The sequence below is a fragment of the Micromonospora sp. CNZ285 genome (assembly GCF_004637285.1).
Window position 1 is genome coordinate 1,413,983 of the sequence record NZ_SPQD01000001.1, and the last position, 54,794, is coordinate 1,468,776.

Below are 54,794 nucleotides of genomic sequence, written 5' to 3' on the forward strand. Positions count from 1 at the left end.
GCAGCTGGTCGACGGCGCGCTGCACGGTCTGCTTCGCGACGCCGAACATCTCGGCGATGGCCGGGATGGACGGCAGCCGCTCGCCCGGGCCCCAGTCGCCGCGGCGCACCTGGGCCTTGAGCTGCGCGGCGATCTGCCGGTGCGGGAACTCGGCCGCGCCCGGGTTGATCTGCATGCAGGCCTCCTCAGAACAGCTAGGTTCCTAGGATGCCCTAGAGGGTGTGACGGCGCCACCCCGGACACGAAGAAGCCGGGCCCCGGCAGGGGAGCCCGGCTTCGACGGAAAGGTGCTACCAGGAACCCGCGGTCGGTCCGGCGGAACCACCGCGGCGACGCAGGTACTTCTCGAACTCCTGGGCGATCTCGTCCCCGGTCAACGGGGTGATGCCGGCGTCGCCGACCCGTTCCTCCAGCTCACGCACGTACTCCCCGAGTTCGGCGTCCTGCTCGGCGGCGCTGCGCACCCGCTGCTCCCACTCGGCGGCCTCCTCGGCCAGGTCGGCCATCGGCACCGGCAGGTCGAGCACCTCCTCGACCCGGTGCAGCAGGGCGAGCGTGGCCTTCGGGCAGGGCGGGTTGTTGGCGTAGTGCGGCACGTGCACCCAGAACGACACCGCGTCGACCTCGGCGCGGGTGCACGCGTCGTGCAGCACGCCGACGATGCCGGTCGGCCCGTCGTACCGGGTGGGGGTGAGCTGGTAGCGCTTGGCCGCGTCGGCGTCCGACGCGCTGCCGCTGATCGGCAGCGGCCGGGTGTACGGCACGTCGGCCAGCAACGCGCCGAGCAGCACCACCCGCTCGACCTCCAGGCTGTGGCAGATCTCCAGCACCTGCTCGCAGAACGTCCGCCAGCGCATGCTCGGCTCGATGCCGCGGATCAGCACCACGTCGCGCTCGGTGCCCTCCGGACTCGCCACCATGAACCGCGTGGTGGGCCACTCGACGCGCCGGGTCTCCCCGTCGGCCATGGTGATCGTCGGCCGGCTCACCTGGAAGTCGTAGAAGTCCTCCGGGTCCAGCTCGGTCACCTGCCGGGCCTGCCAGACCTGCTCCAGGTGTTCCACGGCGGCGGTGGAGGCGTCGGCGGCGTCGTTCCAGCCCTCGAAGGCCGCGATGGCGACCGGCGAGCGCAGTACCGGCAGCCCGTCGAACTCGGTCACGCCGTCACCTCACCCTGCTCGTCGGGCACGGCGCCGCCCCGTCGCACTTCGCACCCCTGTTGTCCTTCACGTCCGTCAGCCTACGTGCCCCCGCGAGGGCCGGCCCGTCGGCCGCGCCGGTCGCCGGGCCGGACCACCCGGGCGAACCGGCGGAAAGGGGTACGACGGCCCGGTGGGCAGAATGTGGGATGGCCCGGTTCGGGTGACTCTGCCGCACTCGGGCGCACTACCCTGGAGCATGTGTCTATCTCGTTGCGTGACCTGCTGGCGGATCGGATCCTGATCGCGGACGGCGCGATGGGGACGATGCTCCAGGCTGCCGACCTCACCCTCGACGACTTCGACGGCCTCGAAGGCTGCAACGAAATCCTCAACGTGACCCGGCCGGACGTGGTCCGCGGCGTGCACGACGCCTACCTGGCCGCCGGCGCGGACTGCGTGGAGACCAACACCTTCGGCGCCAACCTGCCCAACCTCGCCGAGTACGGCATCCCCGGCCGCATCCGGGAGCTGTCCGAGGCGGGCGCGCGGATCGCGCGGGAGGCAGCCGACGCGTACGCGACGCCGGAGCACCCCCGGTTCGTGCTCGGCTCGATGGGCCCGGGCACCAAGCTGCCCACACTCGGGCACGCGAGCTACGCGTCCCTGCGTGACGCGTACCAGGAGAACGCCGCCGGCCTGATCGCCGGCGGAGCGGACGCGCTGATCATCGAGACCTGCCAGGACCTCCTCCAGGTCAAGGCGGCGGTGGTCGGGTCGAAGCGGGCCCGCGCCGAGGCCGGCCGGGACGTCCCGATCATCTGCCAGGTGGCGGTGGAGACCACCGGCACCATGCTGCTTGGGAGCGAGATCGGCGCCGCGCTGACCGCGATCGAGCCGCTCGGCGTCGACCTGATCGGGCTGAACTGCTCCACCGGGCCGGCGGAGATGGGCGAGCACCTGCGCTACCTGGCGCAGCACTCGCGTATCCCGATCTCGGTGATGCCGAACGCGGGCCTGCCGGTGCTGACCGCCGACGGGGCGTACTTCCCGCTCAGCCCGGACGAGCTGGCCGACGCGCTGGAGCAGTTCGTCACCGACTACGGCGTGGCCCTGATCGGCGGCTGCTGCGGCACCACCCCGGAGCACATCCGGGTGCTGGTGGAGCGGCTGGGCGGGCGCGCGCCGGTGGCGCGGGAGCCGAAGCCGGAGGCCGGAGTCTCCTCGATCTACCACCACGTGCCGTTCGCCCAGGACGCCAGCATCCTGATGGTGGGGGAGCGGACCAACGCCAACGGCTCGAAGGCGTTCCGCGAGTCCATGCTCGCCGGGGACTGGCAGGCCTGCGTGGAGGTCGCCCGCAGCCAGGCCCGCGACGGCTCGCACCTGCTGGACCTCTGCGTCGACTACGTCGGCCGCGACGGCACGCAGGACATGCGGGAGCTGGCCGGCCGGTTCGCCACCGCCTCGACGCTGCCGATCGTGCTGGACTCCACCGAACCGGCCGTGATCGAGGCCGGGCTGGAGATGCTCGGCGGCCGGTGCGTGGTCAACTCGGTGAACTTCGAGGACGGCGACGGCCCCGAGTCCCGCTACGCGCGGGTCATGCCGGTGGTCAAGGAGCACGGCGCCGCCGTGGTGGCGCTGCTCATCGACGAGGAGGGCCAGGCCCGCACCCGCGAGTGGAAGGTACGCGTGGCCAGCCGGCTCATCGACGACCTGACCGGCCGGTGGGGGATGCGCCGGGAGGACATCCTCATCGACGCGCTGACGTTCCCGATCGCCACCGGGCAGGAGGAGACCCGCCGCGACGGCATCGAGACGATCGAGGCGATCCGGGAGATCGCCGCGCGTTACCCGGGGGTCAACTTCACCGCCGGCATCTCCAACGTCTCGTTCGGTCTCAACCCGGCGGCCCGGCAGGTGCTCAACTCGGTGTTCCTGCACGAGTGCGCCCAGGCCGGGCTGACCTCGGCGATCGTGCACGCCAGCAAGATCCTGCCGATGGCCCGGATCCCGGACGAGCAGCGCGAGGTGGCGCTCGACCTGGTGTACGACCGCCGCCGCGAGGGCTACGACCCGGTGCAGCGGTTCATCGAGGCCTTCGAGGGCGTGGACGCGGCGTCGGCGCGCGCCACCCGGGCCGAGGAACTGGCCGCGCTGCCGCTCGACGAGCGGCTCAAGCGACGGATCATCGACGGCGAGCGCAACGGCCTGGAGGCCGACCTGGACACCGCGATGGCGCAGGGGCGTACGCCGCTGTCCATCATCAACGACCTGCTGCTGGACGGCATGAAGGTGGTCGGCGAGCTGTTCGGCTCCGGCCAGATGCAGTTGCCGTTCGTGCTCCAGTCCGCCGAGGTGATGAAGACCGCGGTGGCGTACCTGGAGCCGCACATGGAGAAGACCGACGACGACGGCAAGGGCCGGATCGTGCTCGCCACGGTCAAGGGCGACGTGCACGACATCGGCAAGAACCTGGTCGACATCATCCTGTCCAACAACGGCTACGACGTGGTGAACATCGGCATCAAGCAGCCGATCAACGCGATCCTCGACGCCGCCGAGGAACACCGGGCCGACGCGATCGGCATGTCCGGCCTGCTGGTCAAGAGCACAGTGATCATGAAGGAGAACCTGGCCGAGATGGCCTCCCGGGGCGTGGCCGAGCGCTGGCCGGTGCTGCTCGGCGGCGCGGCGCTGACCCGCGCGTACGTCGAGGACGACCTGCGGTCGATCTACCCGGGCCAGGTGCACTACGCCCGCGACGCGTTCGAAGGGCTGTCCCTGATGGACCGCGTGATGGCGGCCAAGCGCGGCGGCGCGCCGGTGATCGACCCGGAGCGCGAGGCGGCACTGGCGGCCCGCCGTGAGCGCCGCGAGCGGCAGCGGGCGCAGGTCCGCGAGGCGCTGCCCGAACTGGACGACGCGTCGGTCCGCTCCGACGTGGCGGTGGACGTGACGGTGCCGAAGCCGCCGTTCTTCGGCACCCGCGTCGTCAAGGGCGTGCCGCTGGCCGACTACGCGGCACTGCTCGACGAGCGGGCCACGTTCCTGGGCCAGTGGGGACTGCGCGGCGCACGCGGCGGCAAGGGCCCGTCGTACGAGGAACTGGTCGAGACAGAGGGCCGGCCCCGCCTGCGGTACTGGCTGGACCGCCTGATCTCCGACCAGGTGCTGGAGGCGGCCGTGGTGTACGGCTACTTCCCGGCGTACTCCGAAGGCAACGACCTGGTGGTGCTGGACGAGAACGGGCACAGCGAGCGGGCCCGGTTCTCGTTCCCCCGGCAGCGGCAGGAGCGGCGGCTGTGCCTGGCCGACTACTTCCGGCCCCAGGGTGACCAGCTCGACGTGGTGGCGTTGCAGCTGGTCACCGTGGGGCAGCCGATCAGCGAGTACACGGCGAAGATGTTCGCCGGCAACGAGTACCGCGACTACCTGGAGGTCCACGGCCTGTCCGTGCAGCTCACCGAGGCCCTGGCCGAGTACTGGCACCGACGGATCCGGGCCGAGCTGGTGCTGCCCGGCGGCGGCACGGTCGCCGACGACGACCCGGCCGACCTGGCCGGCCTGCTCCGCACCGACTACCGGGGCTGCCGGTACGCGTTCGGCTACCCGGCCTGCCCGGACCTGGAGGATCGGGCGAAGATCGTGGAGTTGCTGGGCGCCGAGCGGATCGGGGTGCAGTTGTCCGAGGAGTTCCAGTTGGTGCCGGAGCAGGCCACCGACGCGATCGTGGTGCACCACCCGGAGGCGAACTACTTCAACGCCAAGTGACGCCGTCACCCTCCCTGAGCTGGGCAAACAGGGCTGCGGCACCCTGCTAGGCCGTCGCCAGGCCGTCGGGGTCGGTCGGGCCGTGCCCGAAGGCGGCGTCGATCGCTCGGCGGGTGCGGTCCTCGCTGGTCGGGAGCAGGTGGGTGTAGACGCGCAGCGTGAAGCCGGGGTCGGCGTGGCCGAGGTACAGGGACAGCGCCTTGATGTTCTCGCCCGCGTCGAGCAGGACCGAGGCGTACGTGTGGCGCAGGACGTACATGCCGTTCTGCCGGGTGTCCTCGACGCCGGCGGCCAGCTGCCGGCGCCTGCCGGCCAGCTGCCGGCGGTGTCGAGCCTCAGGACCTGCGTGACAGATCAGTCTCGGGACGTGGGTGACACGTCCGGCTAGACGATCTTCAGGTCAGGGTAACCGCTTGGGGTCGAGCGGCTGGTTCGTAGCGCCCTAGGATCGGCGGGTGCTGGCTGATCAGGCAGGTCTTCCGCGGTTTCCGTACCACCCAGACCCGGTGGCGACGGGTTCGGTCGTGGCCGTCGAGGTGGTGTGTGCGTGTTGCGGCCAGCAGCGGCCCTTCACGTATGTCGGGCCTGTGTATGCCGTCGAGGAGTTGGGCAGGAGGCTGTGTGCGTGGTGCATCGCGGACGGCCGGGCGGCGGCGATGTTCGACGCGCAGTTCACCGATGCGCATTGGCGGGTGCCTGAAGATGTCCCGTCGGATGTGACCGAGGTGGTTCTCCGCCGAACGCCGGGCTTCGCCGGCTGGCAGCAGGAGCGGTGGTTGCATCACTGCGGTGACGCGGCGGAGTTCCATGGCGAGGTCGGTGCGCGTGAGTTGGCGGACTTTCCTGATGCCGTGGAGCAACTGCGGTTGGAGATGGCCGGGTCTGGCTGGTCGGCGGAGGAAAAGGAGTGGTACTTGCAGGCGATCAGCAAGGACGGCCCGGTCACCGCGTTTCTGTTCCGCTGCCGGCACTGCGGTACTCACCTTGCGTACTCCGACTCGACCTGACCGCCGGTTCTTGGCCGCGAGGGCTCGGGCTTGCGAACCTTGAACCGGGCGATCGGCTTGACGGTGGTGCGGGGCACTTCGGTGAGGAGATGGTCGCCGTCGTGGACCCGGAAGGTGTTGTCGGCGGCTTCGACGATGAGGGTGCGGCCGGCGTGGGCGATGCCGACGTGGATGCGTTGACCGGCGATGACCAGGGCTCCTCGACAGCTGACGCGGCGCTCGACCCGCACCGTTTCGGGTGCCGGGGCGGGTGGTGGTCCGGCGGGGCGGGCGTCGCGGATGCGGGCGATCTCGGCGGGTGTCAGCGGGTTGGGCAGGCTGCGCAGCAGGACGCCGTCGGCGGTGATCTGCATGAGGCCGCGGTCGAGGCGGACGGTGACGCGCCTGCCGGCGAAGTGGTAGCCGATGGGGTGTTGCCGGCCGGCTAGGCCGATCAGGCCGGTGGCGTTGACGAGCCGTTCGCGCTCTGCCGCATGCGCTACGACCAGCGCACCCGCGCCTACGTCCACCGCCGCATCACCGAAGGCCTCAGCAAGCAGGAGATCCTGCGCTGCCTGAAGCGCTACATCGTCCGCGACGTCTACACCGCCCTACGCGCCGACTTCGCCGCCCTAACCCCTTGACCTCCATAGGAGCATCGGGATGGCAGAAGAGCTCATGTCGGGCGCTTGTGTAGCTTCCGCAACCTGACCCCAAAGCTCTCCCGGGCCTCCAAAAACAACGAATCGACTGGCTTCCAGATTTCGATGATGTCTTTCGTTGTATTCTTGGCGTGCGTCAGCTCGACCATAACATCTACAACCTTGGACGCCTTAATTCTCGCGTCATCCTCAGGTAAGAGGGCAAGGTGTCGCCTAACCTCAAATGTTTGACGCCCCACCCGCTGAACAAATGGCGCACGGTCAGGCCAGGGCGCTTGGCCATGCGCTACGTCTGAATTTAGCGCCAAGTCGGAGGCTGCGTCATAGGCTTCCTCTAGCGCAGACATCACATCCCGTAACACGCCTGCTTCAAATTCATCGGCACGGTCCCGCAAGGCAACTTTGCGGTTTCGGCGAGCCTGAAACCCGGCACCAACCTCGGAGAGCAGCCACCCAATTCCGACGGGTATTAGGGTTTGAGCCATCGTCATCCAGTTCACGCCACCACGCTACCTCCTGACGTCAAACTGATGATCTAGAGCCAGGCGGGGTGACGCGCCGTTTTCCTGGCCTGGCCAGGCGAGAAAAGCCTGATCACCAGCACGGACGTAGGGGCCTGCCTCGAAATCAAGGCACCTTCCAAACTGGCCGTGCGAGCTGCAACTGTTGGCCGTCACGTGACCCGGTGGTAGGACAACCAGAACTCTCGCTCTTGAACGTTCCGTCGACCGTCCCGCCAGCGAACAAGTAGACGTCCGGGGCGCTTATCTCCCAGAGACGGCGTGAGCTTGAGGTGCAACGTCTGTCCCGGATGGAGAGCAGGGGCCGGGAGCTTCGGCCAGAGGACACCCACCCGGTCTGTGTAGTCGTCGCCGTCATCGTTGAAGACCCGAGCTTCGAGATCCCTCATGGTCCCGGGGCCGTGGTTGGCCACTACCACACGTTCGTCCTGGTCCCAGCCATGCCGAGTCTTGTATGCGAGAAGCTCAAGCCTCGCGTCTGGCTGTGCGATTCGGTTCCGCCACCAGGGTCGGAGGACCGAGTACCACAGATTGATGACCCCTAGAGCGAATGCCGCGACGGCGACCGTCGCGCTCACAGATTGAGAACTCATGCGACGAGGGTAGGCGAGGCCGCAAAATCCGGAATATGGGCGGAATGATCAGCCGCGCTATCTGCAAGTGGTAAAGCATCCGTCCTGCTAGAAGACCTGGCCGAGCGGCTAGGGCTACTCCGCTCCTACACCGTGTGCGGCAGCAGCGCCGACAGCAACGGGCCGGGACAAGGGCAGCCTCCGGCGGCTGATCACGGACAGCCGCCCGAGGTCGGAGACGTGGACGGACCCTGCCGAACGGAGTGTCAAGCCCCGGGTTTGATGGAGAGTTGGTTAGCTGGTTTTCAGGGGTGCGGTGACCGGGTGGGTCATCGCGTGTAGCGCCTCGTGCTCGGCGGGTGGGACGTGGCCGAGTTCGCCGTGCAGCCTGCGGTTGTTGTACCAGTCGATGTACTCGACGGTGGCCATCTCCAGGTCGTCGAGCCCGCGCCACGGGCCCTTGTTCCGGACGAGTTCGGCCTTGTACAGGGAGTTGAACGCCTCGGCCATCGCGTTGTCGAAGGAGTCGCCCTTGGAGCCGACGGAGGCGACGGCGCCGGCCTCGGCGAGCCGCTGGGTGTAGCGGATCGCTCGATATTGGGCGCCACGGTCGGAGTGGTGGACCAGTCCGCCCAGGTCAGCGCCTTGATTTTCGCGGCGCCAGATCGCCATCTTCAGCGCGTCGAGAGCCAGCTCGGTGTAGAGACTCGTGGACACCTGCCAGCCGACGATCATGCGGGAGTACACGTCGAGGACGAACGCGGCGTACACCCAGCCCACACTGGTGCGCACGTAGGTCAGGTCCGCGACCCACAGCTGGTTCGGATGTTTCGCGGTGAAGTCCCGTTTGACCAGGTCAGCGGGCCGGTTGGTCTCGGCCGCTGGCCGGGTCGTGCGTGGCGACTTGTCGCGCAGCAGCCCGCGCAGCCCGCAGGCGCGCATCAGCCGCTCGACGGTGCACCGGGCCACTGGCAAACCGCGTCGGTGCAGCTCGTGCCAGATCTTGCGTGCCCCGTAGACGCCGTAGTTCTCCGCGTGGATCCGCTCGATCACCGCGGTCAGCTCCTCATCGCGCCGCGACCGGGCCGAGGCCGGGCGGGTCTTGGCGGCGTAGTAGGTCGACGGTGCGATCTGTGCCGGCGTGTCTTCGAGCGCCTGCAGGACCGGCTGGACACCGTGTTCGACCCGCTGGGAGTCGACGAACTCGACCTTCATCGCGACGGACGGTCCAACTCCGCCGCGAAGAAAGACGCCGCGGACTTCAGGATCTGGTTCGCCCGCCGCAGCTCACGCACCTCCCGTTCCAACGCGGCGAGGCGTTCCGCGTCGCTGCTGGTGGTGCCCAGCCGGTCGCCGGCGTCGGTCTCGGCCTTCTTCACCCACGTGCGCAACGCCTCCGGGTGAACCCCGAGCTGACCGGCGATCCGACGGATCGCTCCGACCGCGGACGCCGGATCCCGACGGGCCTCGACCGCCAACCGGGTCGCACGCTCACGCAACTCATCGTTGTACTTCTTCGGTGCCGGCATCGCTGGTGTTCCTCCCAGGTTTCGATGTCTCCATCAAACCCGGTGCGGGACAGAGCGCCCAGAACTTACAAGCGAGGGGCCGCATGCTGTGCGAGCTAGCCTCGCATCTCGGCACGTGGACGGGAAGCAGGCCGCCGACATCGAGGCTGGGTCACCGGCTGAGCCGCCACAGGGATTGATGCATGCGGGCGTCGCTCGGAGGCAGGTCCTTGACAAGGAGGTAGAGATTCTGGAAGTAGGCTTGCCATCTTTCCCGGTCATAGTGTGCGGTCCGGGTCGCGCGCTCGGCCTCGACGAGCGGCAGCATCGCCTCCCAGACTGGAACGATCGACCCGCCGAGGTAGCCCGAAACGGCATGGACGTCAACTATCCCGTGGGCAACGAGTGCCCCAAGGTTGTCGTAGAAGCATCCGAGATCTCGGACCATCTCGCGTGCCTCGTCAGGCAGGCCGTCGAGCCCTTTTGTTAGGTCAAAGCTGTTTAACTCCCGATACACGAAGCGACGGGCTCGGCTTAGGCGGGCGCCCCTGTGCTCGGAGAAAAGATCTACCAACGTCGGCACCGCATTCGCATGCCGCGCGAGGGTCAGGGCTCTCCATCCGATTAGTCCAGACAGTGCCATGTCCCGCACCGGGTTTGATGGAGACATCGAAACCTGGGAGGAACACCAGCGATGCCGGCACCGAAGAAGTACAACGATGAGTTGCGTGAGCGTGCGACCCGGTTGGCGGTCGAGGCCCGTCGGGATCCGGCGTCCGCGGTCGGAGCGATCCGTCGGATCGCCGGTCAGCTCGGGGTTCACCCGGAGGCGTTGCGCACGTGGGTGAAGAAGGCCGAGACCGACGCCGGCGACCGGCTGGGCACCACCAGCAGCGACGCGGAACGCCTCGCCGCGTTGGAACGGGAGGTGCGTGAGCTGCGGCGGGCGAACCAGATCCTGAAGTCCGCGGCGTCTTTCTTCGCGGCGGAGTTGGACCGTCCGTCGCGATGAAGGTCGAGTTCGTCGACTCCCAGCGGGTCGAACACGGTGTCCAGCCGGTCCTGCAGGCGCTCGAAGACACGCCGGCACAGATCGCACCGTCGACCTACTACGCCGCCAAGACCCGCCCGGCCTCGGCCCGGTCGCGGCGCGATGAGGAGCTGACCGCGGTGATCGAGCGGATCCACGCGGAGAACTACGGCGTCTACGGGGCACGCAAGATCTGGCACGAGCTGCACCGACGCGGTTTGCCAGTGGCCCGGTGCACCGTCGAGCGGCTGATGCGCGCCTGCGGGCTGCGCGGGCTGCTGCGCGACAAGTCGCCACGCACGACCCGGCCAGCGGCCGAGACCAACCGGCCCGCTGACCTGGTCAAACGGGACTTCACCGCGAAACATCCGAACCAGCTGTGGGTCGCGGACCTGACCTACGTGCGCACCAGTGTGGGCTGGGTGTACGCCGCGTTCGTCCTCGACGTGTACTCCCGCATGATCGTCGGCTGGCAGGTGTCCACGAGTCTCTACACCGAGCTGGCTCTCGACGCGCTGAAGATGGCGATCTGGCGCCGCGAAAATCAAGGCGCTGACCTGGGCGGACTGGTCCACCACTCCGACCGTGGCGCCCAATATCGAGCGATCCGCTACACCCAGCGGCTCGCCGAGGCCGGCGCCGTCGCCTCCGTCGGCTCCAAGGGCGACTCCTTCGACAACGCGATGGCCGAGGCGTTCAACTCCCTGTACAAGGCCGAACTCGTCCGGAACAAGGGCCCGTGGCGCGGGCTCGACGACCTGGAGATGGCCACCGTCGAGTACATCGACTGGTACAACAACCGCAGGCTGCACGGCGAACTCGGCCACGTCCCACCCGCCGAGCACGAGGCGCTACACGCGATGACCCACCCGGTCACCGCACCCCTGAAAACCAGCTAACCAACTCTCCATCAAACCCGGGGCTTGACACCACCGCGATGATCGAGATTGCTAGCGCTGCCTGCTCCATTGCAGTCCTTCTTTCGCAAGCTATAGAGGCTGCAGGCCAAGAAGTCAGTGTGGCGCTGGCGCTACGCCTGGCTCCTCCGCCAAACAGACGGCAGTTGTGTCGGAAGGCCGACGGCGCGGTGCAGCGGCGGGAGCACCTGTTCTCCTGGACTCCGGCAGTTGGTCATTGCCCGTACTGCACCCTCAGCGAAGAGTCGCGGTCTCGGGGGCCTCAACTCTCGGGCGATCCATGCCCCCGGACTGCTGCCCGGTCTCCTGAATCTTCGAGGGTCGAACCCTCCTCGTATCAGGTCGAGGTTCAGGCCGTCGCCAGGCCGTGGAACGTCGACCAGAGGTGCCCAATAGTGAGCTCTTTTCATCCTGCGTAGCGGTTGGCTTCGACGTGGTGCAGAACGAGGATGGCCTGCACGATCGTGGTCGCTCGTCGTGGGCAGCAGCGCAGCTTGTTCAGGATCTTCCATGTCTTGAGGGTGGCGATCGCGCGTTCGCCGCGGGCGCGGATTTTCGCGTGGGCGCGGTTCACGGCCTTCTGCCGGCGTGACAGCTTCGGCCGGAAGCGGTGCCGCTTGAACGGTGTGTTCACGCTGCCGCGGGCTCCTTGGTAGCCCTTATCGGCGAAGGTCATCACGTCTGCCCTGGTCAGCGCCTCGATGATGCCGTGGGTCCGGGCTGCGGTCAGGTCATGGACCGAGCCGGGCAGCGCCGGCGAAGCCCAGACGAGGCGGCCAGCGGCATCGGCGATGACCTGCACGTTCACGCCGTGGTGCTTGTGTTTTCCGGAGTAGTACGGCTTCTGGTCGGCGACCCGGTCGATCGGAATCAGGGTGCCGTCCAGGATCGCGTACGCCAGTCGGCGGATCCGTCGCATGGCGGTGGCCAGGTCGTCGGCGGCCGTCGCAAGCAGGGACATGGCTTCCTGCACGTAGCGCCAGGCGGTGGCGACGCCGATCTCGAAGCCGGCCGCGAGTCGGGTGTAGGTGTCGCCGTTACGCAGATGGGCCAGAGCGAGCAGCGCCTGCCGGCCGGGTTCGAGGCGCCGCCACCGGGATCGGCGCTGCTGGCGGTGGCCGCGGATGCGTTCGGCCAGGTGGTTCAGGGTGCGGCTGGACAACGGGATCGTGGCGGGGTAGGACAGCATGGCGAGGCTCCCGGTCGGGGCTTCGAGTCTTGGTCGACAGCTGTCCTACCTGGAGCCTCGCACCCATCGATCACCGGGCCTGCCACACCGGCCCTGAGGTGCAAGACCAGCTTGGAAAAGGCTCAGTGATGGTCGATGCTCAGCGTTCGCGCAGCTCAGGCGAGGATGGGCGACCTTTGTCTGGTTCGCCTGCCACCCGGTGCCAGTTCAACGCCAAGTGATGCCGCACGAGCGCCAAGCCATCATGCTGACTGGGACCGTTCTTTCTGCGGCAGCGGCGGGAGCCCAGGCTCGATGACGTCGAGGTCGTCGTCATGAATCACGGCCTCAGGCTCGTTTGCTCTCAGTTGCTCGCGGAGCGCGCGGTAGAACTCCTGTAGAGCGTCATTGAGCCTGCTTATCGGCGGCGCGGACGGGTACTGCTCGGCTCGCGGGTCTCGGTCTTCTTCTCCGTGGACGCGGACCGCGTACGCGTGATGGATGACGGCTCGAGCGGCTCGTTGCACCCGTGGACTTCCGAGAAGCCTGAGTTGCTCGCACGTGAGGCGCATGCTGTGGTGTGCCTCGTCGAGCGCCCTTCTGCGTTCCTCCTGATTCTCGCTGCGGGAGAAGCGCTCGGCGTGGTGCCGGAGGGTCCGAGTGGAGGCGGCGAACGACTCACCATGTTTGAGTAGCGCGGCGTCCCAACGCGCACGGATGTCGGCTGCCATCAGTTGTTTGTTCGTCTTTGTGACGGCGTAAGCCCCCAGCGCTGCCGCAATGAGACCGCCGACAAACGAGAGCACTGCCGCGAGCCACTCCATCCGCTGATGCTAGCTACGGAGCGGCTTGAGACCGCAGCCCCACCGGCTGTCGACAGTGGTCGGCCTCCAGCATTGGCTGTCGATGCTGGTTGTGGCGGCCATGGCCACATCACAGAGCAGTCCCGGCAGCGGAAGTACGTGCAAACGGATGCCCCCAGGGCCTGCGCTGTCGCTAAGACCTCGCGGCTTCCGCTCTCTGTCCACCCCGGGGACATTCCTCAGGCGGGGCGTACGCACGGATGGTGCCGTTGTGGCGTGCGACCTCTCCGTCAGCAGTGAGGGGTACCAGGCGTTTGCAGATGGCGCACGAGCCCCGCTGCTGATGCGAGCGCTGAGTCACCTTGCCTCCTCGGGTAGGTCGTTGTGCGTCTTTCGTTCTCGCTGTCGACTCGTGAGGTGTGGGCCGACTGCGGACCCGAGCGCGGCGCTGACGCACGCGGGGACGGTGGCGAGGATCAGGACGACGGCGTCACCGGCGAAGCTGTGGTGGGGCGAGTTCAGCCATGTGCCGGCGTAGAAGCCGGCCAGCAGTGCAAGGGCCGGCATGAACCACCTGCCGCCGTCCTGACGGCCGGACAACAAGCCGACCAACAGCCCGGTGCTGCCGAGCCCGACCACCATCACGAGGAGAGCGGTGGGGGCGCGTTGTAGCGATCCGCCGGCGCCAGCCGAAAACCAACCCGAAGCCGATCCGAGCGCGATCGCCGACGCGGGTAACCATGAACGGCTGCCGAATCGCATAGCCGGACCGTAGCAACACGTGTGGCATTGCCCGTCGTGCCGCGAGGCCGGGGCGAGCAGCCTCAACCAGCCCCCAGCGCAGCGTCGCACCCGCGAGCCGAGGCACCGTCCGAACCGGATCCGCGGCCGGATGGATGTACCGTCCACGGCCATGAGCTATGACCTGATCTTCGTTCCCAGAGGCGGCGACCAGTCCTGGGAGGACGCTCTGGACGCGGCGGAAGAGTCCGACAGCGCAGAGCGTCCGAGGAGCGAGGTGTGGGCCCGACTGGTGGCGGCGTCCCGGCAGGTACTCGGTGAGGTCTCCGTCTTCGAGGGCGCCCACAACTACGAACTGACCCACGAGCCGACCGGCATCCAGGTCAGCTACTACGCGGAAGAGGCCGGGATCACTGTGCCCTTCTGGTACCGGGGCGATGATGCCCGGTCCGTCGTCGCGGCGATGTACCAACTCGGCGAAGCGGTCCAGGCGGTCACGGGCCTGGCCGGGTACGACCCTCAACTGGAGCTGCCGTTGTCCGATGCTCTCGCGCAGCCCGAGCTTGCCGGCGGTGTCTTCGACGAGGTCGCGGCGTCCTTCGCAAGACGCGGGATCTCCAGCCCCAGCAACGGCTGATCGGCGTCGTCCGCACCGAGGGGGTCACTACACGGAACGCCGGCCGTCGGTGACACTTGGGGCGTGCGGCGGTCTCTGGGCGACGGTTGGTCGGTCGAGCTGTCCGGCTCCTGGACGCGGGAGACCACCGATGACGGTGTTACCAGGTGGCACGTGTCCGGCCGGGCGATGCGGGCCGGGTCCAGGACCGTCGTGGCGGTGTGCCGACGGCGCCGACATCATCGCCTCGCTCGATGCCGAGCTGCCACCGAACCCGACAGCCAAAGTGGGGGAGGGCGGCAGAGACGGGGTTGGGCATCGCGCAGCCTGGCTCTACCGCCGTGACGACGGTATCGAGTTCACCCTCCACGGCTTCACCTTCGTCGACGGCGCGTACCTGGAAACGGTCTTCGCCGGTGCGTACACGGCCGACCTCGAATGGGCCTTCGACGCCTGGCGTTCGGTGACCCGATCTGACGACGCGTGATCGGACGGCCCGTCCGTCGCGGCACCCGTCTGTTGTTCGTACGGCCCCGACGAGCGCGGGGCGCCCGCCGGGATGGCGGACGCCCCGAAGCGTCGACGTGCCGGTCAGCCGATCAGCGTGACCGAGTAGTCGTACGTCGTCCCGGTCACCGAGTACGTGGCGGTCTGCCCGTTCTCGCAGTACGACACGAAGCTGCTCGGAGTGCGTTGTGCTCCGGCCACCGCGTCGACCACCGGCCGGACATCGGACCCGACCGGCAGCGCGGTGGTGGTGAGATCGATCGTCCGCGACTGGTTGATCGGGTAGGTGTCGGTGTTCGCCGTCTCCAGACCGTTGCTCGCCGCGACACTGAAGGACATCACGAAGGCGGCGTTGTTCACCACGGCGATGCGCTGAACGCAGGGTTCGGCCTGCGCGCTGGCCGCGGAGGCCCCAGCCAGTGCCGACGCACCGGCGGCGAGCGTCCCGACGAGTGCGGCTCCGACGAGCCTGGCGCGGAAGGTCATGGTGTCACCTCTCGGTCGTACGTGGCGCCGGGCGCCGACTGGCGGCGCCCGGCGTGTGGTCCGTATCGAAGTGCCCGATCCCGATCGAACCCTGTGGATCGCATTCTTCTGTGTCGGGCCTGCGGCTCCCGGTCGGTCCGACGGCTCGACCGGTGCCAGACTGAGGGATCGATTTCGATGGCGTGCGAGCGTCCCGGCGCGAGGAGTCCGAAGTGGTGAACTCCGCCCTCTCCGCTGTCGTCCACGCGGTCGGATCCGGCCCGCCACCGGTGGCGGACTCGGCTCTCGACTCCGGTGCGACGTACTACACCTTCGTCGTCCTGTCCGGTATGTACCTCGCCCCTCTTGTCATGTCCGGGCTCGGGTTTCTCTGCGCCGCGGGCATCGGGCTCAGCCGCCGGATCGGTACGGCCGCCGCGATCGTGATCGTCCTGTTCTACGCGTTGTCGCTGCTCGGCAGCGCCTTCACCTGGCCCGACCTGGAGCACCAGGGAGAACCGAGTGAGACGCTGTGGCTGATCGTGATCGGTTGCGGCGGCTTCCTGGCCTTACCCTGGCTCGTCGCGTTCGGCGGCACCAAGGTGGCCCTCCGCCGTCGCGGAGCCACGGCCGAGTAAGCCGCCAGGCGCACCCGCCGCGGCGAGGGTCCCGTCAGTCGGTCCTCGCGCGCAGGCTCCGCGTCAGGGCGGGGATCATCACCGCCGCCGCGACCAGGTGCAACCCGACCAGCGCGATCGTCGTGGCGGCGTCGCCACCGGCGATAAACGGCGGAACCATCGACAGCGCGGTCAGCGACACCGCCGTCCACACGAACCGCCGCGTCGGGTGGGCGCTGAACCGCAGCAGGACGGCGGCGATGACGACGCCCACGAGCGAGAAGAATCCGGTCACCACGGCGAACCCGCCCAACGGGATCGTCTCGCCGCCGCCGTCCGGGATCTCGAAGTCCACACCGGCGGCCCGGGCGAGCGCCGCCGCGAGCGTGGTGACCGCCATCGCGGCGATCGTGGCGACCAGACCGGTGACGGCGAGCCGCCGGAAGCCGTGCGGACGGCCCGAGACGATGCCGGTGTCGGTGCTGCTGATCATGTCGTTCCTCCGAGTTTCGAGGTGAGGGGTGAGGATCCGTACGGTCGCGGTGCGACGGCCGGGGTTGCGCAGCGCGCGTACGCCGGTGCCGCGCAGCCAGAAACCGGCGTCGCGGCCGAGGACCGGCCCGGGGGTGCCGTCGCGCAGCTCCAGCTGCACCCGGCCGCGCGTCACCACGCCGTACGCGTGACGCCACTGGGCCGCGACCACCGGAACGCGCGCGCCGCCGGGCAGCGCGAGCGTCCGCGCGGGCACTACGGCGTACGGTCGGCGGGCAGGTGCTCGGGCAGCCCGAGCCGTGGGAACTGGTCGGCGTGGAATGTGACGATCTCGGTGATCGCCCCGCCGGTGATGCGCAGGGCGTCGACGGTGAGCGGCAGGTACGCGCCGTCGCTCGCCTGCCACAGGTAGAACGCGACGGCGGGCTGCCGGTTCACCGCGGTGGGCACTGCTCGCAGGCTGCCCAGGCTCTCGAAGCCGTCCGCCACCCAGTCGGCGACCACCGCGTCGCGGCCGATCTGCAGCCCCGGGGTGGGCGGCATCGAGCAGCGCACGTCGTCGCGCAGCATGGCGGCGAGCGCGTCGACGTCCTTGGCGATGCTGGCGGCGGTGAAGCGGCTTACCAGCTCGCGGGTCCGGGTGTCCGTCTCGTCGCCGGTCCAGTCCTGCCGCTGGGCGGGCAGGTGTTCCCGCATGCCCGCGCGGGCGCGCTGCAACGCGCTGTTCACCGAGTTGACCGAGTCACCGAGCAGCTCCGCGACGTCCTTCGCGGGCCAGCCGAGCACGTCGCGCAGGATCAGCACGGCGCGCGGGCGTGGTGCCAGGTGCTGCACCGCGACCAGGTACGCCAGCTCGATCGTCTCCCGCGCGACAGCGACCGTCTCCGGCTCGTCCGCGCCGGCGGCGGGCAGCTCGTCGAGCAGCCGGTCCGGGTACGGCTGGAGCCACCGCACCTCACCGCCGGTCGCCGGCTCGGGCCGGCACTTCGCGAGCAGGTCCAGGCAGGCGTTGGTGGCGATCCGGTACAGCCAGGCCCGGAACGTCGACCGTCCCGCGAACGTGTCCCGCCGCCGCCAGGCCCGCAGGAACGTCTCCTGGACGGTGTCCTCGGCGTCCTCGAACGACCCGAGCATCCGGTAGCAGTGCACGTGCAGCTCCCGCCGGTGCCGCTGCGCCAGCCCGGTGAACGCCGGTTCGTCGAACCCCGCCAGATCCTGTACGCCTGGTTCCGCCGGTTGCGTCTCCGTACCCATCACGTCATCCTCCCGCTTCGTCGTGTGCCGTCGTCTGTGTGACGGGTACGGGCGGGAAAACTCATCACCTGCGCTCGGCGCCGCCGTCAGCTCGTGCGCGGGGCGTACATGATGACCGCGACGCCGACCAGGCAGATGGCCGCGCCGACGAGGTCGTAGCGGTCGGGCCGGAACTTGTCGACCACCATGCCCCAGGCGAGCGACCCGGCGACGAAGACGCCGCCGTAGGCGGCGAGGATGCGGCCGAAGTTCGCGTCCGGCTGGAACGTGGCCACGAACCCGTAGGCGCCGAGCGCGATCACCCCGGCGGCGATCCAGAGCAGCCCGCGGTTCTCCCGCCAGCCCTGCCACACCAGCCAGGCGCCGCCGATCTCGGCGAGCGCGGCGAGCAGGAACAGCAGGATGGACCGGACGACAGTCATGCGTCAGACCGTAGCCGGGCCGTGATCCGGATCGGCGAAGGGCAGCGGGCAGCGAGAGCTGCCGGCGCAGGTGATCAGGTCGTCGCAGCCGGCCGAGATCGCTTCGCGCAGCGTGTCGCGCACCGCAGTGAGGTCCGCGAGCCGCCGTTCCACCTCGGTGAGCTTGTCGTGGGCCCGGGTCCGCAGGCCGGCGTCGTGCCGCCCGGCCGCCAGCAGGCCGGCGACCTCGGCGAGGGTGAAGCCGAGACGTTGCGCGGCCTTCACCACCCGCAGCAGGGTGACCGTCTCGGCCGGGTAGAGGCGATGCCCGCCCGGCGACCGCCGGGGCGCGGGCAGCAGCCCGCGCCGTTCGTAGTAGCGCAGCGTCTGCACGTTGACCCCGGCCGCGTCGGCGAGCCGGCCGCTGCGCAGCTCCGGCTCGCCCATCACCGGCCCCGCGCGGCCGTGGCCCGCAGGGCCAGGGCATCGAGTACGGCGACACGGGTCGCCGGAACGCGGATGTCGAGCGTCAGCGTGTCGCCGTCCGGGCGGGCGAGATCGAAGGCGAAGAAGGAGCAGCAGGCCGACTCGCGGGCGATCAGGTCCCGGGCGAGCGCTTCGGCGCCGCCGTCGAGATGCAGCCGCAGATGCCCGGCGGCCGGCCGGTCGGCGCCGCGCAGCGCGTCGTGGAACAGCCCGTCGACCTCGGCCAGCCGCAGCGGCCGGTCGGTGGTCGGCAGCGTGCAGGTGTCGGGCACCCAGGAATCGTCGGTCACCTCTCGACGGTAAGCCCGTACCGGGGTACCGGATGCAACCGCCGGTACATCCCTTCCTGAATACAGCGAGTGCTGTACAGTCACGGTATGCGGACGCTGCACCACTCCCAGGCGCTGTCCCGTTTCGGTCACGCGCTGTCCGACCCGCTACGCGCCCGGCTGCTGCTGGCTCTGCGCGACGGGCCCGGCTACCCGGCCGAGCTGGCCGACGCGCTCGGCACCAGCCGGCAGAACCTGTCCAACCACCTGGCCTGCCTGCGCGGCTGCGGCCTGGTCGTGGCCGTGCCGGAGGGGCGCCGCACCCGGTACGAGCTGGCTGACGCCCGCCTCGCCCACGCGCTCGGCGACCTGGTCGGCGTCGTGCTCGCGGTCGACCCGGCCGCCTGCCCGGACGCCGCGGACGGATGCTGCTGATGAGCCTGCCGCTGATCCCGGTCACGCCCGCCGGCCCGGCGCCGGACCGCCGCGCGCTGCTCACCCGCCGGGTGCGCCTGCTGGTCGCCGCGACCATCACCTACAACGTGATCGAGGCGGTGGTGGCGATCAGCGCCGGCACCGTCGCGTCCTCGACCGCCCTGATCGGTTTCGGTCTGGACTCGGTCATCGAGGTGGCCTCCGCGGCAGCCGTGGCGTGGCAGTTCGCCGGTCCGGACCCGCAGGCCCGGGAACGGGTCACGCTGCGCGTCATCGCGTTGTCGTTCTTCGCGCTCGCCGCGTACGTCGCCGTCGAGGCGGTCCGGGCGCTACTCGGTGGCGCCGAGGCCGCGCACTCACCGGTCGGGCTGGTGCTCGCCGGGCTCTCGGTGATCGTGATGCCGGTGCTGTCGGCAGCGCAGCGCCGCGCCGGGCGTGAACTGGGCTCCCGGTCGGCGGTGGCCGACTCGAAGCAGACGTTGCTGTGCACGTACCTCTCGGTGGTCCTGCTCGTCGGGCTGGCCCTCAACGGCCTGTTCGGATGGTCCTGGGCCGACCCGGTCGCCGCCCTGGTGATCGCCGTCGTCGCGGTCCGCGAGGGCCGCGACGCCTGGCGCGGCGACACCTGCTGCGCCACCTGCGGCCCGGGCGGCCCGCAGGCGTGATCACCGGCCGCGACCTGCGGCGACGTCGGGAATACGGCTGTGCTCGACGGCCCGGCGGGCTACCGTCACCGGAGTATGGGCCGGCGTGGGTCAGGCGCGCCGCGTCCACGCCCGCGCCGTCGGAGTTGACGTGGCGGAAACGCCCGCGGACGAGCATGGGTACGACGAAAGGGGCGGACATGACCGACGAGGTGACGTCGCAGGTCCCGCCGGAACCGGCTCCCGTGCTAACCACCACGCCCGCCGGCACGGGCCCGGTCGGACCGCCGAGCAGCCTGGACCTGTGGGCGCGCGCCCAGGTGCTGCACCGCTGCTTCGGCGACGACGACGGCGAGCCGCACATCATGCGCGGCCTGGACTGAGCGCGCCGGTCAGCGCACCGTCACGCCGGCCCCCGCCAGCACCTCCCACCACGACGCGAGGCCGGGGACCGGCTCGGCGCGGACCGTGTACTCCGCCAGCCGCCGCCGCTGCTCCGCGCTCGGCGCCGGAGAGACGGTGGCGCCCACGCCGACCAGGGCGTACCGGTGGCCGCCGACGGTGAGCAGCATCGTGCCGACGATCGTTCCCCGGGCCTCGACCTGCCCGGCGGGCGCGGCGAACACCTCCGCGCCGCGCCGGTCGCGGGCGCGCAGCTGGCCCTCGTCCAGCGTCAGCAGCACCGGTACGCACCGCATGCCGTTCCAGAGGCTGCGTCGCCAGTAGACGATTCCCGCGTACGACCGGCCCACGACGCCGACCGTACCGTTCCCGCGCGCCGGTGAACGATTCCCGGTGGCGGTGCGTGAGAGCCGGTGAGCATCACCGGCGGCCGCCGGGGGTACTGCTGCGGGACACGGGAACGAACAGCCGGGAGGTCACGGTGGGGGACAGGGCGGGACGTCAGGGGCGCGGGCCGATCGCCGGACTGATGGTGGCCGCGCTGGTGGCGGCCGGCTGCATGGCCGGCGGCTACGACCAGGGCGAGCCGCAGCAGCCCGCACCCCCGCGCAGCGCGCAGCCCGAGTCGCAGACCACCCGCGCGGACGGCACGACGAGCGTCGCCGAGTTCAAGCAGGACATCCAGGACGCGGTCCGGCTGGCCGAACGCTACTGGGCGGAGCAGTTCCGCGCCTCCGGTCAGCGGTTCAGCCCGATCCGGCGGGTGGTGGCCTACAGCCGCGAGGGCGAGGTGGCCTGCGCCGGGCAGGGCCTGCCGCGCAACAACGCGGTCTACTGCTCGGCCGGCGACTTCATCGCCTACGACGTGAACTGGTCGGTGGCGGCGTTCCGGCAGATCGGCGACGCGTTCCTGTTCTACCTGCTCGGCCACGAGTACGCCCACGGCATGCAGGTGCGCCTGGGCATCCGCTACAACTTCACCATCCAGCAGGAACTGCAGGCCGACTGCATGGCCGGGGCGTACCTCGGTGACAGCGTGCGGTCCGGGGCGCTGGAGCTGGAGGACGGTGACCTGGAGGAGTTCCGGGAAGGGCTGCTGGCGGTCGGCGACGACCCGGACCAGCCGTGGTTCGCCGAGGGCTCGCACGGCACTGCCGAGCAGCGCAGCGAGTCGTTCTTCCGGGGGTACGAGAAGTCGCTCGGCGCCTGCGGCCTCGGCTGATGCCGCGGGTCACCGGAGATCGGGGACGGTGACGGGCGCACCGGACGCGGCTGGCAGGATCGGCGGGGTACGCGTACCGAAGGAGGCCCCCGCTGAGCAGCAAGCACCCCGCCGCCGTGCTCTTCGACATGGACGGCACCCTGGTCGACAGCGAGAAACTGTGGGACGTCGCGTTGCAGGAACTGGCCGCCGTGTATGGCGGTGTCCTGTCCGAGGACGCCCGCCGCGCGATCGTCGGCACCGGGATGGCCGACGCGATGCGGATCGTGCACGACGACCTGGGCCAGCCGGAGCGGGACGTGCAGGAAAGCGCCGACTGGATCAGCGCCCGGATCCTGGACCTGTTCCGCACCGGGCTGCGGTGGCGTCCGGGCGCGCTGGCGCTGCTGCGGGCGGTACGCGACGCCGGCATCCCCACCGCGCTGGTCACCTCCAGCGGCCGGTCCCTGGTCGAGGTGGCCCTGGACACGCTGGGCCGGGACAGCTTCGACGCGGTGGTCTGCGGCGACGAGGTGGACTCGGCGAAGCCGCACCCGGAGCCGTACCTGACCGCCGCGCGTCTGCTGGGCGTGCCGGTCGAGCGGTGCGTGGCGATCGAGGACTCACCGACCGGGGTGGCCAGCGCGCTCGCCGCCGGGGCGGCGGTGCTGGCCGTACCGGCCGAGGTGCCGCTGGCGCCGGCCGACGGCGTGCACCAGTTGGAGAGCCTGACCGGGGCGGACCTGGAGTTGCTCGCGGCGCTGCTCAACCGATAGCGGAAGGGGTCCCTCTCGACGAGAGGGACCCCTTCCTGCTGCGTCAGTCGTGGGCGATGGCACCCAGGACGTTGATCCGCGCGGCCCGGATCGCCGGCAGCACCGCGGCGACCACGCCGATGATCGCGGCCAGGATCAGGAACGTCACCATCTGACCCCACGGCAGGACCAGGTCGGTGATGCCCTCGTCCTTGAGCGCCTCGACCACCGCCGCGCCGAGACCCGTGCCGACCACCACGCCGAGCAGCGCGCCGAAGATGGAGATCACCACCGCCTCGACCGTGATCATGCGCATGGTCTGGGCACGGCGCAGGCCGATCGCCCGCAGCAGACCCAGCTCCCGGGTCCGCTCCAGCACCGACAGCGCGAGCGTGTTGATGATGCCCAGCACCGCGATCACGATGGCCAGCGCCAGCAGGATCTGGATCATCTGGAGCAGGGAGTCCAGCTGACCGGTCTGCTGCTCGATGAACCCGGCCCGGTCGGCCACCGACACCTCGGGGCTGTCCGCCAGCAGCCGCTCGATCTGCGGCTGCACCGCGTCCACCGACGTGCCGGGGGCGAGCTGCAGGAAACCCTGGATCGGCTGCGGGATGGCGAAGTCCGCAGCGGCCTGCGGCGGCAGCGTCACCGGGTTGGTCAGCTGCGAGCTCTCGTAGATGCCGCTGACCGTGTACGTGCGGGCGTCGCCGCGGGACAGCTGCACCGGCACCGTCGAACCGACGCTGAGGTTGCGTGCCTTCGCGGTGTCGGAGCTGACCAGCATCTGGTCCGGTGCCAGCTTGCTGATGTCACCGGCGGTGGCCTTCGCCCCGAAGATCTGCTGGAGCGCGGCCACGTTGCTCGACACGGCCACCCAGGTCCGCTCGCCGCCGACCACTGCCATGTCGCCGTACTCGCCGTCGACCATCCGCACACCCGGGATCGCGGCGGCCTTCTCCAGCACCGCCGGGTCGAAGCTCGCCGGACGCGGCCCGGACGACGCCCCGGAGATCACCAGCTCCGCCTTGATGGTGTCCTCGGCCAGCGCGCCGATGCTGCCCTTTGCCGAGTCCAGGATCACCGTCACGCCGGTGACCAGGGCGATGCCCACCATCAGCGCGGCGGCCGTGATCGCGGTACGGCGCGGGTTGCGGCCCGAGTTGAGCCGGCCCAGCTTGCCCGGCACCGACCAGGAGAACATCGCGCCGAGCAGCGAGACCACCGGCCGGCTGATGATCGGCGTCAGCAGCGCCACCCCGATGAACGCGAACAGCACGCCGCCGAGGATGGTCGCCAGGGTGCTGTCGCCGGCGTGCCCGCCGAGACCGAGGAACAGCAGCACCGCGCCGATGCCGGTCACCACGGCGCCACCGACGGTGACCTTCGTCAGCGGCCGGTCCGGCGTGGCCACGTCCTGCATCGCGGCGATCGGCGGGATGCGCGAGGCGCGTACCGCCGGCAGCAGCGCGGCGATCACCGTGATCAGCATGCCGACCGCGAACGCGCCGATCACCGCCGAGGCCGGCACGCCCAGCCCGGCCAGGGTCAGACCCCCGGCGAGCTGACCGAACAGGTACGCCAGCAGCGCGCCCACACCGATGCCGGCGGCGAGCCCCAGCACCGAGGCGATCAGGCCGACAGCGAGCGCCTCCAGCACCACCGAGCCGATGACCTGCTTGCCGCTGGCCCCGATCGCCCGCATCAGGGCCAGCTCACGGGTGCGCTGGGCCACGATGATCGAGAACGTGTTGAGGATCAGGAACGTGCCGACCAGCAGCGCCACCGCGGCGAACCCGAGGAGGATCTTGTTGAAGAACGACAGCCCCTCCTTGAGGCCGGCCGAGGCGTCGGCGGCGAGCTGCTCGCCGGTCTTGACCTGGTAGTCGGCGCCCAGCGTGCGGGCCACCGCGTCACGCAGCGCGGCCGGCGTGGTGCCGTCGGCGGCCTGGACGCTGACGTTGCTGAACACGTCCGGCTCGCCCAGCATCAGCTGCTGCGCCACCGGGGTGGTGAAGTAGACCTCGTTGGCGCCACCGATCGAGTCCCGGCCACCGCTGTAGCCGAAGACGCCGACGAGCGTGAACTCCTTCTTCGGGGCGAGCGTCAGCACCCCGACCCGGTCGCCGACCTTGACCTTGCCCGCCTCGGCCAGCGCGGTGTTGATCACGATCTCGTCGTCGGCCTGCGGCGCGCGGCCCTCGCGGATCTCCACCAGGTCGCTCTCACCGAGCCAGTTCTGGCCCAGCTGCGGCGGACCGAACGAGGTGACCACCTTGCCGTTGCTGCCGATCATGCGGGCGCCGTCGGCGGCCACCACGCCCTTGGCGTCGGCGACGCCGGGCACCGCCTTGATCCGGTCGAGCACCGATGCCGGCATCGGGGTGCTCAGCGGCATGCCCTCCGCGGTGGAGACGTCGATCTTCGGCTTCGCCTCGACGCTGACGTCGACCTCGGCGTACGCGTCGGCGAAGACCGCGTCGAAGGACCGCCCGAGCGTGTCGGTGAGCACGAACGCGCCGGAGACGAACATGACGCCGAGCACCACCGCCAGGCCGGACAACAGCAGGCGCAGCTTGCGCGCCAGCAGGCTCTTGAGCGTTGCCCGCAGCATCAGTTGCCCACCTCGACCGGGGCGTCCAGCTTCTTCATCGTGTCCAGCACCGTCTCGGCGGTCGGCTCGATCAGCTCCGAGACGATCTGCCCGTCGGCGAGGAAGACCACCCGGTCGGCGTACGCGGCGGCGGTCGGGTCGTGCGTGACCATGACGATGGTCTGGCCGTGCTCGCGGACCGAGTTGCGCAGGAACTTCAGCACCTCGGCGCCGGAGCGGGAGTCCAGGTTGCCGGTCGGCTCGTCCGCGAAGATCACCTCGGGGCGGGCCACGAGCGCCCTGGCGCACGCCACGCGCTGCTGCTGGCCGCCGGAGAGCTGCGCCGGGCGGTGCCCGAGCCGCTCCCGCAGGCCGACCGTGTCGATCACCGTGTCGTACCAGGCCGGGTCGGGCCTACGCCCGGCGATCGACAGGGGCAGCAGGATGTTCTCCTGCGCGGTGAGCGTGGGCAGCAGGTTGAACTGCTGGAAGATGAAGCCCACCTTGTCCCGGCGCAGCTTCGTCAGACCCGCGTCGTTGAGACCGGTCACCGTGGTGTCGCCGATCATCACGGTGCCCTTCGTCACCGTGTCCAGACCGGCGAGGCAGTGCATCAGTGTGGACTTCCCGGAGCCCGACGGCCCCATGATCGCGGTGAACCGGCCGCGTTCGAACTCGGCCGTCACGCCCCGCAGCGCGGCGACCTGCGCCTCGCCGCTGCCGTACACCTTCCACACATCGTTCGCCCGGGCCGCGGCCTGCTCTCGGCCTACCGTCGCGGTCACGTCATCTACCTCTTCCGTATGGTCGTTCTCATGCCGCACCGCCCCCGCTGGCCGGTGCGGCGGAATCCATCCTCGGGGCCGCGAGGCCGAAAACCCTCCGACCTGGGGTGGAATCCGCGCCGATCTTCCGGTGAGGGTCGCCCCCCATCCGGGCTCAGGGTGACCCCTGACCGGTCGGCGACGCCGACGTTAGGCCCTTACCTGGCGTGATGGTCAACACATCGGCCCCACCGCTGGTCACGGTAGGTGAGCCGTGCCACCTCAGCCGCCGGGACGGACCAGGCCCGTCTCGTACGCCAGCACGACCGCCTGGACCCGGTCGCGCAACCGTAGCTTCGTCAGCACATGGCCGACATGGGTTTTCACAGTCGTCTCGCTGACCGACAGCACCCGGGCGATCTCCGCGTTGGACAGTCCGCGCGCCATGTGGGTGAGCACCTCGCGCTCCCGGTCGGTCAGCGGCGCCAGCGCCCGCGCCGGAGCGGCGGCCGGGTCCGGCAGCACCTGGGCGAAGCGGTCCAGCAGCCGGCGCAGGACGCGCGGCGACATCACCGCGCCCCCGGCGGCCACCGTGCGGATCGCCGCGACGAGGTCCTCGGCCGGCACGTCCTTGGTGAGGAAGCCGCTCGCCCCGGCCCGCAGCGACCCGACGACGTGTTCGTCCTGCTCGAACGTGGTGAGCACGAGCACCCGCACCGGCAGCCGGGCCGACACGATCGCCCGGGTCGCGGCCACCCCGTCCAGGCGCGGCATCCGGACGTCCATCAGCACCACGTCGGGCAGCAGCCGCCGGGACAGGTCCACCGCCTCCGCGCCGTCGCCGGCCTCACCCACCACGTCGAGGTCGTCCTCCGCGCCGAGCACCATCCGGAATCCGGTACGCAGCAGCGGCTGGTCGTCGGCGAGCAGAACCCGCACCGGCCGGGACACGGCGCCCTCGGTCATGCGTCCCCCTCGTCGTCCGGGCGGCGGTCCGGCCGGGGCCCGTCGGCACCGGTACGCGCCCGCGAGCACCCCGGCGTGGAACCGGGCCGCCGCGAACCACCGTAGAGGGCGACGGCCGCTCGGTCGCCGATCAGGCCGCCCCGATCCCGCAGGTTGGCCGGGCTCCGCGCGCCCGGCCCGCGCGGGATCGCAAGCGCTCTGCGCGGGATGGTGGGCGGTCTGTGCGCCGGGGCCGCGCGGGATCGCGGGGCCCCACGGTGACCAGGCGCCGCATTAGTCCGAGGGTGACCCGGCACCCGATTCGCCCCGCGGTGACCTGACACGGGACTCGCCCGGCTCGGGGAGCGCCGCGCGCCGGCTCGGCGAGCCCGTCCCGGCCGGTGGTGCGCGCCCCGCACTGATGATCGACTCCACTTCGCCGAGGTGGCTGCATCCCACCCCCCATCGACCCCGCCACCTCCCCGAGGTGGCGCGTCCCGCCCCAGTCGACCCCGCCACCTCCCCGAAGTGGCCCGCATGCCCCCAGGCGGCGGGAAGCGGGCGGTCAGGCGGGGGTGGTTACCCAGCGGGAACGCGGGCGTCTTTGCGTGCCGGCCCTGCGCGGGATCGCTCGGCGATCCGGGGCCGTCCGGCCAGGCGTCAGCCCGGGCACCCTCCGGCGGGAGCGGAGGTCACTCGTCGGCGCCGGGCGCCACCGGTCGGGAGCGGGCGTCCACGAGCGGGTCGGGCGCGGCGGCGGCCACCGGGAACGGCGGCGGCGTCCCGCCGTAGCTCGGGCACAGCGCCTGGTGGTTGCACCAGTCGCACAGGCGGCTCGGCCGGGGACGGAAGTCCTGCCGGGCGGTGGCCTGCTCGATCGCCCGCCACAGCGCCACCACGGTGCGCTCGAAGCGCACCAGCTCGTCGGCGTCCGGCGCGTAGTCGCAGACCTCGGCGTCCTTGAGGTAGAGCAGGCGCAGCACCCGCGGCACCACGCCCCGGGTGCGCCACAGCACCAGGGCGTAGAACTTGAGCTGGAACAGCGCCCGCGCCTCGAACGCCTCGCGCGGCGCCCCGCCGGTCTTGTAGTCGACCACCCGCAGCGCGCCGTCCGGCGCGACGTCGAGCCGGTCGAGGTAACCCCGGATGAGCAGCTCGTCGTCCACCACCGCGGAGATCAGCGCCTCGCGCTCGGCGGGCTCCAGCCGGCGCGGGTCCTCCACCGCGAAGTAGCCGTCCAGCAGTGCCGTCGCCGACCGGAGGAACTCCTGCGGCCCGACCGCGTCGCCGTCGGCGAACAGCGTGGCCAGCTCCGGCTCCTCGGTGAGCAGCCGGTCCCACTGCGGGGCGACCAGGTCACCGGCCGACTCCGGGGTGCGCGCGGCGGCGGGCAGGTCGAACAGCCGCTCCAGCACGGCGTGCACGAGCGTGCCCCGGGCCTGCTCGACGGTCGGCCGCTCGGGCAGCCGGTCGATGCTGCGGAACCGGTAGAGCAGCGGGCAGGTCTTGAAGTCGGCCGCCCGCGACGGCGACAACGAGGCCCGCACGGTGACCGGCGCCGCTGCCGCCGTCTGGTCGCCGGGACTGTCGATCATCGGTTCCGCCGTCATGCCCGGAAGGTTAGGGCACGCGTGTGACAGGGCCGGCCTCGCCGCACCGAAGCATGATCGGGATCGTGGCGCCCTCGGTCGTCCACGGCTGCGGGGCTCGCCGAAGCTCAGCTCACGTAGCATCGGGCCGGTGCAGCAGCGGAGCCGAGGACCCCGCCGGCCGGGGCTCAGCCTCGGCCGGGTGCTCGGGGTGCCGCTGCGCGTTGACGCCTCGATGCTGCTGCTCACGGTCGTGGTCACCGTGCTGTACGCGGCGCTGGCCCGCCGCCAGCTCGACCTCGGCCCGCTCGGCGGCTACCTGGTCGGCCTCGGGTTCGTGATCTCGCTGCTCGGCTCCGTGCTGCTGCACGAGCTGGGGCACGCGCTGACCGCCCGCCGGTACGGCATCGGTGTGCGGGGGATCACGCTGGAACTGCTCGGCGGGTACACCGAGATGGACCGCGACGCCCCCAGCCCTCGGGTCGAGCTGCTGATCTCGCTGGCCGGGCCGGCCGTCTCCGCGGTGCTCGGCGCCGGCGCGGTCGCCGCCACCCTCGCCCTGCCCGCCGGCACGCTCGGCCACCAGCTCGCCTTCCAGCTCGCGGTCAGCAACGTGGTGGTGGCGATCTTCAACAGCCTGCCCGGGCTGCCGCTGGACGGCGGGCGGGCGCTGCGCGCCGCCGTGTGGGCGCTCACCCGCGACCGGCACCGCGGCACCGAGGTGGCCGGCTGGGTGGGCCGGGCCGTCGCGCTGGGCACGCTGGCGCTGGTCGTGGTGCTCACCATGCGCCGGGCGCTGGCCCCGCTGGCCCTGCCGCTGCTGCTGCTCGTCGCGCTGACGCTGTGGCGCGGCGCCGGCCAGTCGATCCGGCTGGCCCGCATCGGCCGCCGGCTGCACCTGGTCGACCTGGCCCGCCTGGCCCGCCCGGTGCTACCGGTGCCCGCCGGCACCCCGCTGGCCGAGGCGCAGCGCCGCCGCGACGAGGCGGGCACCCCCGACGCGGCGCTCGGCGTGGCCGACTCGGCCGGCCGTACCGTCGCCCTGGTCGACCCGGCGCGCGCCGCCCGCGTACCCCCGGAACGCAGGCCGTGGGTCGCGGTGGACGAGGTGGCCCGCGACCTGGCCGCCGTGCCGGCCCTGCCGCTCGGTGCCGACGGCGAGCGAGTGCTGGAGACGGTGCGCACCCACCCGGGCGCGCAGTACGTCGTGACGGCAGGCGAAGATGTGGTCGGCGTGCTGCACATCGCGGATCTCGCCCAGCTCCTGGAACCCGAACGGAAGACGAACACGTGACCGCAGAGATCTCCACCGTCCCGGCGTTGCCCCCGGTGCACCGCGGGCCGTTCCGGCCCGGCGACCGGGTCCAGCTGACCGACCCGAAGGGCCGGATGCACACCGTGACGCTGGAGCCCGGCAAGGAGTTCCACACCCACCGCGGGATCCTCAAGCACGACACCCTGATTGGCCTGCCCGACGGCAGCGTGGTCACCACCGCCGGCGGCGGCACCGCGTTCCTGGCGCTGCGGCCGCTGCTGTCGGACTACGTGCTGTCCATGCCGCGCGGCGCCCAGGTGATCTACCCGAAGGACTCGGCGCAGATCGTCGCGATGGGCGACGTCTTCCCCGGCGCCAAGGTGCTGGAGGCCGGCGCCGGATCCGGCGCGCTGTCCTGCTCGTTGCTGCGGGCCGTCGGCACCGAGGGCGAGCTGCACTCGTTCGAGGTCCGCGACGACTTCGCCCAGATCGCCCGCCGCAACGTCGAGGCGTTCTTCAACGGCCCGCACCCGGCCTGGAACCTGCACGTCGGCGACGTCGCCGACTGCGCCGAGACCGGGTTCGACCGGATCATCCTGGACATGCTCACCCCGTGGGAGATGCTCGACATGGTCGAGCGGGCGCTCGTGCCCGGCGGCGTGCTGATCGGCTACGTGGCCACCACCCCGCAGCTGTCCGAGCTGGTCGAGGCGCTGCGCGAGCGCGGCGGCTGGACCGAGCCGCGCGCCTGGGAGTCGCTCGTGCGCGACTGGCACGCCGAAGGGCTCGCGGTCCGTCCGGACCACCGGATGATCGCCCACACCGCGTTCCTGGTGTCCGCGCGCAAGCTCGCCCCCGGGGTCACCGCGCCGCCGCGCCGGCGCAAGCCCAGCAAGGGCGCCGAGGCGTACGCGCAGCGTCGCGACGCCCTGCGCGCGGCCGCCGCGGCCCGCGCGGCGGAGGAGCCGCAGGAGTCCTGACCCCCGCCGCGCGGGCGCGTGCGCACGGGCGGATCATGTGTGCCGGTGGGGACGACACCTGAGCGGGTGGAGACGGTGGCATGAGCGAGCGGATCGGGGCGCGCGTCGGGCGGCGCGCCCGTGCCGGTGACCGGAACCGATGGCGGCGCCGCGGCGCGGGTCGGCGGGAGGCGGCGTGAGCAACCCCGGCTACGGCAACGGCGACCTGCCGGCCGTCTTCCCGGACTGGTCGCCCTACACCGACCTGGAGTCGGCCGCGCGGGCGTACCTGCGGGACCCGGACATCGCGCTGGAGGCGCTCGACGGCGTGCTGCGCGGCGCCTCCGTGCTCGGCTTCACGCTGGAACGCTTCGTCAACGAGGTGAACGGGGTGTGGCAGGAGGTCGTCGTCTGCGACGGCAGCCGGCTGGTGCTCTGGCACGGCGAGGACGTGCCGCCGGGGGAGGGGCCGCCCGGCGCGATGACCTCCTCGCTGCGGGTGGTGCCGCTGTCCACCGTCACCGAGGTCGGCTGCCGGCGGCGGCTCATGCGCGCCGACAACGGCACCGTACGCGTCGACAGCATCGACGTGTACCTGCTGCTCAGCTCGCTGGACGAGGCACCGCCCACCGACGAGGCGATCGGCGCGCCCCGGCACGACGCGCTGCGCTTCGGCAAGACCCTGGACGACGGCGGGGCCGGGCAGATCGCCCGGCTGGAGGAGTTCGCCCGGCTGGTCGCCTCGGTGGTCGGCCGGCCCCTGCTCTGAGGCGGACGCACGACGGGCCGGGGACGTGTGGTCCCCGGCCCGTCGTGTCCGTCTCCGCTCAGTCGTCGGCCTCCGGGCCGGCCACCTCCACGCCGTCGCTGCCGCGCACCACGTGGATGCACTCGCCCGGGCACTCCTTCGCCGAGTCGATCACCTCGAGGCGCAGGTGCTCCGGCACGTCCACCCGGGCGCCGGGGGCCTGCCGCAGTTCGCCGTCCGGGCCCTTGACGTACGCCAGGCCGTCGACGTCGAACTCGAAGACCTCCGGCGCGTACTGCACGCAGAGCCCGTCACCGGTGCAGAGGTCCTGATCCACCCAGACCTGCAACTGGTCGGTCGCGACGTCGGTCACGAAGCACCCCCCATGTTCTCCCGTCCCACACTCCGACGGTACCTGAACGCCCGTACCCGCCCCGCGACCAGCCCTTCGCGATCAAGCTTCGGTGACGAGCGCGTTGCTGTGGACCGAATCGGGCTCATAGCGGCTAGTGTTAGGTCAGAACGTTCAAGCCCCCCGGGGAGGTGGGACGTGGCACGCAGCGACGACGCGGACTCGCGCGCCGCACGGTGGGAAAAGGAAGCCCACGATCTCTCCACGCAGGTCGCGTTCCTGCAAGAGGAACTCGCTCTGGTGCGGCGCAAGTTGACCGAAAGCCCCCGACACGTCCGGCAGCTCGAAGAGCGGCTGGCGGCCACCCAGGCACAGTTGGCGCGGCTGACCGAGAACAACGAACGGCTCGTGAGCACCCTCAAGGAGGCTCGCGCGCAGATCGTGACGCTCAAGGAGGAGATCGACCGTCTCGCTCAGCCGCCGAGTGGCTACGGCGTCTTCCTGGCCAAGCACGACGACGGCACGGTGGACGTGTTCACCGGCGGGCGCAAGCTCCGGGTGGCCGTCTCGCCCTCGCTGGAGGTCGACGAGCTGCGCCGTGGCCAGGAGGTCCTGCTCAACGACGCGCTCAACATCGTCGACGCGTTCGGCTACGAGCGGGTCGGCGAGGTGGTGATGCTCAAGGAGATCCTGGCGGGCCCCGAGGGCGCTCCGGGTGACCGGGCGCTCGTGGTCTCGCACTCCGACGAGGAGCGCATCGTGCACCTCGCCGAGACCCTGATCGGCAGCGCGATCCGGGCCGGCGACTCGCTCATGATCGAGCCCCGCTCGGCGTACGCGTACGAGCGGATCCCGAAGAGCGAGGTCGAGGAACTGGTCCTGGAGGAGGTGCCCGACGTCAACTACGAGGACATCGGTGGCCTCCAGGCGCAGATCGAGCAGATCCGCGACGCGGTGGAACTGCCCTTCCTGCACTCCGACCTGTTCCGCGAGCACCAGCTCCGGCCGCCGAAGGGCATCCTGCTCTACGGCCCGCCCGGCTGCGGCAAGACGCTCATCGCCAAGGCGGTGGCGAACTCGCTGGCCAAGAAGATCGCCGAGCGGGAGGGCAAGGAGCGGCACACCAGCTTCTTCCTCAACATCAAAGGCCCCGAGCTGCTGAACAAGTACGTCGGCGAGACCGAGCGGCACATCCGGCTGATCTTCCAGCGGGCGCGGGAGAAGGCCGGCGAGGGCACCCCGGTCATCGTGTTCTTCGACGAGATGGACTCCGTGTTCCGCACCCGCGGCTCCGGCGTCTCCTCCGACGTGGAGAACACCATCGTCCCGCAGCTGCTCAGCGAGATCGACGGCGTCGAGGGCCTGGAGAACGTCATCGTCATCGGCGCCTCCAACCGGGAAGACATGATCGACCCGGCGATCCTGCGCCCCGGCCGGCTCGACGTGAAGATCAAAATCGAGCGGCCGGACGCCGAGGCGGCGAAGGACATCTTCTCCAAGTACATCCTCGCCGGCCTGCCGCTGCACGCCGACGACCTGGCCGAGCACGGCGGCGACGCCCAGGCCACCGTCGCGGCGATGATCGACGCGGTGGTCCTGCGGATGTACTCCGAGACCGAGGAGAACCGCTTCCTCGAGGTCACCTACGCCAACGGCGACAAGGAAGTCCTCTACTTCAAGGACTTCAACTCCGGCGCGATGATCCAGAACATCGTCGACCGGGGCAAGAAGATGGCCATCAAGGAGTTCCTCACCTCCGGCCGCAAGGGTCTGCGGCTGCAGCACCTGCTCGACGCCTGCGTCGACGAGTTCCGCGAGAACGAGGACCTGCCCAACACCACCAACCCCGACGACTGGGCGCGCATCTCCGGCAAGAAGGGCGAGCGGATCGTCTACATCCGCACGCTCGTCTCCGGCGGCAAGGGCGCCGAGGCCGGACGGTCCATCGAGACCGCCAGCAACACCGGCCAGTACCTGTAGTCCGACCCCCTCGACGAAGGCCCGTGGCGTACGCGCCACGGGCCTTCGCGCGTACCGGGGGAGGCCGCCACACCGGACCGGCGCTGCCGCCACGCCCCCTCGGCGCGTCACGCCGACTACGCTCGACGTGACGGGGACCGGGACGGCGAGCGGAGCGGGCAGGTCGATGAGCGTTAGACGGATCATGGGCACCGAGGTCGAGTACGGCATCTCCGTGCCCGGTCAGGCCGGAGCCAACCCGATGGTCACCTCCTCCCAGGTGGTCAACGCCTACGGGGCGCGGCCGGAACTCAACCGGGGCGGCCGGGCCCGCTGGGACTACGAGGAGGAGTCGCCACTGCGCGACGCCCGCGGCTTCACCTACTCCGGCGCCGCGTACGACCCGGCCGAGGCGCTCGCCGACGAGGACCTCGGACTCGCCAACGTCATACTCACCAACGGCGCCCGCCTCTACGTCGACCACGCGCACCCGGAGTACTCCACACCCGAGGTGACCAACCCCCTCGACGTGGTGCGGTGGGACAAGGCGGGGGAGCGGGTGATGGCCGAGGCGGCCCGCCGGGCCGCGACCATCCCGGGCACCCACCCGATCCACCTCTACAAGAACAACACCGACAACAAGGGCGCCAGCTACGGCGCGCACGAGAACTATCTGATGCGCCGGCAGACGCCGTTCGCCGACATCGTCGCGTACCTGACGCCGTTCTTCGTCACCCGGCAGATCGTCTGCGGCGCCGGGCGGGTCGGCATCGGCCAGGACGGCGGCCAGGCGGGTTTCCAGATCTCCCAGCGGGCCGACTTCTTCGAGGTCGAGGTGGGACTGGAGACGACGCTCAAGCGGCCCATCATCAACACCCGGGACGAGCCGCACGCCGACGCGGACAAGTACCGCCGGCTGCACGTCATCATCGGCGACGCCAACCTCTCCGAGATCTCCACGTTCCTGAAGGTCGGCACCACCTCGCTGATCCTCGCCATGATCGAGGAGAAGGCGCTCGGCGCGGACCTGGGCATCGCCGACCCGGTGGCCGAACTGCGCGCGGTCAGCCACGACCCGTCGCTCAAGCACCTGATGCGGATGCGCGACGGCCGCAAGCTCACCGCGCTGGACGTGCAGTGGGCGTACCTGGAGCGGGTGACCTCCTTCGTGGACGACCGCTACGGCAAGGATGTCGACACGCAGACCGCCGACGTGCTGCGCCGCTGGGAGAGCGTGCTGGACCGGCTCGGCCGGGACGCCCTCGAGTGCGCCGACGAACTGGACTGGGTGGCCAAGCTGCGGCTGCTGGAGGGCTACCGGGAACGGGAGAAGCTCGCCTGGGGCTCGCACAAGCTGCAACTGGTCGACCTGCAGTACTCCGACGTGCGGCCGGAGAAGGGCCTCTATCACCGGCTGGTGCAGCGCGGCTCGATGAAGACGCTGCTCACCGACGAGCAGACGCGCACCGCGATGACCGAGCCGCCGGAGGACACCCGGGCCTACTTCCGGGGCCGCTGCCTGGACCGGTACGCCTCCGAGGTGGTCGCCGCGAGCTGGGACTCGGTCATCTTCGACGTGGGCCGGGAGTCGCTGGTCCGGGTGCCGATGATGGAGCCCGAGCGGGGCACCCGCGCGCACGTCGGCGAGCTGTTCGACCGCTGCGAGAGCGCCAAGGATCTGCTGGAGACGCTCACCGGCGGGTGACCCCGATGCCGGAAGGCCCGCCGGGTGCCGGAAACGGGCACGCGACGGGCCTTTCGTCGCTCCCGCGAGGTAAGTTGATCGCAGGCGATCGTGGAGGAGGCACCACCATGGCGACGCAAGAGGGTGGGCAGACCCAGTCCGGCAAGTCCCGCGAGGAGGTCGAGGAGGTCACCGCGCAGGCCAACCCCGAGGTGGCCGAGCGGCACGCCGAGATCACCGAGGACGTGGACGACCTGCTCGACGAGATCGACTCCGTCCTGGAGGAGAACGCCGAGGAGTTCGTTCGGGGATATGTGCAAAAGGGCGGCCAGTGAGGCATATGTCCGTTTCGCCCGCCGGGGCGAAGGGCATGCCGTCAACCGCCGGCACCACGATGATCGCACCGGACGGGTGCGCGGGATAATTTGCTTCAACTGCAACGGTGGTCTTGGCCGGTCCCGGGCCGTGGGGCCGGCCGGGGCGATCACGTACCTGAGAGGAACCACGTGGCAGCGGGTTTTGATCCATCCGGGCGTCTTCCAGATGTGTTCACCAACGCGGGGACGTCCTCCTTCACAGCGTTCCTGAGCAAGGTGGCCCCCGAGATGCTGCCCGGCCGTCGGCCGCTGCCGCCCGGCATGGCCGCCGACATGGCGCCGCACGCGACCACCATCGTGGCCATCTCGGCCGCCGGTGGTGTGGTCATGGCCGGCGACCGGCGCGCCACGATGGGCAACCTGATCGCCCAGCGCGACATCGAGAAGGTGCACCCGGCCGACGCGTACTCGCTCGTCGGCATCGCGGGCACCGCCGGCATCGGCATCGAGCTGATGCGACTGTTCCAGGTGGAGCTGGAGCACTACGAGAAGATCGAGGGCGCGATGCTCTCGCTCGACGGCAAGGCCAACCGGCTGGCGTCGATGATCCGCGGCAACCTGGGCGCGGCCATGCAGGGCCTCGCCGTGATCCCGCTGTTCGCCGGCTTCGACCTGGCGGCGAGCGACCCGGCGCGGGCCGGGCGGATCTTCAGCTTCGACGTGACCGGCGGCCCGTACGAGGAGACCGGTTACGACGCCATCGGCTCCGGTTCGCTGTTCGCCAAGTCCGCGCTGAAGAAGCGGTTCCGGGCCGGCCTGTCGGTCGAGGACGCGACGCGGCTGGCGGTCGAGGCGCTCTACGACGCGGCGGACGACGACACCGCCACCGGCGGCCCCGATCTGACCCGGCGGATCTACCCGGTCGTGATGACCGCTACCGCCGAGGGCACCCACCGGCTCACCGACGCCGAGACGGCGGCGATCGCGGAGAGCGTGGTGTCCGGCCGGATGGAGAACCCCGGCGGCTGATGCCGCCCCGCACCGTCCACCGAGTCAGCAGTCCCGCAGAAGGAGAACCGCCGCCGTGGCCATGCAGTTCTACGCCTCGCCCGAGCAGATCATGCGCGACCGCTCCGAGCTGGCCCGCAAGGGCATCGCCCGGGGCCGCAGCGCGGTGGTCCTGAGCTACGCGGGCGGGGTGCTCTTCGTCGCCGAGAACCTGTCCAGCACGCTGCACAAGGTCAGCGAGATCTACGACCGGATCGGCTTCGCCGCCGTCGGCCGGTACAACGAGTTCGAGAACCTGCGCCGCGCGGGTGTGCGGATGGCCGACCTCAACGGGCTCAGCTACGACCGCCGGGACGTGACCGGCCTGGCGCTGGCGAACGCGTACGCGCAGACGCTGGGCGCGATCTTCACCGAGCAGTCGAAGCCGTTCGAGGTGGAGATCTGCGTGGCCGAGGTGGGCGCCGCCGCCGAGGACGACTCCCTCTACCGGGTGACCTACGACGGCTCGGTGAACGACGAGCCGGGCCGGATGGCGATGGGTGGCCAGGCCGAGGCGATCACCGGGGTGCTGAAGAACGAGCACCGGCCGGAGATGTCGCTGTCCGAGGCGGTCCGCGCCGCCATGAAGGCGCTGAGCAGCGTCGGCGGTGAGGGCGGGGCGGCCCGCACGATCGCGGCGAACCAGCTGGAGGTGGCGGTCCTGGACCGGCGCCGGGTGGGGCGTACGTTCCGGCGGATCACCGGCGCGGCGCTGACCGCGTTGCTGGACGGCGAGGCCGAGGGGGACGTCGCCCCGGCGCCGGGCCGGGCGAAGACGCCGGCGGCGCCGACGGAGGAGGCGAAGAAGCCGACCACGTCGGCGGGTTCGGCCGATCTGGAGGGCAACGCGGAGGACAAGCCCGCCGAGTGAGATCCACGCTCGCGGACCCCGCCACCTCGCCGAGGTGGCGGGGTCTTTCGTGTACGGAGCCCGCCACCTCCCTGATCCGGTGGGGGAGATCGCAAGCGGCGAGCGTCGGCGCTGCCCATCGGAGGCTCCGGGCGGCTAGTGTCTCATCATGGAGCGGCGAATCTTCGGCCTCGAAACCGAGTACGGCGTCACCTGCACCTATCGCGGGCAACGCCGACTGTCCCCCGACGAGGTCGCGCGGTACCTGTTCCGGCGGGTGGTGTCGTGGGGCCGGTCGAGCAACGTGTTCCTCCGCAACGGCGCCCGCCTCTATCTGGACGTCGGTTCGCACCCGGAGTACGCGACTCCGGAGTGCGACTCGGTGACCGACCTGGTGGCGCACGACCGGGCCGGTGAGCGGATCCTGGAGGGTCTGCTCGTCGACGCGGAGAAGCGGCTGCACGACGAGGGCATCGCGGGCGAGATCTACCTGTTCAAGAACAACACCGACTCGGCCGGGAACTCGTACGGCTGCCACGAGAACTACCTGGTGTCCCGGCACGGCGAGTTCGGCCGGCTCGCCGACGTGCTCATCCCGTTCCTGGTCACCCGGCAGTTGATCTGCGGTGCGGGCAAGGTGCTGCAGACGCCGCGCGGCGCGGTCTACTGCCTGTCCCAGCGGGCCGAGCACATCTGGGAGGGCGTCTCGTCGGCGACCACCCGCAGCCGGCCGATCATCAACACCCGCGACGAGCCGCACGCGGACGCGGAGCGCTACCGCCGGCTGCACGTGATCGTCGGTGACTCGAACATGAACGAGGTCACCACGCTGCTGAAGGTCGGCACGGCCGACATCGTGCTGCGGATGATCGAGGCCGGCGTGGTGATGCGTGACCTGACGCTGGAGAACCCGATCCGGGCCATTCGCGAGGTGTCGCACGACATCACCGGCCGGCGCAAGGTGCGGCTGGCCTCCGGCAAGGAGGTCTCGGCGCTGGAGATCCAGCAGGAATACCTGGCCAAGGCGACGGAGTTCGTGGAGCGCCGGGGCGGCGACCAGACCGCGAAGCGGGTGGTCGACCTGTGGGGCCGGGTGCTGCGCGCGGTCGAGACCGGCGACCTGGACCCGGTGGCCCGCGAGATCGACTGGGTCACCAAGCTGAAGCTGATCGAGCGTTACCAGCGCAAGCACGACCTGCCGCTGTCGCACCCGCGGGTGGCGCAGATGGACCTGGCCTACCACGACCTGCGGCGCGGGCGCGGCCTGTACGGGCTGCTGGAGCGCCGCCGCGAGGTGGACCGGGTGGCGACCGACCCGGAGATCTTCGAGGCGAAGGAGACGCCGCCGCAGACGACCCGGGCGCGGCTGCGCGGCGAGTTCATCCGTCACGCCCAGGAGAAGCGGCGCGACTTCACCGTGGACTGGGTGCACCTGAAGCTGAACGACCAGGCGCAGCGCACGGTGCTGTGCAAGGACCCGTTCCGGGCCTACGACGAGCGGGTGGAACGGCTGATCGCCAGCATGTGATCGTGCGGGCAGCCGGTGCCCGGCACCGGCCGCCCGTCCACGGGTACGCTGGCGTCGCGATGAACACTTCCGAATCCGCCGGTGGGTCCGGCCGCGAGACGTCCTCGGACCGTGACGGCACCGAGAAGCTCAACTGGATCGACCGCCGGCGGGAGAAGATCCGCGCCGAGATCGAACGCAACAGGCGCGGCGACTACACGGTGCCGACGTGGGTGCTGGCGGTGGCGCTGGTGCTGATCGTGGGCGCCTGGCTCGGGCTGATCCTCTTCCTCGGCTGAGCGCCGAGCCGGTCAGGTCAGCAGGCCCGCCGCGTACCGGCCGGCGGCGGCCGCGGCCAGGAAGTAGGCGTGGTCGGCGTCCAGGCCCCGGCCCATCGTGGACAGGCCTACCGGACCGGCCCGCAGTGCCGCGTCGAGGCCGTCGGTGGGCACGGTGACGATCCGGTGCCGGTCGGCCAGCGGCGTCAGCGCCGCGGCGACCTCCGCGGCCAGGCCGGGGTCGAGACCATCCGGCACGACCAGCTCCGCGGGGGCCAGCGCGACCCGGCCGTACGCGGTCAGGCTGTGGTGGGAGACGCCACGGTGCCGGGGCCGGGCGTCGGCGTCGGAGATGCGCAGCGAGCCGACCGGGCGCCCGCCCAGCGTGGCGATCGCGTTCACCGCCTCGCCGACGGCGACGCCGGAGAAGCCCCAGCGGGTGCCGGTGCCGAGGTTGCCCGGCCCCTGGGCGACGATCGTCAGGTCCGCGTCGAGCACGTGCCGCGCGGCGAGCAGACCGCTGTGCAGCGTGCTCGCCTCCAGGTCGCCGCCGAACGCCTGCCCCACGCTCACCGTGCCCACGAGGTGCCCGGACAGCCCGGCCAGCGTGCGGGAGAACCAGGCCGGCAGCGCCCCGCCGTCGGTCAGCACGTACGCGACCCGGGCGTCGGGCGCGTCGGCGCGTACCCCGGCCAGGATCGCCGGCAGCGCGGAGTGCAGGTCGGCGGCGACCACCGGCATGCCGTCGACGGTGTCGGCGGCGGCGAGCCGGTCGTGGTGCGGTGAGGCCTCCTCGTCCACGCCGAGCAGGATCGGTTGCAGCGGCGTGTAGCGGGCCTTGACCAGGTGCCCGGCGTCGCGGCTGTCGCCGGCCTGCGGCGGGTCCGGGGGCAGCCGGTCGGGCAGCGCCACGACCAGCGCGTAGCCGCCGGTGCCGAGGCCCATCAGCAGCGCGCCTGCGTTGAGCAGCACCCGGTCGCCGGGTTCCGGCTCGCCGACCAGGGCCGGGTAGGCCAGGGCGCGCATCCTGGTGCCGTCGGGCAGGTCGACGTCGAGTTCGACGGCGCCGGTCCACCGTCGCCGTACCGTCGTGACCGTGCCGGACCGCCATCGCACCATGCGGTGCACGGTATCGGCCGCCACCGGGACGGGCGCCGGGCGGGTCAGGCGTCCGGGTCGTCGACCGGGCGGCCCGTCTCGTCCTGAGTGGTGCGGGCGGGCCGGCCGGCGGCGCGGGACCGGGTGGGGTCGAGGAAGACGTACGCGATCTCCGGGAAGTGCCCGGTGAGCCGGCGTTCGGCCTCGTCGGCGGCGGCCTCGATGTCGGCGCCGGTGGCGTCGTCGCGGAAGTCGACCTTGGCGGCGACGAGGATGTCGTCCGGGCCGAGGAACATGGTCATCAGCGTGTCGACCCGGTCCACCGTCGGCACGTCGGCCAGTTCCCCTTCGATGCGCCGGTGCAGCCGGTTCGACACCGAGCGGCCCACGAGCAGCGAGATGTTGCTGCGGGCCAGGACGGCGGCGACCACCAGCAGCAGTACGCCGATGAGGATCGAGGCGATGCCGTCGTACAGCTCGTCGCCGGTCAGGTGCGACAGGGTGAGCCCGCCGGCGGCGATCAGCAGGCCGATCAGCGCGGCGCTGTCCTCCAGGAAGACGGCCTTGACGGTGGTGTCGGCGGTCAGGCGCAGGTAGCGGCGCGGGGTGGTGCCCCAGCGGCGGGACTCGCCGCGCACCTGCCGGACCGCCCGGGCCAGCGACACCGACTCGATCGCGAAGGAGACCGCCAGCACCACGTACGCGACGAGGTATTCGCCGCTGTGCTCGTGCACCAGGATGGTGGTCACGCCGTGCGTGATGGCGAAGCCCGCCCCGGCGACGAAGGTGAACAGCGCGGCGAGGAACGCCCAGACGTAGCTCTCCTTGCCGTACCCGAAGGGGTGCCGGGTGTCGGCGGGCCGCGCGCCGCGGCGCAGCGCCAGGTAGAGCAGCACCTCGGTGGTGGTGTCGGCGAGCGAGTGGGCGGCCTCGGAGAGCATCGCCGCGGAACCAGAGATCAGGCCCGCGACCAGCTTCGCGACCGCGATGGCGAGGTTCGCCGCGCCGGCCACCACGACGGTGCCCACGCTGTCGCTCTTGACCTCCGGTTCCGCCATGCGATCACCCTATGACCGGTCGATGCCCGCCGCCGGATGGGAAGACCCCCGCGCCGCGCCGCGCGGGTGCCCGCGCCCGACGTGCGGGCTGCTAGCGTTTGGGCCGTGTCCCGGACCCGTACCGAACGCCTGGTCAACCTGGTGATCTGCCTGCTGTCGACGCGACGCTTCCTGACCGCCGCGCAGATCGCCGCGACCGTGCCCGGCTACGAGCACGACCCGGACGACGCCAAGGACCACGAGGCGTTCCAGCGCAAGTTCGAGCGCGACAAGGCCGAGCTGCGTGAGCTGGGCGTGCCGCTGGAGACCGGCACGGCGAGCGTCTTCGACGCCGAGCCGGGCTACCGGATCGCGCCGCGCGCGTACGCGTTGCCCGACATCCCGCTCGAACCGGACGAGGCCGCCGCCGTGGGCATCGCCGCCCGGCTGTGGCAGCACGCCGGGCTGGCCGCCGCCGCGTCGTCGGGGCTGGCGAAGCTGCGCGCCGCCGGCATCGACGTCGACCCGCAGGCCACGCTGGGCCTGGAGCCGATGGTCACCGTCGACCCGGCGTTCGCGCCGCTCACCGCCGCCGCGCGGGACCGCCGCGAGGTCAGCTTCGACTACCGGGTGCCGGACCGCGACGCGCCCACCCGCCGCCGCGTGCAGCCGTGGGGCGTGGTCTGCTGGCGCGGCCGGTGGTACGTGGTCGGCCACGACCTGGACCGCGCGGCGACCCGCTGCTTCCGGCTGTCCCGGGTGGTCGGCACGGTGCGGGCGACAGGTGAGCCGGGCGCCTACGAGCCGCCCGCCGGGGTCGACCTGATCAGCCACGTGGCCCGCTGGTCCGGGCCGGTGGAGCGCACCGGCCGGGCCACCGTGCTGGCCACGCCGGGCCGCGCCGCCGGGCTGCGCCGCTGGGCGGTGGAGTGCCAGGCCGGTCCGGACGGCGACCGGCTGGTGCTGCCGTACGCCGACGCCGACTACCTGGCCGGTCAGATCGTCGGGTACGGCCCGGACGTCCGCGTGCTGGAGCCACCGGAGGTACGGGAGGCGGTCATCCAGCGCCTCAAGGAGGTCGCCGCCCGCCATGACGAGCTGGCCGTGACCGGGGGTGCCCGGTGACCCGCCCGGCGGCCCGCGCGGGCCGTGCCTCCGCCGACCGGCTGGCCCGGCTGCTCAACCTGGTGCCCTACCTGCTGGCCCGCCCCGGCATCGAGATCGCCGAGGCGGCGCACGACCTCGGCGTGACCGAGAAGCAGCTCCGGGAGGACCTGGAACTGCTCTGGGTGTGCGGGCTGCCCGGCTACGGCCCCGGTGACCTGATCGACATGGCGTTCGACGGCGACCGGGTGACGATCACCTACGACGCCGGCATCGACCGGCCGCTGCGGCTCACCCCGGACGAGGCACTGGCCCTGGTGGTGGCGCTGCGGATGATCGCCGAGACGCCGGGCGTGGCAAACCGGGAGGCGGTCGAGCGGGCACTCGCCAAGATCGAGAACGCCGCCGGTGACCTGGCCGGCGCGCCGGTCGAGGTCCGCCTGCCCGGCGACAGCGCCCGGGTACGCGAGTTGCGCGCCGCCGTCGAACGCGGCCGGGCGCTGCGGATCACCTACTACACGGCGGCCCGGGACGAGACCACCGAACGCACCATCGACCCGCTGCGGATGCTGATGGTCGGCGGCCGGGCGTACGTGGAGGCGTGGTGCCGCCGCGCCGAGGCGGTGCGGCTGTTCCGGGCGGATCGCATCGACGCGGTGACCGAGCTGCCGGAGCAGGCGGTCGTGCCGCCGCAGGCCCGCCCGCACGATCTCAGCGACGGCGTGTTCCGCCCGTCGGCCGACCTGCCCCTGATCACGCTGCGGATCGGCCGGGGCGAGCGGTGGATCACCGAATACTATCCGTGCGAGCGGGTCGAGGCCGACGGCGAGCAGTGGGTGGTGTCGCTGCGCGTCACCGACCTCGGGTGGGCCCGGCGGTTCGTGCTCGGGCTCGGCCCGGAGGTCACAGTGGTGGCCCCGGCCGAGCTGGCCGAGCAGGTACGCGCCCAGGCCGTGGCCGCGCTCGACGCGTACGCCACTCCGGCCGGCAGCGCCGACCCGGCGGCCGCCGGCGTCACCCGATAGGCTGACCGCCGTGGTGACGTGGATCGTGCTCGGGGTCGTGGTGTTCGCGCTGGTCGTACTGGCCCTGGCGATCCGTCCGGTGGTGAGCCGCCTTCCGGGGCTGCGCCGTTCCGCGCTGGCGTTGCAGCGCCGGGCGGGCGAGGCGGAGTCGCTGCGGTCGGCCGCCGAGCAGTTGCAGGCGCGGGCCGAGTCGCTCCAGGAGCGGGCGGCGCTCGCGCAGGAGCGGATCACGTTGATCAAGGCCAAGCGCGGCGACTGATCGACGACTGTGGGCCCGGTGAGCGCCGTTTGCGCGTTGCCGGCCGGTTACGCGCAGGAATGCGCGGACCTGGACGGTTGACGGGACACTTCGGGTTGGTCGAAACTTCACCGATCGGGCCCGCAGCAGCAGGCCCGCGGGGGTGGCAAGCCGCTGCGACACACGTACGATGGGCGACGACCCACCCCTCACCGACACAGAGCGACTGGAGCTTCCCATGGGTGCCCTCAAGCCGTGGCACATCGCCGTACTCGTGGTCGTGCTGATCCTGCTGTTCGGCGCGAAGCGGCTCCCCGACGCGGCCCGCTCGCTGGGCCGCTCGCTGCGGATCATCAAGGCCGAGACCAAGAGCCTGCACGACGACGACCGCGATCTCGCCGAGAAGGCCGACGCGCAGGCCGGCTACCAGCCGCTCACGCCGCAGCAGCCGGTGCAGGGGCAGCCGTACGTCCAGGGCCAGCAGCAGTACGCCCAGCAGCCGTACGCGCCGCAGCCGCAGCAGCCCGTGGCCCCGCCGGCCGACCCGGTGCAGCGCGTCCGCGAGAACTGATCCGAGAGGGCCTCAATCACCGTGGCCTTCGGGTTGAAGAAGCGCGGCCCGAGCAACTTCGCGCGGGCCGCCGACGGCTCGATGACGCTCATCGAGCACATCCGGGAGCTGCGTAACCGGCTGTTCCGGGCGTCGCTGGCGATCCTGGTCGGCTTCGGCTTCGGCATCTGGCTGGCCACGCCGGTCCGGGTGTTGCTGTCGAAGCCCTACTGCGACCTGCCGCAGTCGATCGATCCGGAAACCGGCAAGTGCCTGTTCGTGCAGCTCGGCGTCGCCGACGTCTTCCTGCTGAACCTCAAGATCGGTCTCTGGGTGGGCCTGATCATCGCGGCGCCGGTCTGGCTCTACCAGCTCTGGGCGTTCATCGCGCCCGGTCTGCACCGGCACGAGCGGCGGTACGCGTACGTCTTTACCGCCCTGGCGGCCCCGCTGTTCGCGGCCGGCGCGGTGCTGGCGTTCTTCGTCACCACCAAGGGGCTGGAGTTCCTGCTCAACGTCTCCGGCGACGACATCACGACCAACCTCGAGGTGACCCGCTACATCTCGTTCGTCACGAACCTGATCCTGCTGTTTGGGGTGGCGTTCGAGTTCCCGTTGATCGTGCTGATGCTCAACTTCGTCGGCCTGGCCAGCGCCAAGCGGCTGCTGAGCTGGTGGCGGGTGGCGGTGTTCGTGTTCTTCGCGTTCGCCGCTGTGGTCACGCCGACGCCCGACCCGTTCGGCATGACCGCGCTGGCGATCTGCCTCTGCGCGCTCTACTTCGCCGCGGTGGGGGTGGCGTTCCTCAACGACAGGCGGCGCGGTCGCGGGCGTGAGGCCTACGCCGGCATCGCCGACGACGAGGTGTCACCGCTGGACCTGTCGGACGAGCCGGTGCCCGCCGGTGGCCGGATCGAGGCGTCCGAGCCGATCGGCGCGCCCGAGCCGATCGTCGCCCCGAAGCCGATCGAGCGCCGCTACGACGACATGACCTGACCGACCCCGCTCACCGCCGGACGCCGTCCCCACCTTCACGGGGACGGCGTCCGCGTTTCCGAGGCAGCCCCTCCGAGCCCCCGGCCCAACCCCACCCCACCCCACCCACCCCACCCCACGTCGATCTTGGACTTTGCGCCCCTCCAGTGCCCGATATCCACCCTTTGCCTGGGCCGAAAGTGCAAGATCGCCGGGGCGGGGCGGGGCGGGGCGGGGCGGGGCGGGGCGGGGCGGGGCGGGGCGGGGCGGGGCGGGGCGGGGCGGGGCGGGTCAGGTGAGGCGGCGGGCTGCTGTGGGGTGGGGTGGGGGGACGGCGTCGGGGTGCAGGATGGCGGCTATCGTCTCGGCGCCGTCGACCAGGCGCGGGCCGGCGCGCACGATCAGCCCGTCCGCGTCCAGCGCCCACACCCGCGCGTCCGGGAAGTGACCGGCCACCGCGGCGGCCTGCTCGGCCGCACCGTCGAGGCGGAACCCGCACGGCGCCACCAGCACCACCTCCGGGCGGGCGGCCCGCAGCGCCGCCCAGGTGGTAGGCGTGGACCGGGCGCCACGATGGGTGGCGACCGGCTCGCCGCCGGCGACGTCGACCAGGTCGGGGATCCAGTGCCCGGCGCCGAACGGCGGGTCCACCCACTCGACCACCGCGACCCGTGGCCGGGGCCGGCCCGCCACCGCCGCGCGGACCGCCGCGAGCCGGGCCCGCAGACCGTCGACGAGGGCCTCCGCGCGATCCGGCACCCGGGCCGCCGCGCCGACCGCGCGGATCGACTCCAGCACGTCGTCAAGGGTGTACGGGTCGAGCGACAGCACGTCGGCCCGGCATCCCAGGTGCTCCACGGCGTCGGCGACCCGGCCCGAGGGCAGCGCGCAGACGCGGCACAGGTCCTGGGTGAGGATGAGGTCCGGGTCCAGCCCGGCCAGCGCCCCGGCGTGCAGCGTGTAGAGGTCCGCGCCGGCCGCCACCTGCGCCCGGACGTACGCGTCGATGTCGCCGGGACTCATGCCCCGCGTGTCCCGGCCGCCGACGACCACTGTGGTGCCCGACCGGTACGACGCGGGCACCTCGCACTCGAACGTGACGCCGACCAGGTCGTCGCCGAGGCCGAGCGCGTACACGATCTCGGTGGCGGAGGGGAGCAGGGAGACCAGCCGCATGCCCGCCATCATGCCCCGCGCGCCGGCCGCCGCGTCCCGGGGCCGGTCCGGTGCGGACATCGGGTCGCCCTCGGGCCTTGCCGGGACGCCGTACCCGCTTAGACTCTGCTGACTCCGCCGAGCCCCCCGGGCGGTGTGCCGGGGTGCGTCGGCGCCCCGTTCCGGTCAGCCCGTCTGACCTGCGCTCCGGAGAACCCGATGAAGAGCCGTACCGCCGCCGTCCTGACCGTCCTCTGCGCGGCCACCGCGCTCACCGCCTGCGGTGACGACGAGCCCGCGCCGAAGGGCCAGCAGGTGCCGGTGACCGCCACCGACACCAGTTGCGAGGTCACCACCACGCTGTTCACCCCGGGCACCGTCACCTTCACCGTGACCAACCGGGGTCAGCAGGCCACCGGGGTCTACGTCTACGGCCGGGAGGGCGACGCCTTCACCAAGGTGATCGCCGAGGTCGCGGACGTGCCGGCGGGCCGCACCGGTGACCTGCGCGCGTCGTTGCAGACCGGCACGTACGAGGTGGCCTGCAAGCCGGGCCGGCAGGGCGACGGCGTGCGTACGAAGATCACCGTGTCGGACGACGGCAACCTGGCCAGCGCCGCAGCCGAGGTGGCCTACGACCGTTCGGTGACGATCGAGCTGACCGACGACGCGATGACCGGTGTGGACGCCCTGATCGCGGAGCCGGGCGAGAAGCTCGCGTTCAAGGTGACGAACAAGACCGCCGGGGCGCGGACGCTGTACGTGCTCAACCCCGACGGCAAGCGGGTCGCCGAGATGAAGGCCGAGGCAAACGGCACCGCCGAGACGGTGGTGACGCTTGGCGCGGCGGGGGACTGGTCGCTGAAGGTCAAGGGCGACGGCGTGCCGTCGGTGAGCAAGCGGCTGGTGGTGCGCTGACGCGGCCGCGAAAACCGTCGATCCGGGTGCATCCACCGGGCAGGGCCGGGGCGAAGCAATGGTCGTGACGACAGTCACGGACCTGGTCGCTTCGACGAAAGGCTCCCCGATGAACATCGCTCGTCTCGCCGCCCGGCTGGCCGTGGGCGCCACCGCGGCGGCGGTGGCCACCACCGCCGTCGCCGTGCCCGCCCAGGCCGGCGCCAAGCAGCCGGGTACGCGGTCGCTGGCCGCCGTGCTCACCGCCGACAAGAGCGGCTTCGACCGCAACTCGCGGGACTTCGACGTCCTCACCAAGGCGGTCCTGACGGTGCTGCAGGCCAAGCCGGACTCGCCGGTGAAGGTGCTCACCGACGGCACCGCCGCGCTGACCGCGTTCGTGCCGAACGACTACGCGTTCCGCGAGCTGGTGCGGGACATCACCGCCGCGAAGAGGCTGCCCGGCGAGAAGGCCGCGTTCGACGCGGTCGCCGGCCTGGGCGTGGACACCGTGGAGGACGTCCTGCTCTACCACGTCGTGCCCGGCGCGACGATCGACCGGAAGGCGGCGCTGAAGGCCGACGGCGCGGACCTGACCACCGCGCTCGGCGCCACCGTCGAGGTGGACGTGAAGCGCTGCTGGTACGGCCGCGAGGTGCGCCTGGTCGACGCCGACACCAGCGACCGCAACGCCAAGGTGGTGCGGTACGACATCAACAAGGGCAACAAGCAGATCGCGCACGCGGTGGACCGGGTGCTGCGCCCGATCGACCTGCCCTGAACCACCCCCGCCACGGCGCCCGGCACCCCCTGCCGGGCGCCGTCGGCGTGTGCCGCCCACCCGCCGTGTGACCTGGCTCTGGTGGGCGGCGCGAGCCGTGCCGTACGGTGCTCGCCGTGACCGCGCACGATCATGTCCCGCCCGGCCCCGTCGCCGTGCTCGCCAACCCGACCGCGGGCCGGGGGCGGCACCGCGGTCTGCTGCCCGGGATCCTGGAGCGCCTCGCCGGAGCGGGCCGACCGGTCGAGCTGCTGCGCGCGCGTACCCCCGAGGAGGCGGAGGCGGCGTGCCACGCCGCGGTCGCCGGCGGCGCCGGGGCGCTCGTCGCGGTGGGCGGCGACGGCACCGTGCACCGGGCGATGCAGGCGGTCGCCGGCACCGATGTGCCGTTCGGGCCGGTCCCGGCGGGCACCGGCAACGACTTCGCGGTGGAGACCGGCTTCCCGGCCGACCCGACGGCCGCGGTCGAGGTGATCACGGCGGCGCTCGCCGCCGGCCGCTCCCGGCCGGTGGACCTGGCGCGGCTGTCCCGGTCCGGCGAGGCCGACCGCTGGTTCGGCGCGGTGCTCGCGGCCGGCTTCGACGCGATCGTCAACGAACGCGCGAACCGGATGCGCTGGCCGCGCGGCCCGCGCCGGTACGACCTGGCGATAGTGGTGGAGCTGGCCCGGCTGCGGCCGCGCCGCTACCGGCTGGTCCTCGACGGGGAGGCGCAGGAGATCGACGCGGTGCTCGTCGCGGTGGGGAACACGGCCAGCTACGGCGGCGGCATGCGGATCTGCCCGGACGCCGACCCGCACGACGGCCTGCTGGACGTGGTGGTGGGCGGCCGGTTCGACAGGCGCACGCTGATGCGGGTCAAGCCGCAGATCTACCAGGGCACCCACGTCACGCACCCGCTGGCGCGCGTCTATCGGGCGCGGACGGTGGAGCTGGCCGCCGAGGGCATCACCACGTACGCCGACGGGGAACGTTCCCTCGACCTGCCGGTGACAGTCACCGCCGCGCCGGCGGCGCTGCGGCTGCTGCGCTGACCGCCGCCGGGTCCGCCTCAGACGGCACGCCGGGAACGGCTGGCGGCGCCGGAGAAGGCGGCGCGGGCGAGGGCGGCGGCGCGGCGGCGCGGACCGCGCCCGCGCTCGCGGCGACCACGAGCGCGATGGCGAGCACCTCGACCGGGCGCAGCGCCTGGCCGAGGACCAGCCAGCCGGCCACGGCGGCGATCGCCGGACCGAGACTCATCATCACCGCGAACGTCGCGGTCGGCAGCCGCCGCAACGCGGCCAGCTCCAGGCTGTACGGCAGCACCGAGGCGAGCAGCGCCAGCCCGGTACCGAGCCCCAGCACCACCGGATCGGCGAGGCGACCGCCGCCGTCGGCCAGCCCGAACGGCAGCGTCAGCAGCGCCGCGACGGTCAGAGCGAGGGCCAGCCCGTCCGCGCCGGGGAACCGCGCGCCGATCCGCGCCGAGCAGACGATGTACGCGGCCCACATGGCGCCCGCCGTCAGCGCCAGCGCGGCGCCGGCCGGGTCGAGCCGGTCGAACCCGCCCTGGCCGAGCAGGACCACCCCGGCCAGCGCCAGCGCGGCCCAGCACCAAGCGGCCACCCGGCGCGCGGCGATCACCGACAGCGCCAGCGGGCCGAGCACCTCCAGGGTGACGGCCGGGCCGAGCGGGATCCGCTCGATCGCCTGGTAGAAGATCGAGTTCATGCCGGCCAGGGCCAGCCCGAACGCCAGCACCGCAGCCCAGTCGCGGCGTCCGTACCCGCGTACCCGGGGGCGGCACACCACGAGCATCAGCAGCGCGCCGATGGTCAGCCGCAACGTCACCGCCCCGGCCACCCCGGTACGCGGGAACAGCAGCGCGGCCAGCGCGGAGCCGAACTGTACCGACAGCGCCCCGCCGAGGACCAGCGCGACCCCGCCGAGCCGTCCCGGCGCACGCGGCGGCAAGGGGTGGACACCGGTCATGCCCCTGACGGTATCGGGTGCGCCGCGACGGGTTCGCGCCGCTGGGGGTGTGCGCTCAGGCGGCCCCGGCCAGGTCGAGTACCGCGCCGAGCCCGTTCGGGCGGCCCGCGTCGGCGCAGGGCAGCACCAGCACCCCGCACCCGGCGGCCACCGCGCCCGCGTCGGCCGGCGTGTCGCCCACCATCAGCGTGCGCTCCGGGTCCACGCCGAGCATCCCGCAGGCCCGCAGGAAGATGCCCGGGTCCGGCTTGCAGCGCCCCACCTCGTACGACAGCGCGTACGCGTCGACGAGCGCGTCGAGGTCCCAGGCGGCGAACAGCGGCCGCAGGTCGAAGCCGATGTTGCTGACCACCGCCACCTTCACCCCGGCGGAGCGCAGCGCACCCAGCACGGGCGCGGTGTCCGGGTACGGCACCCAGCCCTCGGGCACCAGCACCCGCTCGTAGAGCGCGTCGGCGAACCCGTCGATGCCGGTGTCCACGGTCTCGGCCAGCCCGGTGTACGCGCCCCGGTGCGCGTGCGGGTAGAGATCCCGGTCGGCCCACAGCTCGGCCAGCCGGGGCGGCACCCGCGCCGGCAGCGGGCCACCGGCGCGCCCGGCGGTGAGCAGCCGGTCGGCCAGCGAGGTGGCCCGGATCCGGTCCAGTTCGACGCCGCAGGCGGCCGCGGCGGCGAGCACCCAGGCCAGCGGCTCCTCCACCTGGGCGAGGGTGCCGTGGAAGTCGAAGAGCACCGCCTCCACGGGCCGGCGGGACGGGCCCGGGCGGACGGCGTCGTCGGCGCCGCTCGAGACGTGGGGCAGTTCGGTACGGTCCGGCACGTCGTGCACCCTACCGACCGCTCCGACCGTCCTGCCGGATGGCCTTGACCGGTACTCCTCGGCGGCACCGATTAATCTTGGATCCATGTCGAGCCCCGCCGAGCGGTACGCCGCGGCGCGCCGCCGGGCCGCGCAGGCCTCCGCCTTCCCGGCCCTGGACGAATTCTCCCTGGATCTCGGGTTCGATCTCGACGACTTCCAGCGCGAGGCGTGCGAGGCGCTGGAGCGGGGCAGCGGCGTGCTCGTGTGCGCGCCCACCGGCGCCGGCAAGACCGTGGTGGGTGAGTTCGCGGTGCACCTGGCGCTGCGCGGCCGGCCCGGCGGCGACGCGCCCGCGACCCGGCGCAAGTGCTTCTACACCACGCCGATCAAGGCGCTGTCCAACCAGAAGTACCACGACCTGGTGGACCGCTACGGCGCCGAGCAGGTCGGCCTGCTCACCGGCGACAACGCGATAAACGGCGACGCGCCGGTGGTGGTGATGACCACCGAGGTGCTGCGCAACATGCTCTACGCCGGCTCGGCCACCCTGGAGGGCCTGGCGTACGTGGTGATGGACGAGGTCCACTACCTGGCCGACCGGTTCCGCGGCGGGGTCTGGGAAGAGGTGATCATCCACCTGCCCGAGTCGGTCACGCTCGTGTCGCTGTCGGCCACCGTCTCCAACGCCGAGGAGTTCGCCGACTGGCTGGTCACCGTACGCGGCGAGACCGCCGTGGTGGTCTCCGAGCACCGCCCGGTGCCGCTGTGGCAGCACATGCTCGTCGGCAAGCGGATGTTCGACCTGTTCCACGACGCCGACGCGGCCCGCAAGCACGACGTGCACCCCGAGCTGCTGCGCTACACCCGCGACACGATGCGCCGGCTGGAGCTGGGCGAGGGCCGCAGCGCCGGCCCCGGCGGCGGGCGGCGCGGCCCCCGCTGGCGTGGCCCGATGCGCCCGGACATCGTCGACCGGCTCGACCGGGAGGGGCTGCTCCCGGCCATCCTGTTCATCTTCAGCCGGGCCGGCTGCGACGCCGCCGTGCAGCAGTGCCTCGCCGCCGGGCTGCGCCTGACCTCCCCTGACGAACGCGCCGAGGTCCGCCGGGTGGTGGAGTCGCGGGTCACCGCCATCCCCGGTGAGGACCTGTCGGTGCTCGGCTACTGGGAGTGGCTCGACGGCCTGGAGCGCGGCCTGGCCGCCCACCACGCCGGCATGCTCCCGGCGTTCAAGGAGGTCGTCGAGGAGCTGTTCGTCCGCGGGCTGGTCAAGGCCGTCTTCGCCACCGAGACGCTCGCGCTGGGCATCAACATGCCGGCCCGCTGCGTGGTGCTGGAACGCCTGGTGAAGTTCAACGGCGAGGCCCACGTCGACCTCACCCCCGGCGAGTACACCCAGCTCACCGGCCGGGCCGGCCGCCGCGGCATCGACGTGGAGGGCCACGCGGTGGTCGTCTGGTCGCCGGAGACCGACCCCCGGCACGTCGCCGGGCTCGCCTCCACCCGCACCTACCCGCTGCGTTCCAGCTTCCGGCCCTCGTACAACATGGCCGTCAACCTGGTCGGCAGCGTCGGCGCGGCGCCGGCCCGGGAGCTGCTGGAGTCCTCGTTCGCGCAGTTCCAGGCCGACCGGTCGGTGGTCGGCCTGGCCCGGCAGGTGCAGCGCAACACCGAGACGATCGAGGCGTACGGCGCGGAGGCCGCCTGCCACCACGGCGACTTCGACGAGTACTTCGCGCTGCGGGTGGCGATCGCCGACCGGGAACGCGCCATCGCCCGGCAGGGCCAGACCCAGCGCAAGGCGGCAGCCGTCGCCTCGCTGGAGCGGCTGCGGGTCGGTGACGTGATTCGGGTGCCGTCCGGGCGGCGGGCCGGCCTGGCGGTGGTGCTGGACCCGGCCACCGGCGGGTTCGGCGAGCCCCGGCCGCTGGTGCTCACCCAGGACCGCTGGGCCGGGCGGGTCACCCCCGGTGACTTCACCACCCCGGCCGAGGTGCTCACCCGGATCCGGGTGCCGAAGCACTTCAACCACCGCTCGCCCGCGGCCCGGCGGGACCTTGCCGCCGCGGTCAGCGGCACCGGCCTGGACCGGCACGGCGGCCGGCGGGGCGGCCGGTCCCGGCAGGCGGCGGGGGAGGACCACCGGCTCAGCCAGCTGCGCGTCGAGCTGCGCGCGCACCCGTGCCACGCCTGCCCGGACCGGGAGGAACACGCCCGCTGGGCGGAGCGGCGGCGCCGGCTGGAACGCGACACCGAGGAGCTGCGCGAGCGGGTGTCCGGGCGGACCGGCTCGCTGGCCCGTACCTTCGACCGGATCGTCGCGTTGCTGACCGCGCGCGGCTACCTGGCCGCCGACGGCGAGGTCACCGACGCCGGGCGGATGCTGGCCCGGATCTGGACCGAGGCCGACCTGCTGGTGGCCGAGTGCCTGCGCCGCCGGGTGTGGGACGGCCTGTCTCCGGCCGAGCTGGCCGCCGCCGTGTCGGTGGTGGTCTTCGAGGCCAGGCGGGACGTCGACGAGCGGGCGTCGCTGCCGCGCGGCGCGGTGGCCGACGCGGTCGACGAGACGCTCAAGCTGTGGGGCGACATCGAGGCGGACGAGGCGGCACGCGGCCTGGCCGTGACGAGGGAGCCGGATCTCGGCTTCGCCTGGCCGATCTACCGGTGGGCGCGCGGCGAGGCGCTGGCGAAGGTGCTGGCCAGCGGCCACCAGATCGACGGGGAGATGCCCGCGGGCGACTTCGTCCGCTGGGCGCGCCAGGTGGTCGACCTGCTCGGGCAGGTCGCCGACTCGGGTGGCGCCTCGGCCGAGCTGCGCGGCACCGCCCGGCAGGCCATCGCGGCGGTCAACCGGGGCGTGCTGGCCTACCACGCCTCCACCTGACGGTCACTTTCGGTCACCGGTTGCCGGAAATCGACGCACCGCTGCGTCACGGCGCTGCCACCCCGCGAATTGTCGGGGGGTCGATGCATGCCCTGGTCAGGGCCTGCCCGATCATTGCCCCGGGGCGCCGTGGGTCGCGCTCGGCCGATGGTGAGGGAAGGGCGTCGTGGGCGAGATCAATCACTTTGAGTACGGGTGGATCACACCCGCGCTCAGCTACGCGTTGTCGGTGCTCGGCTCGGCGCTCGGCCTGGTCTGCGCCGGACGGATCCGGACCGCCACCAGCGCCGGCCAGCGCGCCTGGTGGGGCCTGCTGGCCGCGTGGGCGCTGGGCGGCACCGCCATCTGGGCCATGCACTTCATGGCGATGCTCGGGTTCGCCGTCGGCGGCACCCGGATCCGCTACGACGTGCCGCTGACGGCCGCCAGCACGGCGATCGCGGTGGCGTCGGTCGGCATCGGGCTGGCCATCGTGGGCACCGGCCGGCTCGCCGCGCCCCGGCTGCTCGCCGGCGGGTTCTTCACCGGCGCCGGGGTGGCCGCCATGCACTACACCGGCATGGCCGCCATGCGCCTGGACGGCTCGCTCGGCTACGACCCGCTGCGGGTGGCCCTGTCCGTGGTCATCGCGATCGTGGCCGCCACCGTCGCGCTCTGGCTGGCGATGACCGTCCGGCGCGCGCTCGCCATCGCCGCGTCGGCGCTGGTCATGGGCATCGCGGTCAACGGCATGCACTTCACCGGCATGAGCGCGCTGTCGGTGCATCTGCACGAGAGCCGCGGCCCGGCGTCCGGCACCGAGGTGAGCGGGCTGCTGGTGCCGATCGTGCTGGCAGTGGTCTTCGGCGTGGTCGGGCTCGTCTACGCGCTGCTCGCCGCGCCGTCGGACGACGACCGGGCCGGGGCCGCGTACGTCAGCTCACGGCTCGACGAGGCGCCGTACGCGACCGCCGCCGCCGAGCCCGCGCCGGACCCGGTCGGCCTGCGCGCCCGCTCGACGCTGGCGCAGCCCGGTGCCCAGTTCCCGACTCGCCGGAGCATCGACCGCCCGTCGTGATC

The 54,794-nt window shown here is 71.9% G+C and carries 58 protein-coding genes and 3 pseudogenes (1 of these 61 cut by a window edge); 33 read left to right on the forward strand and 28 right to left on the reverse strand.

Going from position 1 to position 54,794, the window contains the following annotated elements; all coding sequences use genetic code 11:
- A protein-coding gene (locus CLT75_RS06360; protein WP_073829687.1) for a GntR family transcriptional regulator crosses the window boundary here: on the reverse strand, window positions 1–175 show its beginning. Its footprint begins 617 nt before the window's first position; only the first 175 of its 792 coding nucleotides appear in the window; its start codon is at window positions 173–175; its stop codon lies off the left edge, out of view.
- A 115-nt stretch (window positions 176–290) separates the two neighbouring features.
- A complete protein-coding gene (locus CLT75_RS06365) occupies window positions 291–1,160 on the reverse strand; it encodes a PAC2 family protein (protein WP_030504102.1) in 870 nt (289 codons plus the stop codon).
- Window positions 1,161–1,400: 240 nt separating this feature from the next.
- Here CLT75_RS06365 and metH point away from each other — a divergent pair, with 240 nt between their 5' ends.
- Window positions 1,401–4,916 (forward strand): methionine synthase, encoded by a 3,516-nt coding sequence (metH, locus tag CLT75_RS06370; RefSeq protein WP_209310279.1) that lies wholly within the window; start codon window positions 1,401–1,403, stop codon window positions 4,914–4,916.
- 46 nt (window positions 4,917–4,962) lie between these two features.
- Here metH and CLT75_RS06375 read toward each other — a convergent pair whose 3' ends face one another.
- Window positions 4,963–5,175 (reverse strand): site-specific integrase, encoded by a 213-nt coding sequence (locus CLT75_RS06375; RefSeq protein WP_135239932.1) that lies wholly within the window; start codon window positions 5,173–5,175, stop codon window positions 4,963–4,965.
- A gap of 196 nt (window positions 5,176–5,371) precedes the next feature.
- Here CLT75_RS06375 and CLT75_RS06380 point away from each other — a divergent pair, with 196 nt between their 5' ends.
- Window positions 5,372–5,923: a CbrC family protein gene (locus CLT75_RS06380; RefSeq protein ID WP_135239933.1), complete on the forward strand. Its 552-nt coding sequence runs from the start codon at window positions 5,372–5,374 to the stop codon at window positions 5,921–5,923.
- On the opposite strand, the gene CLT75_RS06385 is transcribed toward CLT75_RS06380, so the two are convergent.
- Window positions 5,896–6,276, reverse strand: a complete 381-nt coding sequence (locus CLT75_RS06385) for a hypothetical protein (RefSeq protein ID WP_486485073.1) — start codon at window positions 6,274–6,276, stop codon at window positions 5,896–5,898. The genes CLT75_RS06380 and CLT75_RS06385 overlap by 28 nt on opposite strands.
- A gap of 108 nt (window positions 6,277–6,384) precedes the next feature.
- Between CLT75_RS06385 and CLT75_RS06390 the strand changes: the two are divergent.
- A pseudogene (locus tag CLT75_RS06390) lies at window positions 6,385–6,546 on the forward strand (IS110 family transposase); the annotation flags it as partial.
- Between the two features lie 32 nt (window positions 6,547–6,578).
- Here CLT75_RS06390 and CLT75_RS06395 read toward each other — a convergent pair.
- From CLT75_RS06395 to CLT75_RS06410, 4 genes and pseudogenes are all read right to left on the reverse strand, one after another.
- Window positions 6,579–7,064 (reverse strand): hypothetical protein, encoded by a 486-nt coding sequence (locus tag CLT75_RS06395; protein WP_135239934.1) that lies wholly within the window; start codon window positions 7,062–7,064, stop codon window positions 6,579–6,581.
- Between the two features lie 173 nt (window positions 7,065–7,237).
- Window positions 7,238–7,678, reverse strand: a complete 441-nt coding sequence (locus CLT75_RS06400; RefSeq protein WP_135239935.1) for a hypothetical protein — start codon at window positions 7,676–7,678, stop codon at window positions 7,238–7,240.
- Window positions 7,679–7,951: 273 nt separating this feature from the next.
- Window positions 7,952–9,186: pseudogene (locus tag CLT75_RS06405) on the reverse strand (IS3 family transposase).
- Window positions 9,187–9,337: 151 nt separating this feature from the next.
- On the reverse strand, window positions 9,338–9,808 hold the full coding sequence (locus CLT75_RS06410) for a DUF4760 domain-containing protein (RefSeq protein WP_167796887.1): 471 nt from the start codon (window positions 9,806–9,808) through the stop codon (window positions 9,338–9,340).
- 51 nt (window positions 9,809–9,859) lie between these two features.
- Between CLT75_RS06410 and CLT75_RS06415 the strand changes: the two are divergent.
- A pseudogene (locus CLT75_RS06415) lies at window positions 9,860–11,094 on the forward strand (IS3 family transposase).
- A gap of 424 nt (window positions 11,095–11,518) precedes the next feature.
- Here CLT75_RS06415 and CLT75_RS06420 read toward each other — a convergent pair.
- From CLT75_RS06420 to CLT75_RS06435, 3 genes are all read right to left on the reverse strand, one after another.
- Window positions 11,519–12,301 (reverse strand): IS5/IS1182 family transposase, encoded by a 783-nt coding sequence (locus tag CLT75_RS06420; protein WP_030504863.1) that lies wholly within the window; start codon window positions 12,299–12,301, stop codon window positions 11,519–11,521.
- Between the two features lie 242 nt (window positions 12,302–12,543).
- The gene (locus CLT75_RS06430) at window positions 12,544–13,104 is read right to left on the reverse strand and encodes a hypothetical protein (protein ID WP_091328272.1); all 561 of its coding nucleotides are present in this window, start codon (window positions 13,102–13,104) and stop codon (window positions 12,544–12,546) included.
- Window positions 13,105–13,440: 336 nt separating this feature from the next.
- Complete coding sequence (locus CLT75_RS06435; protein ID WP_135239937.1) at window positions 13,441–13,845, reverse strand: hypothetical protein; 405 nt, start codon at window positions 13,843–13,845, stop codon at window positions 13,441–13,443.
- A 151-nt stretch (window positions 13,846–13,996) separates the two neighbouring features.
- Here CLT75_RS06435 and CLT75_RS06440 point away from each other — a divergent pair, with 151 nt between their 5' ends.
- On the forward strand, window positions 13,997–14,461 hold the full coding sequence (locus tag CLT75_RS06440; RefSeq protein ID WP_135239938.1) for a hypothetical protein: 465 nt from the start codon (window positions 13,997–13,999) through the stop codon (window positions 14,459–14,461).
- A gap of 130 nt (window positions 14,462–14,591) precedes the next feature.
- A complete protein-coding gene (locus tag CLT75_RS06445; RefSeq protein ID WP_135239939.1) occupies window positions 14,592–14,927 on the forward strand; it encodes a hypothetical protein in 336 nt (111 codons plus the stop codon).
- Between the two features lie 104 nt (window positions 14,928–15,031).
- Here the strand turns inward: CLT75_RS06445 and CLT75_RS06450 are convergent, their stop codons facing one another.
- Window positions 15,032–15,433: a hypothetical protein gene (locus CLT75_RS06450; protein WP_135239940.1), complete on the reverse strand. Its 402-nt coding sequence runs from the start codon at window positions 15,431–15,433 to the stop codon at window positions 15,032–15,034.
- Window positions 15,434–15,645: 212 nt separating this feature from the next.
- Between CLT75_RS06450 and CLT75_RS06455 the strand changes: the two genes are divergently transcribed.
- The gene (locus tag CLT75_RS06455) at window positions 15,646–16,050 is read left to right on the forward strand and encodes a hypothetical protein (RefSeq protein ID WP_135239941.1); all 405 of its coding nucleotides are present in this window, start codon (window positions 15,646–15,648) and stop codon (window positions 16,048–16,050) included.
- Between the two features lie 34 nt (window positions 16,051–16,084).
- Here CLT75_RS06455 and CLT75_RS06460 read toward each other — a convergent pair whose 3' ends face one another.
- From CLT75_RS06460 to CLT75_RS06480, 5 genes are all read right to left on the reverse strand, one after another.
- Window positions 16,085–16,777 (reverse strand): DUF6069 family protein, encoded by a 693-nt coding sequence (locus tag CLT75_RS06460; protein WP_135239942.1) that lies wholly within the window; start codon window positions 16,775–16,777, stop codon window positions 16,085–16,087.
- Window positions 16,777–17,775 (reverse strand): RNA polymerase subunit sigma-70, encoded by a 999-nt coding sequence (locus CLT75_RS06465; RefSeq protein ID WP_135239943.1) that lies wholly within the window; start codon window positions 17,773–17,775, stop codon window positions 16,777–16,779. Before CLT75_RS06465 ends, CLT75_RS06460 begins: the two co-directional genes overlap by 1 nt.
- Before the next feature lie 86 nt (window positions 17,776–17,861).
- Window positions 17,862–18,197, reverse strand: a complete 336-nt coding sequence (locus CLT75_RS06470; protein ID WP_071095215.1) for a YnfA family protein — start codon at window positions 18,195–18,197, stop codon at window positions 17,862–17,864.
- A 3-nt stretch (window positions 18,198–18,200) separates the two neighbouring features.
- The gene (locus tag CLT75_RS06475) at window positions 18,201–18,623 is read right to left on the reverse strand and encodes a MerR family transcriptional regulator (protein WP_135239944.1); all 423 of its coding nucleotides are present in this window, start codon (window positions 18,621–18,623) and stop codon (window positions 18,201–18,203) included.
- Window positions 18,623–18,952 carry a hypothetical protein gene (locus CLT75_RS06480; RefSeq protein WP_135239945.1) on the reverse strand — a complete coding sequence of 110 codons (330 nt, stop codon included), beginning with the start codon at window positions 18,950–18,952 and terminating at the stop codon, window positions 18,623–18,625. The genes CLT75_RS06475 and CLT75_RS06480 overlap by 1 nt, the downstream gene beginning before the upstream one ends.
- Before the next feature lie 87 nt (window positions 18,953–19,039).
- Here CLT75_RS06480 and CLT75_RS06485 point away from each other — a divergent pair, with 87 nt between their 5' ends.
- The 3 genes from CLT75_RS06485 to CLT75_RS06495 all read left to right on the forward strand — a co-directional run bounded on the left by CLT75_RS06485 (window position 19,040) and on the right by CLT75_RS06495 (window position 20,393).
- The gene (locus CLT75_RS06485) at window positions 19,040–19,366 is read left to right on the forward strand and encodes a helix-turn-helix domain-containing protein (protein WP_135239946.1); all 327 of its coding nucleotides are present in this window, start codon (window positions 19,040–19,042) and stop codon (window positions 19,364–19,366) included.
- Window positions 19,366–20,031: a cation efflux transmembrane domain-containing protein gene (locus CLT75_RS06490; RefSeq protein WP_135239947.1), complete on the forward strand. Its 666-nt coding sequence runs from the start codon at window positions 19,366–19,368 to the stop codon at window positions 20,029–20,031. Before CLT75_RS06485 ends, CLT75_RS06490 begins: the two co-directional genes overlap by 1 nt.
- Before the next feature lie 179 nt (window positions 20,032–20,210).
- Complete coding sequence (locus CLT75_RS06495; RefSeq protein WP_013286093.1) at window positions 20,211–20,393, forward strand: hypothetical protein; 183 nt, start codon at window positions 20,211–20,213, stop codon at window positions 20,391–20,393.
- Between the two features lie 9 nt (window positions 20,394–20,402).
- Here the strand turns inward: CLT75_RS06495 and CLT75_RS06500 are convergent, their stop codons facing one another.
- Window positions 20,403–20,762: a hypothetical protein gene (locus CLT75_RS06500; protein ID WP_135239948.1), complete on the reverse strand. Its 360-nt coding sequence runs from the start codon at window positions 20,760–20,762 to the stop codon at window positions 20,403–20,405.
- A 131-nt stretch (window positions 20,763–20,893) separates the two neighbouring features.
- On the opposite strand from CLT75_RS06500, the gene CLT75_RS06505 reads away from it, so the two are divergent.
- Both CLT75_RS06505 and CLT75_RS06510 read left to right on the forward strand, forming a co-directional pair.
- Window positions 20,894–21,634, forward strand: coding sequence for a neutral zinc metallopeptidase (locus CLT75_RS06505; RefSeq protein WP_135239949.1), 741 nt, complete (start codon window positions 20,894–20,896; stop codon window positions 21,632–21,634).
- 116 nt (window positions 21,635–21,750) lie between these two features.
- Window positions 21,751–22,389, forward strand: coding sequence for an HAD family hydrolase (locus CLT75_RS06510; RefSeq protein ID WP_135239950.1), 639 nt, complete (start codon window positions 21,751–21,753; stop codon window positions 22,387–22,389).
- A 43-nt stretch (window positions 22,390–22,432) separates the two neighbouring features.
- Here CLT75_RS06510 and CLT75_RS06515 read toward each other — a convergent pair whose 3' ends face one another.
- The 4 genes from CLT75_RS06515 to CLT75_RS06530 form a co-directional block, all read right to left on the reverse strand.
- Window positions 22,433–24,982, reverse strand: a complete 2,550-nt coding sequence (locus CLT75_RS06515; RefSeq protein WP_135239951.1) for an ABC transporter permease — start codon at window positions 24,980–24,982, stop codon at window positions 22,433–22,435.
- On the reverse strand, window positions 24,982–25,746 hold the full coding sequence (locus CLT75_RS06520; protein WP_135239952.1) for an ABC transporter ATP-binding protein: 765 nt from the start codon (window positions 25,744–25,746) through the stop codon (window positions 24,982–24,984). The genes CLT75_RS06515 and CLT75_RS06520 overlap by 1 nt, the downstream gene beginning before the upstream one ends.
- Window positions 25,747–26,007: 261 nt before the next feature.
- Window positions 26,008–26,691: a response regulator gene (locus CLT75_RS06525; RefSeq protein WP_135239953.1), complete on the reverse strand. Its 684-nt coding sequence runs from the start codon at window positions 26,689–26,691 to the stop codon at window positions 26,008–26,010.
- A 671-nt stretch (window positions 26,692–27,362) separates the two neighbouring features.
- Window positions 27,363–28,280, reverse strand: a complete 918-nt coding sequence (locus CLT75_RS06530; RefSeq protein WP_135239954.1) for a RecB family exonuclease — start codon at window positions 28,278–28,280, stop codon at window positions 27,363–27,365.
- A gap of 214 nt (window positions 28,281–28,494) precedes the next feature.
- Here CLT75_RS06530 and CLT75_RS06535 point away from each other — a divergent pair, with 214 nt between their 5' ends.
- The 3 genes from CLT75_RS06535 to CLT75_RS06545 all read left to right on the forward strand — a co-directional run bounded on the left by CLT75_RS06535 (window position 28,495) and on the right by CLT75_RS06545 (window position 31,242).
- Window positions 28,495–29,553, forward strand: a complete 1,059-nt coding sequence (locus tag CLT75_RS06535) for a M50 family metallopeptidase (RefSeq protein WP_228532420.1) — start codon at window positions 28,495–28,497, stop codon at window positions 29,551–29,553.
- Window positions 29,550–30,494, forward strand: coding sequence for a tRNA (adenine-N1)-methyltransferase (locus tag CLT75_RS06540; RefSeq protein ID WP_135239956.1), 945 nt, complete (start codon window positions 29,550–29,552; stop codon window positions 30,492–30,494). The genes CLT75_RS06535 and CLT75_RS06540 overlap by 4 nt, the downstream gene beginning before the upstream one ends.
- Window positions 30,495–30,669: 175 nt before the next feature.
- Complete coding sequence (locus CLT75_RS06545) at window positions 30,670–31,242, forward strand: hypothetical protein (protein WP_135239957.1); 573 nt, start codon at window positions 30,670–30,672, stop codon at window positions 31,240–31,242.
- 58 nt (window positions 31,243–31,300) lie between these two features.
- Here CLT75_RS06545 and CLT75_RS06550 read toward each other — a convergent pair whose 3' ends face one another.
- Complete coding sequence (locus tag CLT75_RS06550) at window positions 31,301–31,594, reverse strand: ferredoxin (protein WP_043324386.1); 294 nt, start codon at window positions 31,592–31,594, stop codon at window positions 31,301–31,303.
- A gap of 177 nt (window positions 31,595–31,771) precedes the next feature.
- Here CLT75_RS06550 and arc point away from each other — a divergent pair, with 177 nt between their 5' ends.
- From arc to CLT75_RS06590, 8 genes are all read left to right on the forward strand, one after another.
- Window positions 31,772–33,553 carry a proteasome ATPase gene (arc, locus tag CLT75_RS06555; RefSeq protein WP_018784497.1) on the forward strand — a complete coding sequence of 594 codons (1,782 nt, stop codon included), beginning with the start codon at window positions 31,772–31,774 and terminating at the stop codon, window positions 33,551–33,553.
- A gap of 166 nt (window positions 33,554–33,719) precedes the next feature.
- Window positions 33,720–35,237, forward strand: coding sequence for a depupylase/deamidase Dop (gene dop / locus CLT75_RS06560; protein ID WP_135239958.1), 1,518 nt, complete (start codon window positions 33,720–33,722; stop codon window positions 35,235–35,237).
- A 107-nt stretch (window positions 35,238–35,344) separates the two neighbouring features.
- Window positions 35,345–35,551 carry a ubiquitin-like protein Pup gene (locus tag CLT75_RS06565; RefSeq protein ID WP_135239959.1) on the forward strand — a complete coding sequence of 69 codons (207 nt, stop codon included), beginning with the start codon at window positions 35,345–35,347 and terminating at the stop codon, window positions 35,549–35,551.
- Window positions 35,529–35,804 carry an endonuclease domain-containing protein gene (locus tag CLT75_RS06570; protein ID WP_209310280.1) on the forward strand — a complete coding sequence of 92 codons (276 nt, stop codon included), beginning with the start codon at window positions 35,529–35,531 and terminating at the stop codon, window positions 35,802–35,804. The genes CLT75_RS06565 and CLT75_RS06570 overlap by 23 nt, the downstream gene beginning before the upstream one ends.
- On the forward strand, window positions 35,723–36,562 hold the full coding sequence (gene prcB / locus CLT75_RS06575; RefSeq protein ID WP_181726645.1) for a proteasome subunit beta: 840 nt from the start codon (window positions 35,723–35,725) through the stop codon (window positions 36,560–36,562). Before CLT75_RS06570 ends, prcB begins: the two co-directional genes overlap by 82 nt.
- 55 nt (window positions 36,563–36,617) lie before the next feature.
- A complete protein-coding gene (gene prcA, locus CLT75_RS06580) occupies window positions 36,618–37,451 on the forward strand; it encodes a proteasome subunit alpha (RefSeq protein ID WP_135239960.1) in 834 nt (277 codons plus the stop codon).
- Between the two features lie 148 nt (window positions 37,452–37,599).
- Window positions 37,600–38,958 (forward strand): Pup--protein ligase, encoded by a 1,359-nt coding sequence (gene pafA / locus CLT75_RS06585; RefSeq protein WP_013286109.1) that lies wholly within the window; start codon window positions 37,600–37,602, stop codon window positions 38,956–38,958.
- A gap of 59 nt (window positions 38,959–39,017) precedes the next feature.
- Window positions 39,018–39,236: a hypothetical protein gene (locus CLT75_RS06590; RefSeq protein WP_135239961.1), complete on the forward strand. Its 219-nt coding sequence runs from the start codon at window positions 39,018–39,020 to the stop codon at window positions 39,234–39,236.
- 12 nt (window positions 39,237–39,248) lie between these two features.
- Here CLT75_RS06590 and CLT75_RS06595 read toward each other — a convergent pair whose 3' ends face one another.
- Window positions 39,249–40,334 (reverse strand): DUF3866 family protein, encoded by a 1,086-nt coding sequence (locus tag CLT75_RS06595; protein ID WP_135239962.1) that lies wholly within the window; start codon window positions 40,332–40,334, stop codon window positions 39,249–39,251.
- A 44-nt stretch (window positions 40,335–40,378) separates the two neighbouring features.
- Window positions 40,379–41,371, reverse strand: a complete 993-nt coding sequence (locus tag CLT75_RS06600; RefSeq protein WP_135239963.1) for a cation diffusion facilitator family transporter — start codon at window positions 41,369–41,371, stop codon at window positions 40,379–40,381.
- Between the two features lie 105 nt (window positions 41,372–41,476).
- Between CLT75_RS06600 and CLT75_RS06605 the strand changes: the two genes are divergently transcribed.
- The 5 genes from CLT75_RS06605 to tatC all read left to right on the forward strand — a co-directional run bounded on the left by CLT75_RS06605 (window position 41,477) and on the right by tatC (window position 45,263).
- On the forward strand, window positions 41,477–42,475 hold the full coding sequence (locus CLT75_RS06605; RefSeq protein ID WP_013286115.1) for a helix-turn-helix transcriptional regulator: 999 nt from the start codon (window positions 41,477–41,479) through the stop codon (window positions 42,473–42,475).
- A complete protein-coding gene (locus tag CLT75_RS06610; RefSeq protein WP_135239964.1) occupies window positions 42,472–43,479 on the forward strand; it encodes a helix-turn-helix transcriptional regulator in 1,008 nt (335 codons plus the stop codon). The genes CLT75_RS06605 and CLT75_RS06610 overlap by 4 nt, the downstream gene beginning before the upstream one ends.
- 10 nt (window positions 43,480–43,489) lie before the next feature.
- Entirely contained in the window at window positions 43,490–43,738 is a 249-nt protein-coding gene (locus CLT75_RS06615; protein WP_135239965.1) for a hypothetical protein, read from the forward strand.
- Window positions 43,739–43,955: 217 nt separating this feature from the next.
- Entirely contained in the window at window positions 43,956–44,288 is a 333-nt protein-coding gene (gene tatA, locus CLT75_RS06620; RefSeq protein WP_135239966.1) for a Sec-independent protein translocase subunit TatA, read from the forward strand.
- A 21-nt stretch (window positions 44,289–44,309) separates the two neighbouring features.
- Window positions 44,310–45,263 (forward strand): twin-arginine translocase subunit TatC, encoded by a 954-nt coding sequence (tatC, locus tag CLT75_RS06625; protein ID WP_135239967.1) that lies wholly within the window; start codon window positions 44,310–44,312, stop codon window positions 45,261–45,263.
- A 270-nt stretch (window positions 45,264–45,533) separates the two neighbouring features.
- Here tatC and CLT75_RS06630 read toward each other — a convergent pair whose 3' ends face one another.
- Window positions 45,534–46,478: a TroA family protein gene (locus tag CLT75_RS06630; protein ID WP_486485074.1), complete on the reverse strand. Its 945-nt coding sequence runs from the start codon at window positions 46,476–46,478 to the stop codon at window positions 45,534–45,536.
- 138 nt (window positions 46,479–46,616) lie between these two features.
- On the opposite strand from CLT75_RS06630, the gene CLT75_RS06635 reads away from it, so the two are divergent.
- The 3 genes from CLT75_RS06635 (at window position 46,617) to CLT75_RS06645 (ending at window position 49,109) form a co-directional block, all read left to right on the forward strand.
- Window positions 46,617–47,315: a hypothetical protein gene (locus tag CLT75_RS06635; RefSeq protein ID WP_064446096.1), complete on the forward strand. Its 699-nt coding sequence runs from the start codon at window positions 46,617–46,619 to the stop codon at window positions 47,313–47,315.
- A gap of 109 nt (window positions 47,316–47,424) precedes the next feature.
- On the forward strand, window positions 47,425–48,075 hold the full coding sequence (locus CLT75_RS06640) for a fasciclin domain-containing protein (RefSeq protein WP_486485075.1): 651 nt from the start codon (window positions 47,425–47,427) through the stop codon (window positions 48,073–48,075).
- A 107-nt stretch (window positions 48,076–48,182) separates the two neighbouring features.
- Window positions 48,183–49,109, forward strand: coding sequence for a diacylglycerol kinase family protein (locus CLT75_RS06645; protein WP_135239969.1), 927 nt, complete (start codon window positions 48,183–48,185; stop codon window positions 49,107–49,109).
- On the opposite strand, the gene CLT75_RS06650 is transcribed toward CLT75_RS06645, so the two are convergent.
- Together CLT75_RS06650 and CLT75_RS06655 are read right to left on the reverse strand one after the other, a co-directional pair.
- A complete protein-coding gene (locus CLT75_RS06650) occupies window positions 49,072–50,049 on the reverse strand; it encodes an EamA family transporter (protein WP_135239970.1) in 978 nt (325 codons plus the stop codon). The two genes, CLT75_RS06645 and CLT75_RS06650, sit on opposite strands and share 38 nt — an antisense overlap.
- 55 nt (window positions 50,050–50,104) lie before the next feature.
- Entirely contained in the window at window positions 50,105–50,869 is a 765-nt protein-coding gene (locus CLT75_RS06655) for an HAD family hydrolase (RefSeq protein WP_135239971.1), read from the reverse strand.
- 85 nt (window positions 50,870–50,954) lie between these two features.
- On the opposite strand from CLT75_RS06655, the gene CLT75_RS06660 reads away from it, so the two are divergent.
- On the forward strand, window positions 50,955–53,735 hold the full coding sequence (locus tag CLT75_RS06660; protein WP_135239972.1) for a DEAD/DEAH box helicase: 2,781 nt from the start codon (window positions 50,955–50,957) through the stop codon (window positions 53,733–53,735).
- Window positions 53,736–53,901: 166 nt separating this feature from the next.
- On the forward strand, window positions 53,902–54,792 hold the full coding sequence (locus CLT75_RS06665; protein WP_135239973.1) for an MHYT domain-containing protein: 891 nt from the start codon (window positions 53,902–53,904) through the stop codon (window positions 54,790–54,792).
- The last annotated feature ends 2 nt before the right edge of the window (window positions 54,793–54,794 follow it).

Excerpts from the sequence above, each read along its gene's own strand:
- CLT75_RS06410 (WP_167796887.1), bottom strand. The coding sequence starts at position 9,808 with ATGGCACTGTCTGGACTAATCGGATGGAGAGCCCTGACCCTCGCGCGG.
- CLT75_RS06525 (WP_135239953.1), bottom strand. The coding sequence starts at position 26,691 with ATGACCGAGGGCGCCGTGTCCCGGCCGGTGCGGGTTCTGCTCGCCGAC.
- CLT75_RS06470 (WP_071095215.1), bottom strand. The coding sequence starts at position 18,197 with ATGACTGTCGTCCGGTCCATCCTGCTGTTCCTGCTCGCCGCGCTCGCC.
- CLT75_RS06595 (WP_135239962.1), bottom strand. The coding sequence starts at position 40,334 with ATGGTGCGATGGCGGTCCGGCACGGTCACGACGGTACGGCGACGGTGG.
- tatA (WP_135239966.1), top strand. The coding sequence starts at position 43,956 with ATGGGTGCCCTCAAGCCGTGGCACATCGCCGTACTCGTGGTCGTGCTG.
- CLT75_RS06485 (WP_135239946.1), top strand. The coding sequence starts at position 19,040 with ATGCGGACGCTGCACCACTCCCAGGCGCTGTCCCGTTTCGGTCACGCG.
- CLT75_RS06385 (WP_486485073.1), bottom strand. The coding sequence starts at position 6,276 with ATGCAGATCACCGCCGACGGCGTCCTGCTGCGCAGCCTGCCCAACCCG.
- CLT75_RS06490 (WP_135239947.1), top strand. The coding sequence starts at position 19,366 with ATGAGCCTGCCGCTGATCCCGGTCACGCCCGCCGGCCCGGCGCCGGAC.
- CLT75_RS06590 (WP_135239961.1), top strand. The coding sequence starts at position 39,018 with ATGAACACTTCCGAATCCGCCGGTGGGTCCGGCCGCGAGACGTCCTCG.
- CLT75_RS06375 (WP_135239932.1), bottom strand. The coding sequence starts at position 5,175 with ATGTACGTCCTGCGCCACACGTACGCCTCGGTCCTGCTCGACGCGGGC.
- CLT75_RS06640 (WP_486485075.1), top strand. The coding sequence starts at position 47,425 with ATGAACATCGCTCGTCTCGCCGCCCGGCTGGCCGTGGGCGCCACCGCG.
- CLT75_RS06570 (WP_209310280.1), top strand. The coding sequence starts at position 35,529 with ATGTGCAAAAGGGCGGCCAGTGAGGCATATGTCCGTTTCGCCCGCCGG.
- CLT75_RS06635 (WP_064446096.1), top strand. The coding sequence starts at position 46,617 with ATGAAGAGCCGTACCGCCGCCGTCCTGACCGTCCTCTGCGCGGCCACC.
- CLT75_RS06535 (WP_228532420.1), top strand. The coding sequence starts at position 28,495 with ATGCTGCTGCTCACGGTCGTGGTCACCGTGCTGTACGCGGCGCTGGCC.
- CLT75_RS06660 (WP_135239972.1), top strand. The coding sequence starts at position 50,955 with ATGTCGAGCCCCGCCGAGCGGTACGCCGCGGCGCGCCGCCGGGCCGCG.
- CLT75_RS06420 (WP_030504863.1), bottom strand. The coding sequence starts at position 12,301 with ATGCTGTCCTACCCCGCCACGATCCCGTTGTCCAGCCGCACCCTGAAC.
- CLT75_RS06630 (WP_486485074.1), bottom strand. The coding sequence starts at position 46,478 with ATGTCCGCACCGGACCGGCCCCGGGACGCGGCGGCCGGCGCGCGGGGC.
- CLT75_RS06495 (WP_013286093.1), top strand. The coding sequence starts at position 20,211 with ATGACCGACGAGGTGACGTCGCAGGTCCCGCCGGAACCGGCTCCCGTG.
- CLT75_RS06430 (WP_091328272.1), bottom strand. The coding sequence starts at position 13,104 with ATGGAGTGGCTCGCGGCAGTGCTCTCGTTTGTCGGCGGTCTCATTGCG.
- CLT75_RS06565 (WP_135239959.1), top strand. The coding sequence starts at position 35,345 with ATGGCGACGCAAGAGGGTGGGCAGACCCAGTCCGGCAAGTCCCGCGAG.
- CLT75_RS06530 (WP_135239954.1), bottom strand. The coding sequence starts at position 28,280 with ATGACGGCGGAACCGATGATCGACAGTCCCGGCGACCAGACGGCGGCA.
- CLT75_RS06435 (WP_135239937.1), bottom strand. The coding sequence starts at position 13,845 with ATGCGATTCGGCAGCCGTTCATGGTTACCCGCGTCGGCGATCGCGCTC.
- CLT75_RS06600 (WP_135239963.1), bottom strand. The coding sequence starts at position 41,371 with ATGGCGGAACCGGAGGTCAAGAGCGACAGCGTGGGCACCGTCGTGGTG.
- CLT75_RS06650 (WP_135239970.1), bottom strand. The coding sequence starts at position 50,049 with ATGACCGGTGTCCACCCCTTGCCGCCGCGTGCGCCGGGACGGCTCGGC.
- pafA (WP_013286109.1), top strand. The coding sequence starts at position 37,600 with ATGGAGCGGCGAATCTTCGGCCTCGAAACCGAGTACGGCGTCACCTGC.
- CLT75_RS06450 (WP_135239940.1), bottom strand. The coding sequence starts at position 15,433 with ATGACCTTCCGCGCCAGGCTCGTCGGAGCCGCACTCGTCGGGACGCTC.
- CLT75_RS06440 (WP_135239938.1), top strand. The coding sequence starts at position 13,997 with ATGAGCTATGACCTGATCTTCGTTCCCAGAGGCGGCGACCAGTCCTGG.
- dop (WP_135239958.1), top strand. The coding sequence starts at position 33,720 with ATGAGCGTTAGACGGATCATGGGCACCGAGGTCGAGTACGGCATCTCC.
- CLT75_RS06515 (WP_135239951.1), bottom strand. The coding sequence starts at position 24,982 with ATGCTGCGGGCAACGCTCAAGAGCCTGCTGGCGCGCAAGCTGCGCCTG.
- CLT75_RS06445 (WP_135239939.1), top strand. The coding sequence starts at position 14,592 with ATGACGGTGTTACCAGGTGGCACGTGTCCGGCCGGGCGATGCGGGCCG.
- CLT75_RS06400 (WP_135239935.1), bottom strand. The coding sequence starts at position 7,678 with ATGAGTTCTCAATCTGTGAGCGCGACGGTCGCCGTCGCGGCATTCGCT.
- CLT75_RS06465 (WP_135239943.1), bottom strand. The coding sequence starts at position 17,775 with ATGGGTACGGAGACGCAACCGGCGGAACCAGGCGTACAGGATCTGGCG.
- CLT75_RS06475 (WP_135239944.1), bottom strand. The coding sequence starts at position 18,623 with ATGGGCGAGCCGGAGCTGCGCAGCGGCCGGCTCGCCGACGCGGCCGGG.